50 protein-coding genes and 1 tRNA gene (1 of these 51 cut by a window edge) are annotated in these 55,589 nt (G+C 69.5%); 26 read left to right on the top strand and 25 right to left on the bottom strand.

The window, feature by feature from the left end:
- The first annotated feature begins 91 nt into the window (after positions 1-91).
- A complete protein-coding gene (locus ACIQCS_RS08795; protein WP_345849616.1) occupies positions 92-2,005 on the top strand; it encodes a copper resistance system multicopper oxidase in 1,914 nt (637 codons plus the stop codon).
- The gene (locus tag ACIQCS_RS08790; protein ID WP_345849617.1) at positions 2,002-3,042 is read left to right on the top strand and encodes a copper resistance protein B; all 1,041 of its coding nucleotides are present in this window, start codon (positions 2,002-2,004) and stop codon (positions 3,040-3,042) included. Before ACIQCS_RS08795 ends, ACIQCS_RS08790 begins: the two co-directional genes overlap by 4 nt.
- 40 nt (positions 3,043-3,082) lie before the next feature.
- Here ACIQCS_RS08790 and ACIQCS_RS08785 read toward each other — a convergent pair whose 3' ends face one another.
- A complete protein-coding gene (locus ACIQCS_RS08785; RefSeq protein ID WP_345849618.1) occupies positions 3,083-4,312 on the bottom strand; it encodes an MFS transporter in 1,230 nt (409 codons plus the stop codon).
- Positions 4,313-4,389: 77 nt separating this feature from the next.
- Between ACIQCS_RS08785 and ACIQCS_RS08780 the strand changes: the two genes are divergently transcribed.
- A complete protein-coding gene (locus ACIQCS_RS08780; protein ID WP_345849619.1) occupies positions 4,390-5,163 on the top strand; it encodes a helix-turn-helix transcriptional regulator in 774 nt (257 codons plus the stop codon).
- 88 nt (positions 5,164-5,251) lie between these two features.
- Positions 5,252-6,346, top strand: coding sequence for a membrane dipeptidase (locus ACIQCS_RS08775; protein ID WP_345849620.1), 1,095 nt, complete (start codon positions 5,252-5,254; stop codon positions 6,344-6,346).
- A gap of 196 nt (positions 6,347-6,542) precedes the next feature.
- On the opposite strand, the gene ACIQCS_RS08770 is transcribed toward ACIQCS_RS08775, so the two are convergent.
- A tRNA-Ser gene (locus ACIQCS_RS08770) sits at positions 6,543-6,633 on the bottom strand.
- A 77-nt stretch (positions 6,634-6,710) separates the two neighbouring features.
- On the opposite strand from ACIQCS_RS08770, the gene ACIQCS_RS08765 reads away from it, so the two are divergent.
- Positions 6,711-7,586: a peptidylprolyl isomerase gene (locus ACIQCS_RS08765; protein ID WP_345849621.1), complete on the top strand. Its 876-nt coding sequence runs from the start codon at positions 6,711-6,713 to the stop codon at positions 7,584-7,586.
- 112 nt (positions 7,587-7,698) lie between these two features.
- On the opposite strand, the gene ACIQCS_RS08760 is transcribed toward ACIQCS_RS08765, so the two are convergent.
- From ACIQCS_RS08760 to ACIQCS_RS08745, 4 genes are read right to left on the bottom strand one after another with little or no spacing between them, the layout of a single operon-like run.
- Complete coding sequence (locus ACIQCS_RS08760; RefSeq protein ID WP_345849622.1) at positions 7,699-8,298, bottom strand: ABC-type transport auxiliary lipoprotein family protein; 600 nt, start codon at positions 8,296-8,298, stop codon at positions 7,699-7,701.
- Between the two features lie 8 nt (positions 8,299-8,306).
- The gene (locus ACIQCS_RS08755; RefSeq protein WP_345849623.1) at positions 8,307-9,272 is read right to left on the bottom strand and encodes an MlaD family protein; all 966 of its coding nucleotides are present in this window, start codon (positions 9,270-9,272) and stop codon (positions 8,307-8,309) included.
- A complete protein-coding gene (locus ACIQCS_RS08750) occupies positions 9,272-10,090 on the bottom strand; it encodes an ABC transporter ATP-binding protein (protein ID WP_345849624.1) in 819 nt (272 codons plus the stop codon). The genes ACIQCS_RS08755 and ACIQCS_RS08750 overlap by 1 nt, the downstream gene beginning before the upstream one ends.
- Positions 10,087-11,199, bottom strand: a complete 1,113-nt coding sequence (locus ACIQCS_RS08745; RefSeq protein WP_345849625.1) for an ABC transporter permease — start codon at positions 11,197-11,199, stop codon at positions 10,087-10,089. The genes ACIQCS_RS08750 and ACIQCS_RS08745 overlap by 4 nt, the downstream gene beginning before the upstream one ends.
- A 61-nt stretch (positions 11,200-11,260) precedes the next feature.
- Here ACIQCS_RS08745 and ACIQCS_RS08740 point away from each other — a divergent pair, with 61 nt between their 5' ends.
- Positions 11,261-11,932 carry an HAD-IB family phosphatase gene (locus tag ACIQCS_RS08740; protein ID WP_345849626.1) on the top strand — a complete coding sequence of 224 codons (672 nt, stop codon included), beginning with the start codon at positions 11,261-11,263 and terminating at the stop codon, positions 11,930-11,932.
- 30 nt (positions 11,933-11,962) lie between these two features.
- Here ACIQCS_RS08740 and ACIQCS_RS08735 read toward each other — a convergent pair whose 3' ends face one another.
- From ACIQCS_RS08735 to ACIQCS_RS08725, 3 genes are all read right to left on the bottom strand, one after another.
- Positions 11,963-13,168 carry a DUF445 domain-containing protein gene (locus tag ACIQCS_RS08735; protein ID WP_345852039.1) on the bottom strand — a complete coding sequence of 402 codons (1,206 nt, stop codon included), beginning with the start codon at positions 13,166-13,168 and terminating at the stop codon, positions 11,963-11,965.
- A gap of 88 nt (positions 13,169-13,256) precedes the next feature.
- On the bottom strand, positions 13,257-16,412 hold the full coding sequence (locus tag ACIQCS_RS08730; protein ID WP_345849627.1) for an efflux RND transporter permease subunit: 3,156 nt from the start codon (positions 16,410-16,412) through the stop codon (positions 13,257-13,259).
- A 10-nt stretch (positions 16,413-16,422) separates the two neighbouring features.
- The gene (locus tag ACIQCS_RS08725; protein WP_401530600.1) at positions 16,423-17,619 is read right to left on the bottom strand and encodes an efflux RND transporter periplasmic adaptor subunit; all 1,197 of its coding nucleotides are present in this window, start codon (positions 17,617-17,619) and stop codon (positions 16,423-16,425) included.
- Between the two features lie 247 nt (positions 17,620-17,866).
- Between ACIQCS_RS08725 and ACIQCS_RS08720 the strand changes: the two genes are divergently transcribed.
- Entirely contained in the window at positions 17,867-18,127 is a 261-nt protein-coding gene (locus tag ACIQCS_RS08720; RefSeq protein WP_280277639.1) for a GlsB/YeaQ/YmgE family stress response membrane protein, read from the top strand.
- Positions 18,128-18,206: 79 nt separating this feature from the next.
- Entirely contained in the window at positions 18,207-18,929 is a 723-nt protein-coding gene (locus ACIQCS_RS08715; protein WP_280277640.1) for an SIMPL domain-containing protein, read from the top strand.
- Between the two features lie 61 nt (positions 18,930-18,990).
- Here the strand turns inward: ACIQCS_RS08715 and ACIQCS_RS08710 are convergent, their stop codons facing one another.
- The 3 genes from ACIQCS_RS08710 to ACIQCS_RS08700 form a co-directional block, all read right to left on the bottom strand.
- Entirely contained in the window at positions 18,991-19,248 is a 258-nt protein-coding gene (locus ACIQCS_RS08710; RefSeq protein WP_345849629.1) for a GlsB/YeaQ/YmgE family stress response membrane protein, read from the bottom strand.
- A gap of 180 nt (positions 19,249-19,428) precedes the next feature.
- Positions 19,429-19,728 carry a DUF1153 domain-containing protein gene (locus ACIQCS_RS08705; RefSeq protein WP_086127932.1) on the bottom strand — a complete coding sequence of 100 codons (300 nt, stop codon included), beginning with the start codon at positions 19,726-19,728 and terminating at the stop codon, positions 19,429-19,431.
- A 104-nt stretch (positions 19,729-19,832) separates the two neighbouring features.
- Complete coding sequence (locus ACIQCS_RS08700; protein ID WP_280277645.1) at positions 19,833-20,060, bottom strand: hypothetical protein; 228 nt, start codon at positions 20,058-20,060, stop codon at positions 19,833-19,835.
- A 157-nt stretch (positions 20,061-20,217) separates the two neighbouring features.
- Here ACIQCS_RS08700 and mnmA point away from each other — a divergent pair, with 157 nt between their 5' ends.
- Entirely contained in the window at positions 20,218-21,327 is a 1,110-nt protein-coding gene (mnmA, locus tag ACIQCS_RS08695; protein ID WP_345849631.1) for a tRNA 2-thiouridine(34) synthase MnmA, read from the top strand.
- A 211-nt stretch (positions 21,328-21,538) separates the two neighbouring features.
- Here the strand turns inward: mnmA and ACIQCS_RS08690 are convergent, their stop codons facing one another.
- On the bottom strand, positions 21,539-21,817 hold the full coding sequence (locus tag ACIQCS_RS08690) for a hypothetical protein (RefSeq protein WP_345849632.1): 279 nt from the start codon (positions 21,815-21,817) through the stop codon (positions 21,539-21,541).
- 19 nt (positions 21,818-21,836) lie between these two features.
- Positions 21,837-22,742, bottom strand: coding sequence for an alpha/beta hydrolase (locus tag ACIQCS_RS08685; protein ID WP_345849633.1), 906 nt, complete (start codon positions 22,740-22,742; stop codon positions 21,837-21,839).
- A gap of 148 nt (positions 22,743-22,890) precedes the next feature.
- Between ACIQCS_RS08685 and ACIQCS_RS08680 the strand changes: the two genes are divergently transcribed.
- Positions 22,891-23,373: a nuclear transport factor 2 family protein gene (locus ACIQCS_RS08680; RefSeq protein WP_345849634.1), complete on the top strand. Its 483-nt coding sequence runs from the start codon at positions 22,891-22,893 to the stop codon at positions 23,371-23,373.
- A 163-nt stretch (positions 23,374-23,536) separates the two neighbouring features.
- Here ACIQCS_RS08680 and ACIQCS_RS08675 read toward each other — a convergent pair whose 3' ends face one another.
- The 4 genes from ACIQCS_RS08675 to pdxH form a co-directional block, all read right to left on the bottom strand.
- Positions 23,537-24,076: a hypothetical protein gene (locus ACIQCS_RS08675; protein ID WP_345849635.1), complete on the bottom strand. Its 540-nt coding sequence runs from the start codon at positions 24,074-24,076 to the stop codon at positions 23,537-23,539.
- A 65-nt stretch (positions 24,077-24,141) separates the two neighbouring features.
- Complete coding sequence (locus ACIQCS_RS08670) at positions 24,142-24,939, bottom strand: PhzF family phenazine biosynthesis protein (RefSeq protein ID WP_345849636.1); 798 nt, start codon at positions 24,937-24,939, stop codon at positions 24,142-24,144.
- Positions 24,940-25,848: a cation diffusion facilitator family transporter gene (locus ACIQCS_RS08665; RefSeq protein ID WP_345849637.1), complete on the bottom strand. Its 909-nt coding sequence runs from the start codon at positions 25,846-25,848 to the stop codon at positions 24,940-24,942.
- Positions 25,849-25,858: 10 nt separating this feature from the next.
- A complete protein-coding gene (gene pdxH / locus ACIQCS_RS08660) occupies positions 25,859-26,497 on the bottom strand; it encodes a pyridoxamine 5'-phosphate oxidase (protein ID WP_345849638.1) in 639 nt (212 codons plus the stop codon).
- A 29-nt stretch (positions 26,498-26,526) separates the two neighbouring features.
- Here pdxH and ACIQCS_RS08655 point away from each other — a divergent pair, with 29 nt between their 5' ends.
- Together ACIQCS_RS08655 and ligD are read left to right on the top strand one after the other, a co-directional pair.
- A complete protein-coding gene (locus ACIQCS_RS08655; protein WP_345849639.1) occupies positions 26,527-27,387 on the top strand; it encodes a Ku protein in 861 nt (286 codons plus the stop codon).
- A 7-nt stretch (positions 27,388-27,394) separates the two neighbouring features.
- Positions 27,395-29,869: a DNA ligase D gene (gene ligD / locus ACIQCS_RS08650; RefSeq protein WP_345849640.1), complete on the top strand. Its 2,475-nt coding sequence runs from the start codon at positions 27,395-27,397 to the stop codon at positions 29,867-29,869.
- A 254-nt stretch (positions 29,870-30,123) separates the two neighbouring features.
- Here ligD and ACIQCS_RS08645 read toward each other — a convergent pair whose 3' ends face one another.
- Positions 30,124-31,278 carry an acyltransferase gene (locus tag ACIQCS_RS08645; protein ID WP_345849641.1) on the bottom strand — a complete coding sequence of 385 codons (1,155 nt, stop codon included), beginning with the start codon at positions 31,276-31,278 and terminating at the stop codon, positions 30,124-30,126.
- Positions 31,279-31,533: 255 nt separating this feature from the next.
- Here ACIQCS_RS08645 and ACIQCS_RS08640 point away from each other — a divergent pair, with 255 nt between their 5' ends.
- The 9 genes from ACIQCS_RS08640 to ACIQCS_RS08600 all read left to right on the top strand — a co-directional run bounded on the left by ACIQCS_RS08640 (position 31,534) and on the right by ACIQCS_RS08600 (position 40,077).
- The gene (locus tag ACIQCS_RS08640) at positions 31,534-34,044 is read left to right on the top strand and encodes a circularly permuted type 2 ATP-grasp protein (RefSeq protein ID WP_345849642.1); all 2,511 of its coding nucleotides are present in this window, start codon (positions 31,534-31,536) and stop codon (positions 34,042-34,044) included.
- On the top strand, positions 34,044-34,934 hold the full coding sequence (locus tag ACIQCS_RS08635; protein ID WP_345849643.1) for a transglutaminase family protein: 891 nt from the start codon (positions 34,044-34,046) through the stop codon (positions 34,932-34,934). Before ACIQCS_RS08640 ends, ACIQCS_RS08635 begins: the two co-directional genes overlap by 1 nt.
- A gap of 86 nt (positions 34,935-35,020) precedes the next feature.
- The gene (locus ACIQCS_RS08630) at positions 35,021-35,974 is read left to right on the top strand and encodes a DnaJ C-terminal domain-containing protein (RefSeq protein ID WP_345849644.1); all 954 of its coding nucleotides are present in this window, start codon (positions 35,021-35,023) and stop codon (positions 35,972-35,974) included.
- 6 nt (positions 35,975-35,980) lie between these two features.
- Entirely contained in the window at positions 35,981-36,931 is a 951-nt protein-coding gene (locus ACIQCS_RS08625) for a YihY/virulence factor BrkB family protein (RefSeq protein ID WP_401530595.1), read from the top strand.
- Positions 36,928-37,731, top strand: coding sequence for an enoyl-ACP reductase FabI (gene fabI / locus ACIQCS_RS08620; protein ID WP_345849646.1), 804 nt, complete (start codon positions 36,928-36,930; stop codon positions 37,729-37,731). Before ACIQCS_RS08625 ends, fabI begins: the two co-directional genes overlap by 4 nt.
- On the top strand, positions 37,728-38,255 hold the full coding sequence (locus ACIQCS_RS08615) for an N-acetyltransferase (protein ID WP_345849647.1): 528 nt from the start codon (positions 37,728-37,730) through the stop codon (positions 38,253-38,255). The genes fabI and ACIQCS_RS08615 overlap by 4 nt, the downstream gene beginning before the upstream one ends.
- Complete coding sequence (locus tag ACIQCS_RS08610) at positions 38,248-38,544, top strand: hypothetical protein (RefSeq protein ID WP_280277666.1); 297 nt, start codon at positions 38,248-38,250, stop codon at positions 38,542-38,544. Before ACIQCS_RS08615 ends, ACIQCS_RS08610 begins: the two co-directional genes overlap by 8 nt.
- Entirely contained in the window at positions 38,541-39,611 is a 1,071-nt protein-coding gene (gene aroC, locus ACIQCS_RS08605) for a chorismate synthase (RefSeq protein WP_345849648.1), read from the top strand. Before ACIQCS_RS08610 ends, aroC begins: the two co-directional genes overlap by 4 nt.
- 193 nt (positions 39,612-39,804) lie before the next feature.
- Positions 39,805-40,077, top strand: coding sequence for a hypothetical protein (locus ACIQCS_RS08600; protein WP_345849649.1), 273 nt, complete (start codon positions 39,805-39,807; stop codon positions 40,075-40,077).
- Between the two features lie 58 nt (positions 40,078-40,135).
- On the opposite strand, the gene ACIQCS_RS08595 is transcribed toward ACIQCS_RS08600, so the two are convergent.
- Positions 40,136-41,425 carry an adenylosuccinate synthase gene (locus ACIQCS_RS08595; RefSeq protein ID WP_345849650.1) on the bottom strand — a complete coding sequence of 430 codons (1,290 nt, stop codon included), beginning with the start codon at positions 41,423-41,425 and terminating at the stop codon, positions 40,136-40,138.
- 277 nt (positions 41,426-41,702) lie between these two features.
- Positions 41,703-45,017 (bottom strand): PAS domain-containing protein, encoded by a 3,315-nt coding sequence (locus ACIQCS_RS08590; RefSeq protein ID WP_345849651.1) that lies wholly within the window; start codon positions 45,015-45,017, stop codon positions 41,703-41,705.
- 124 nt (positions 45,018-45,141) lie between these two features.
- On the opposite strand from ACIQCS_RS08590, the gene ACIQCS_RS08585 reads away from it, so the two are divergent.
- The 3 genes from ACIQCS_RS08585 to ACIQCS_RS08575 are packed head-to-tail and all read left to right on the top strand — an operon-like array spanning position 45,142 to position 47,226.
- Positions 45,142-46,146, top strand: coding sequence for a fumarylacetoacetate hydrolase family protein (locus ACIQCS_RS08585; protein WP_345849652.1), 1,005 nt, complete (start codon positions 45,142-45,144; stop codon positions 46,144-46,146).
- Positions 46,147-46,599: a hypothetical protein gene (locus ACIQCS_RS08580; protein ID WP_345849653.1), complete on the top strand. Its 453-nt coding sequence runs from the start codon at positions 46,147-46,149 to the stop codon at positions 46,597-46,599.
- 54 nt (positions 46,600-46,653) lie between these two features.
- Positions 46,654-47,226: a methylated-DNA--[protein]-cysteine S-methyltransferase gene (locus ACIQCS_RS08575; protein ID WP_345849654.1), complete on the top strand. Its 573-nt coding sequence runs from the start codon at positions 46,654-46,656 to the stop codon at positions 47,224-47,226.
- A gap of 137 nt (positions 47,227-47,363) precedes the next feature.
- On the opposite strand, the gene ACIQCS_RS08570 is transcribed toward ACIQCS_RS08575, so the two are convergent.
- From ACIQCS_RS08570 to ACIQCS_RS08555, 4 genes are read right to left on the bottom strand one after another with little or no spacing between them, the layout of a single operon-like run.
- A complete protein-coding gene (locus tag ACIQCS_RS08570; RefSeq protein ID WP_345849655.1) occupies positions 47,364-47,903 on the bottom strand; it encodes a 2'-5' RNA ligase family protein in 540 nt (179 codons plus the stop codon).
- Positions 47,903-51,232 (bottom strand): error-prone DNA polymerase, encoded by a 3,330-nt coding sequence (locus ACIQCS_RS08565; RefSeq protein ID WP_345849656.1) that lies wholly within the window; start codon positions 51,230-51,232, stop codon positions 47,903-47,905. The genes ACIQCS_RS08570 and ACIQCS_RS08565 overlap by 1 nt, the downstream gene beginning before the upstream one ends.
- Entirely contained in the window at positions 51,229-52,953 is a 1,725-nt protein-coding gene (locus ACIQCS_RS08560; protein WP_345849657.1) for a DUF6504 family protein, read from the bottom strand. Before ACIQCS_RS08560 ends, ACIQCS_RS08565 begins: the two co-directional genes overlap by 4 nt.
- A complete protein-coding gene (locus ACIQCS_RS08555) occupies positions 52,868-53,617 on the bottom strand; it encodes a protein ImuA (RefSeq protein ID WP_345849658.1) in 750 nt (249 codons plus the stop codon). Before ACIQCS_RS08555 ends, ACIQCS_RS08560 begins: the two co-directional genes overlap by 86 nt.
- 306 nt (positions 53,618-53,923) lie before the next feature.
- On the opposite strand from ACIQCS_RS08555, the gene ACIQCS_RS08550 reads away from it, so the two are divergent.
- Both ACIQCS_RS08550 and ACIQCS_RS08545 read left to right on the top strand, forming a co-directional pair.
- Entirely contained in the window at positions 53,924-55,195 is a 1,272-nt protein-coding gene (locus ACIQCS_RS08550) for a 3-methyl-2-oxobutanoate dehydrogenase (2-methylpropanoyl-transferring) subunit alpha (RefSeq protein ID WP_345849659.1), read from the top strand.
- Positions 55,196-55,230: 35 nt separating this feature from the next.
- Positions 55,231-55,589 carry the beginning of an alpha-ketoacid dehydrogenase subunit beta gene (locus ACIQCS_RS08545; protein ID WP_280278086.1) on the top strand. Its footprint extends 646 nt past the window's final position, so 359 of the gene's 1,005 nt are visible here — the first part of the coding sequence; it begins with the start codon at positions 55,231-55,233; its stop codon lies beyond the right edge, outside the window.

The raw sequence follows: 55,589 nt of genomic DNA, 5'->3' as shown, positions 1-55,589 counted from the left end.
CCGCCGCGGTCCGATCCGGGCGGATCCGCGAGGGGTGGCCGGCGCTGCCGCGTACCGGATGGAAAGAACAATTCCCAGCACAGGGGTGATGATGACGAAGACGATGGACCGGCGGAGGCTGTTGCGCGGGGCCGGGCTTGGCGCCGGTGGGCTTGCGCTCGCCGCATGGATGCCCGCCTGGGCCCAGAGCGTCTCCCCTGGCCTGGCGCCCGACCTGCCGACCGTTTCCGGAGAGGACATCAGGCTCCGGATCGCCCGGCAGCGCATGGCGATCGACGGCCGGCAATATCGGGCGATCGGCGTCAACGGCACCGTGCCGGCGCCGCTCATCCGCCTGCGGGAAGGGCAGAATGTCCGCCTGCACGTCGAGAATGCGCTCGACGAGGACAGCTCGATCCACTGGCACGGCCTGATCGTGCCGGCCCAGTTCGACGGCGTGCCCGGCGTTTCCTTCCCCGGCATCGCCCCGCGCTCGACCTTTCTCTACGAGTTTCCGGTCCGGCAGAACGGCACCTATTGGTATCACAGCCATTCCGGCGGGCAGGAGCAGCTTGGCCTCTACGGCCCGCTGATCATCGATCCCGCCGGCCCCGATCCCGTTCGCTACGATCGCGAGCATGTGATCCTGCTGTCCGACCACAGCCGGTCCAGCCCCGAGGCGATCTTCCGCAACCTGAAGGCGATGCCGGGCTATTACAACTATCAGCGCCAGACGCTGGCGGGCCTGCTTGCCGGGCGCGACCAGAAGGGCAAGGAGCGCGCCGAATGGGGCAAGATGCGGATGGATCCCGCGGACATCTCCGACGTGACCGGCGCCGCCTATACCTATCTCGTCAACGGGCACGGGCCGTTCGACAACTGGACCGCGCTGTTCAAGCCGGGCGAGCGGGTGCGGCTTCGCTTCGTCAACGCCTCGGCGATGACCAGCTTCAACGTGCGCATTCCGGGACTGCGGCTCACCATCGTCCAGGCCGATGGCCAGCATGTCGTGCCGGTCGAGGTCGACGAGTTCCAGATCGGCGTCGCCGAGACCTATGACGCGATCGTCACGCCGGTGGAGGACAAGGCGTTCACGCTGGTCGGCGAGGCGGTCGATCGTTCGGGCATGGCGCGCGCCACGCTGGCGCCCCGGCCCGGCATGGCGGCCGCAGTGCCGCCGCTGCGCCCGCGTCCGCTGGCGACCATGAAGGACATGGGCATGGACATGTCGTCGATGGACCATGGCGGCGGCGGCGCGGCCGGCGGCATGCAGGGAATGTCGCACGGCGCGATGCCGGCGGCGCGCGGCGTCGATCCCAGCGCGGAGCAGAACGCCTCGGCCAGGCTCGGCGGCGTGGCCGCGAACATGGCGGGGATGGACCATTCGCGGATGGATCATTCCACCCATGGCGGCGCGCCGGGCGCGCCGGGCGCGCCGGGCGCGGACATGGCCGGCATGGACATGGGCGCCATGCGGATGCGCGACTTCTCCTATGCGCCCGAGGTACGGAGAACGCCCGGCGTCCAGACCATCTCGCCGATGCCGATGGATCGTACCGGAGAGCCCGGCCAGGGGCTGGAGGATGTTGGCCACCGCGTGCTGGTCTACAAGGACCTGATGGCGCTCGATCGGAACCCCGATGTCCGCGCCCCGTCGCGCAGCCTCGACATCCATCTCACCGGCAACATGGAGCGCTTCATGTGGGCGTTCGACGGCGTGAAGATGTCGGACACCATGGCGCCCTTCCCCTTCGTCGAGGGCGAGCGGGTGCGGGTCAACCTGATCAACGACACGATGATGGCCCATCCCATCCATCTGCACGGGCATTTCTTCGAGCTGGTCACCGGCCATGGCGACCATGCGCCGCGCAAGCACACGGTGATCGTGCAGCCCGGCGGCAAGGTGACCTGGGACTTCACGGCCGACGCGGTGGGCGACTGGGCGTTCCACTGCCACCTCCTCTATCACATGATGGCGGGGATGATGCGGACCGTGAGCGTGCGCCCGAAGGGAGGCCCGGCATGATCCGGCGTGCCGCGATCCTCGCCACCGGCGCCGTGCTGGCGGCGAGCGCGCCGGCGGCGGCGCAGGATCATGCCATGCACGGCATGCCGATGCCCAAGGCTCCCGCGAAGCCGAAGCCGAAGCCGAAGCCCGCGCCGGAAACCGCCGCGCCGCGACAGGATGCCCGGCCCGGCGCCGACAAGCCGGCGGACGCGGAGCCGATAGATCATGGCGGAATGGATCACGGCGCCATGGATCACGGCGCCATGGCTCATGGGACGACGCCCGCGATGCAGGCGGCCGGCACCGCGCTCGAGGCGGGCGATGCCCCGGCCCCGCCGCCGCCGACCGACCATTATGCCGACCGCTTCTTCCCGGCATCCGACATGGAGCGATCGCGCAGGGCCTCGATGCGCGAGATGGGCGGGCGGCCCCTCGGCTCGGTCCTGTTCAACCTCGCCGAGTTCCAGCCGCGCCCGGGGCGCGACGCCTATCGCTGGGAGGGCGAGGGCTGGTTCGGCGGCGACGTCAATCGTCTGACGGTGAAGAGCGAAGGCGAGGGCCTGGTTCGCGGCGGCATCGAGAGGGCCGAGGTCCAGCTGCTCTACAGCCGCGCCATCGATCCCTATTTCAACCTGCAGGCCGGCGTGCGGCACGATTTCCGGCCGGGACCGGCGCGGACCTATGCCACGCTCGGGTTCGAGGGGATGGCGCCCTATATGTTCGAAGTCGAGGGGGCGGTCTTCCTGTCGACCAGGGGCGAGCTGCTCGGCCGGCTGGGCGGCTATTACGACCAGCGCATCACCCAGCGGCTGATCCTCCAGCCGCGTGCCGAGTTCAATCTTTCGGCCCAGGACATGCCGGCGCAGCACATCGGCTCCGGACTGACCAGCGCGGAGCTCGGCCTGCGGCTGCGCTACGAGATCGCGCGGCGCTTCGCGCCCTATGTCGGCCTTTCCTGGGAAGCGAAGGCGGGGCGCACGGCGGACTATGCCCGTGCCGATGGCGAGAAGCCGTCGGCGCTCGGCCTGGTGGCGGGCGTCCGCTTCTGGTTCTGAAGCCGGGCGCCGCCGCGCTTCCCGGGATTGCCGGGAGCGATCAGCGCGGTGCCCGATCGTCCTTCCGCTCGATGTTGGGAAGCAGCGCCGTCAGCAGGCCGATCGCGGGCAGGAAGGCGCAGATCTGGTACACCGTCTCGATGCTGGTCGTGTCGGCGAGCCATCCCAGCGCGGCGGCGCCGAGCCCGCCCATGCCGAAGGAGAAGCCGAAGAACAGGCCCGAGATCATGCCGACCTTGCCCGGCACCAGCTCCTGCGCGAAGACCACGATCGCCGGGAAGGCCGAGGCCAGGATCAGGCCGATCGGCAGCACCAGCACGCCGGTCCAGAACAGGCTAACATAGGGCAGCAGCAGCGTGAAGGGCAGGGCGCCGAGGATCGAGAACCAGATCACATATTTGCGCCCGAACCGGTCGCCCAGCGGTCCGCCCGCGATCGTGCCGACCGCCACCGCCGCCAGGAAGGCGAACAGATAGAGCTGGGCGCTCTGCACCGAAACCTGGAAGCGATGGATCAGGTAGAAGGTGAAATAGCTGGTGAGGCTGGCGAGATAGACATATTTGGAGAAGATCAGCGCCAGCAGGATGAGGATGCCGCGTGCCGCATGCCCCCTGGGAAGCAACTCGGCCATGGATGCGCGGCGCCCGGCATCCAGCCGCGCCAGCCCATGATGGCGATACCAGGCAGCGACATTCCACAGGACCGCGCCCGAGAGCAGCGCCAGCAGCGCGAAGAAGGCGAGGCTCGACTGGCCCCAGCGCACCACCACCAGCGCGGCGGCGAGCGGGCCGAGCGCCTGGCCGGCATTGCCGCCGACCTGGAACAGCGACTGGGAAAGGCCGTGGCGCTGGCCCGCCGCCATGCGTGCCACCCGGGAGGATTCGGGATGGAAGACCGAGGAGCCGATGCCGAGCAGCGCCGCGCCCGCCAGGACCATGCCATAGCTGTGCGCGACCGACAGGATCGCCAGCCCCGCCAGCGAGAAGAGCGTGCCGCCGGGGAGCGCCAGCGGCGTGGGCCGTTTGTCCGCGTACAGCCCGATCAGCGGCTGCAGGATCGACGCAGTGATCTGATAGGCGAGCGTCACCAGGCCGATCTGGCCGAAGCTCAGCCCCAGATCGGTCTTGAGATTGGGATAGATCGCGGGAAGCAGCGACTGCATCATGTCGTTCAGCAAGTGGCAGAAGCTGATCGCGACGATCACGCCGAACACCGTGCCGTTCATCTCCGCCGGCTGGGAATCCATCGTCGCTGCGCGGGTGTCGCTCATCATTCGCTCCTTGTGAGCGCGGCACTAGCGGTCCAGAATGCGTCCCGCTTCGATATGTGGGATAAATTATTTTGATAATGGGACATGCGCAGTATCGCGCGCCGGACGATTATGAGGATGTTCCGCGCCCGGTCGTCGGCATCGGCAATGACTATCCGCCCTCGTTCGAGCTGGCCGAGCACCAGCATCGCCGCGCGCAGTTCCTCTATGCCGCCAGCGGCGTGGTCGCGGTCAGCACGCCCGAAGGCGCATGGGTGGCCCCGCCCGAGCGTGCGGTGTGGATACCGGCCGGAACGCCCCATTCGGTGCGCATGGTCGGCGCGGTCCAGACCCGCAGCGTGCTGATCGAGGCGGAGGCCTGCCCGTTGCTGGGCGGCGCGTGCCGGGTCGTCGCGGTCTCGCCGCTGCTGCGCCAGCTGCTGGTCTGCGCGGCGGAAGTGCCGGTCGAATATGACGAGGCGGGGCGCGACGGGCTGGTGATGCAATTGCTCGTGGCGGAGATCGATCGCGCGCCGATCATCCCCATCCTCGTGCCGTTCCCGCGCCATGCGGCGCTGGCCGCGCAATGCCATGGCTTTCTCGAAGCGCCGCGGGTGAGCGCCAAGATCGACGAATGGGCCGATGCGCTCGCGATGAATCGCCGCCGCTTCACTCGGCTCTTTCGCCGCGAGACCGGCATGAGCTTCGCCGAATGGCGCCAGCAGGCGTGTCTCTCGGTCGCGCTTCCGCGGCTTGCCGCGGGAGAGCCGGTCACTGCGGTCGCGCTGGACCTCGGCTATGAAGGCCCCGCCAATTTCTCGACCATGTTCAAGCGCGTGCTGGGGGCGCCGCCGAGCCGCTATCGCCAGTGACGCGACCGCCGTGCCGCGCGCGGGGCGGGGCTGGCATGTCGGGGGCGCCCGCGGCTATGAAATCGCCAAAGGGCCGGGAGGAAGCGTGATGTGGACGAGGCGATCGGTTGCAGGCGCGCTGGCGGCCACCCTGGGGGCGCCCGCCCTGGCGCAAGGCGCGGGGCGGAGCCGGCTGTTCTTCGATTCGTTGAGCTTCCTTCCCGAGGATCTGAGCCAGATTGCCGCGGCCGGATTGGGCGGGATGATCGCCGATGTCTCCGATCTGATCGCGACCCGCGATGCCGACGGCGTTCCCCGCTACAGCCGGAACTTCGCGGCCAATGATCCCGCGATCGACAAGGCCGTTGCACGGCTGCGGCGCTCGCCGTTCGCCTATCTCGCCAGGAAGGGCAGCGAGATCGGGGCCCGGCCCGGCTGCGCGGTGTTCCTGCAGTTCCAGTCGACCGAGATGATCGCGCGGGATCTCTCGCGGATCGCCTATTTCCACGAAAAGGGCCTGCGCGTCCTGCAGTTCACGCATCACAACGACACTCTGTTCGCGGGCGGCGCGCTGGAGACCCGGCAGACCGGCCTCACGCCGCTCGGCATCGAAGGCCTGGCCGAGATGAACAGGCTGCGGATAGTGCCGGATGTCTCGCACGGCTCGGTCCCGACCATGATCGAGGCAGCGACGCGGTCGAAGACGCCGATAGCGCTGAGCCATGGCGCGGCGCGGGCGATCGTCGATCATCCGCGCTGCGCGCCCGACGAAGTGATCCGCGCGATCGCCGAGCGCGGCGGCGTGATGGGCATCTTCATGATGAGCTTCTGGCTCACCCGCCGGAATCCGCCGACGGCCGCCGACTATGTGGCGCAGATCCGCCATGTCGTGAAGGTGGGCGGCCTGGAAGCGGTCGGCGTGGCCAACGACTTTCCGATGGCCGGCCAGCCCAATCTGATCAGGATCGGGAACGACAATGGCAAGGGCGTGCAGGAATATCTCGACTGGTGGCGCGCCTTGCGGCGCCAGGGCGTGCCCGGGTTCGAATGGACGCCCGAGCATGTCGTGATTCCGGAGCTCAATCGCATCGACCGGATGGCACGGATTTCACGGGCGCTCGAACAGGCGGGCTTTCGTCCGCGCGAGGTCGACAAGATCATGGGCGGGAACTGGAAGCGGCTTCTGACCGACGTCCTCGGATAGGCGCGCCCGGCTTGCCGCGATGCCGCCTGGATCTTCGGCGCAATGGGCATCCCCACCGCATCCTGCTCCACCCTACCCCATATATTTCGGGAGATGGTGTTGGATCGTGTGGAACGCGCAGCATCAAGGAACCGCTGATTTCTGAGGATTTACAGCAGGTTACAGGGGTTTCTGCGAGCCCTTGGGAGGGCGTGAGTGGCGGAGCGGGAGGGATTCGAACCCTCGATACGGTTTTGCCGTATACTCACTTTCCAGGCGAGCGCCTTCGACCACTCGGCCACCGCTCCGCATGTCCCGGAAGTTGCGTGCCCTAGCGATTGGCGAAGGCCTAGGCAAGCAGGTGGTGCCGTGCCACTCTCGCGCCATGCTGAAGCCGATCCTAGCGCTCGCCGCGTTCGCCGTCCTTCCTGCCGCCGCCCAGACCGCCGCCGGCCCGTCGCCGGCCGACCCGGCGCCCGAGGACTGGAAGGCGATTCCCGATAACGAGATGCTGGTGATGACGCTGCAGGGCGGCCACCAGGTCTTCATCCGCCTCGCCCCGCGCTACGCCCCCGCGCATGTCGCTAACATCCGCAAGCTCGCCGAGGCGCATTGGTGGGACGGCACCAGCGTCTACCGCGTGCAGGATAACTATGTGACGCAATGGGGCGGCGGCGACGACAAGACCGCGCTCCCGCCCGGCGTGATCGAGAACCCGCCCGCCGAATATGAATGGCCCGGCTTCGACGCAGTGAAGAGCTTCGCCTTCGCCAGGCCCGACAGCTATGCCGCGAAGACCGGCCTCAGCGCCGATGGCTGGCCGCTCGCCAATTACGGCGCGGTGAGCTCGCTCACCCATTGCTATTCGATGGTCGGCGTCGCCCGCGACCTCGCCCCCTCCACCGGCAGCGGCGCCGAACTCTACACGGTGATCGGCCACGCCCCGCGCCCGCTCGACCGCAACATCGCGATCGTCGGCCGGATCGTGGAGGGCATGCAATGGCTCTCCAGCCTGCCGCGCGGCACCGCCCAGCTCGGCGTCTATGCCAAGGACCAGGCGCCGACGCCGATCCTCTCGGTTCGCCTCGCCAGCCAGTTGCCGCAGGACGAGCGCCCGCGCTTCCAGTATCGCGCCACCGACAATCCCCGCTTCGCCGCCTGGATCAAGGCGCGCGAGAATCGCGACGGCGCCTTCTTCACCGTGCCGATGGGCGGCGTCGATGTGTGCAACGCGCTGCCGGCGGTGCGCCGGGCACCGTGAACCCGCAGGGCCGCCATCCCGGCGGACGCGGGATCCCAGGCGAAGGCCGGAAAAGCGCCGCCCGAGATCCCGGCCTTTGCCGGGATGACGGATTGGCCTTGCGAGCCGGGAGTTACTTCCCCACCCAGTCGGCGACCTGGACCGCAACCTGGTTCGCCGCCTGGTTGAGCGCCTTGGCGACCAGATCGGGCGTCACCTCGGCAAGCGGCGCGCGCGCTTCGAAGCGGCGCTTCTGGAACCTGGTGGCATCGTCGCCCTGCACCAGCAGCGCGTCGAACTGGACGACCGCCTCGTTGCTGTCGGCATCCACGCCGAACTGGCGCAGCTCGCCCGAGAGCACGGCACCGGGATCGATCTGCGACTGGCGATAGCTCAGCACCGGCCGGCCGGTGCGCGCCGCGATGGTATCGCCGACCAGCCGGGCGAACAGGCGCGGCGGCGCTTCCACCCATTGCGCGTCCTTCACATAGGCGACGGCATTCTCGCCCGAATGGACCGGCACCCGCGTCGTCGCCAGCTCGTGCGGCACCGTCGGGAACAGCACGGTTACCGTGGTGCCCGAAGCGGGCGTCTGCACGTCGCCGGGCTTGATCTGCTCGGCGGCCTCGAGCGTGAGGAACGGCACCTTGGGCGGCTTGCCCCCGAACGAGACGCAGCCGGAGAGCGTGGCGGCGAACGGGGCGGCCAGCAGGAGCAGGGCGAGCTTCTTCATCGCGGGCCTCACTTGTTGGGCTTGTAGTCAGGGAGCTTCGGGCTGCCGACCAGGCTGCTCGCGCCGCCCTGGTCGATCTTGTCGGCGACCGAGGACAGCGATTGCGCCATCTGGCGCAGATCCTGGATCAGCTGGCCGATCTCGGGCACGGTCTTCTTCGAAAAGGCCTGCACGCCCGGCCGCGCATCGCCCAGCATCGCCTCGAGCGTGTCCATGCTCTTCTTGGCCGAGGCGATCGTCTGGTTGAGATTGGCGATGGTCGGCTTGACGTCGTCGGCGACCACGCCGTTGGTCGTCTTGGCCAGCTCGCCGATCTGCTCGGTGGCGGTGCCGAACTTCTGGATCGCGACTCGAGTCTCGGCCAGCGTGGCGGCGATCTCGGGCCCGCGATCGGCAAGCGCATCGGTCAGCCGGTTGGTGTTCGCCAGGATGCCGGCGATCGAGGCCTGGTTCTTGTCGCTCATCAGCTCGGTCAGCCGCTCGGTGAGCGTGGTCAGCCGCTCGAGCAGCTTGGGCGCCGAGGAGAAGATCGCGCCGAGGCCGCCCGGCTTGGTCGGGATCACCGGCACGCCGAGCGGGCACGCCGCCTCGGGATGCTCGCGCGGGCATTTGATCGGCGGGGCGCCCTTCACCGCGCCTTCGAGCTGCACGGTGCTGGGGCCGGTGAAGCTGCTCTGGATCGTCGCGGTGGTGCCTTCGAGGATCGGCACTTCGTTGCGCACCGAGACGCGCACGCGCACCAGCTGCGGATCGGGCTTCCAGAACTCGATCGACTTCACCTGGCCCGAAGGCACGCCCGAAAAAGATACCGCCGAGCCCGCGCTGAGCCCGTCGACCGACTGGCGGAAGAAGATGTCGTATTCGCGCTCGTTGCCGCCGCTCAGCCGGGCGAGCCAGACGATGAACAGGGCGAGCACCGCGAGCAGGATCAGCACGACGGCGCCGACGAGCACGTGATTCGATCGAGTTTCCATCAGCCCCTGTCCTCAGCTCGATTCGCCTTGCTGCCGGCGACTGCCGCGCGCCCGCGCGGTCCGTTGAAATATTCCTGGATCCATGGGTGATCCAAGGCGAGCAGCTCGGGAATCGTTCCGACTGCGATCACTTTCCGGTCCGCCAGCACCGCGACCCGGTCGCAGATGGCGTAGAGCGTGTCGAGATCATGCGTGATCAGGAACACGGTGAGCCCCAGCGTCTTCTGGAGCGAAGCGGTAAGCTCGTCGAACGCCGCGGCCCCGATCGGGTCGAGCCCGGCAGTGGGCTCGTCGAGGAACAGCAGCTCGGGATCGAGCGCGAGCGCGCGCGCCAGGCCGGCGCGCTTCTTCATGCCGCCCGAGAGCTCGGCGGGATATTTGGGCGCGGCTTCGGGCGGCAGGCCGGTCATCACGACCTTGTAGGCGCCGATCTCCTCGAGCAGCGCCTGGTCCAGCTGCGGATAATATTCCTTGAGCGGGACCTGGACATTCTCCGACACGGTGAGCGTGGAGAACAGCGCGCCGCCCTGGAAGAGGATGCCCCAGCGCCGGCGGATCGCGGTCGCCTCGGTCTCGTCGCGGCCGATCGTGTTCTCGCCGAACACTTCGATCTCGCCCTCCATCGGCGTCTGCAGCCCGATGATCGAGCGCATCAGCACCGACTTGCCGGTGCCCGAGCCGCCGACCACGCCGAGTATCTCGCCGCGGCGCACGTCGAGATTCAGCCCGTCATGGACGATCTGGTCGCCGAAGCCGTTCTTCAGATCGCGCACGCGGATGACGATGTCGTCCGGCGCGGAGGCGGCGGAGTCGCTCATATCCACCCGATCTGGCTGAAGAAGACGGCGAAGAAGGCGTCGAGCACGATGACCAGGAAGATCGCCTGGACCACCGCGGTGGTGGTGCGCCGGCCGACCTGCTCGGCATCGCCCTCCACCTGCATGCCCTGGAAACAGCCGGCGATGGCGATGATCGCACCGAACACCGGCGCCTTGATCAGCCCGACCCAGAGATCGTTGAGCGGCACCACTTCGCGGACGCGCTGGACGAAGGTGATCGGCGGGATGCCCAGCTGGACCCAGCAGAGCAAGCCGCCGCCGATGATCGCGATCAGCGCGGAATAGAAGCCGAGCAGCGGCAGCATCGTCACCACCGCGATCGTGCGCGGCACCACCAGCGCTTCCATCGGCGAGACGCCGATCGTGCGCATCGCGTCGATCTCCTCGGTGAGCTTCATCGTGCCGATCTGGGCGGCGAAGGCCGATCCGGAGCGGCCGGCGACCATGATCGCGGTCATCAGGATGCCGAGCTCGCGCAAGGTGATCCGGCCGACCAGGTTGATCGTATAGACTTCGGCGCCGAACTGGCGGAGCTGCACCGCGCCCTGCTGCGCGATCACCACGCCGATCAGGAAGCTCATCAGCCCGATGATGCCGAGCGCGGAGACGCCGACCACTTCGAAGCGATGGACCGTCGCATGGAAGCGGAAGCGGCGCGGATGCGTCGCCACGTTCCAGAAGGCGATCACCGTGGCGCCGAGAAAGCCGAGCAGGCCGTAGAGCGTGTGCACCGCGGTGAATATCGCATCGCCGATCTCGGCGAGCAGATGGATGAAGGGACTCTCCGGCTTGGGCGGCAGCTCGATCGGATGCTCGGCGGCGACGACCTGGTCGAACAGATGCTGACTGGCCGGCTGGAGACCCTCGACCGCGGCTTCCCGGTCGCGGGCGAAGCGATGGATCACCCAGGCACCGACCGTGTCGATCCGCTCGACCTTCGACAGGTCGAGCCGGGCGACCTCGCCGTCGACACGGTCGAGCCGGTCGGGAAGGTCGCCCAGGCTGGCGAGCGACAAATTGCCGGTGAAGCGGAGCACTGCCCCGCCGCTGTCGGAATCAACCCGTTCGAAGTCGGCCAGGACGCTCATCGCCGGCACCTTTCCGCGATTCGGGCTGGATCGGCAAGCGTTGCCGCTCGTAGATGCTTCAATGCAGTTTCTCGCAATCTACGACATGGACAAGACCATCACCGCGGCGCCCACCTGGACGCGCTTCCTGGCGATGGCGGCGCGGGTCCGGGCCCCCTGGCGGCTGGCATTGTTTCCGGCGCTGGGCGTGGCCGGGATCGCCTATCTGCTCAAGCTGACCGATCGCGCCGGCCTCAAGCAATTCTCGCAGCGGCTGCTGCTGGGCGGGGCCTTGCCCCCCGAGGAGATGGCGCGCGTGGCGGAGGCGTTCGCCGCGCGCGAAGCGGCGCATGGCGTGCTGCACGGCGCGCGCGCGCGGATCGCGGCGGACCGCGCGGCGGGCTATCGCCTCGTCATGGCGACCGCCTCGCACGGCTATTACGCCGCCGCGATCGGGCACCTGCTGGGCTTTGACGATGTGATCGCAACCGAAGCGAAGCGCGATGGGCAAGGCCGGATTCTCTCCCTGATCGAGGGGGATAACTGTTACGGGCCCGCAAAGCTCCGCCGGATCGAAAGCTGGATGGCGGGGCAGGGAATCGCGCGCGGCGGCGCCCATGTCCGCGCCTATTCGGATCATGTCTCGGACGCGCCCCTGCTCGGCTGGGCGGACGAGGGATTCGCGGTCAATGCGCATGGGCGGCTGCGCAGGCTGGCCGCGGAGCAGGGCTGGCCGCTGCTCGACTGGCGATAGGTTCGCGGCGCGTCGGGCGAGGGGCATGGGCTAGAGAAACGCGTCGACCGTGTGGATGAGCACGCCGACCAGCCCGCCCACCAGGGTGCCGTTGATCCGGATATATTGGAGGTCGCGGCCAACGGCATTCTCCAGCCGGCCGGTGATCGTCCGCGCGTCCCAGCCCTTGATCGTGTCGGAGACGAGGCGGACGATGCCGTCGCCATAATCGGCCGCCGCGCCGACGGCGCTGCGCCGGGCGAAGCGGTTGATCGTCTCGGCGAGCTTGCGATCCTGCTGCAGCGTGACGCCGAACTGGCGCAGCGTCTCGCCCATCCGCCCGCCCAGGGCCCTGCCGGGATCGCGGGCAAGGCGGAGCAGGGCGACACGGCTCGTCTCCCACAGCCCGTCGATCCAGCGCTGAAAGGCCTGGTTCTCGAGCATCTCGAGCTTGAACGCCTCCACCTTCTCGCGCAGCTCGGGCTTGTGCTGCAGGTCATGGGCGAGCCGTTCCAGCCCCTCCTCGGCCTTGGCGCGCAGCGGATGGGCCGGGTCCTCGGCCATTTCGCCGAGCAGCTTGTCGAGCCCCTCGATGATCTTGCTGGCCAGCGTCTCGTCGAGCCCGGTCCAGCGCATGACCGTGCCGGCGCGGTTGTGGACCATCTCGCGGATCATGTGCTCGTTGGCGGCGAGCACCTTGGCCGCCCAGCGGATCATGCCGTCGAGCAGCGGCAGGTGGCGGCCATTGGCGATGGCGGCGCCGAGCGCCTGGCCGAACAGCGGCGCCACGTCGATGGCGCGCAGCCGCGCGGCGATCGCGCCCTTGGCCATGCCGCCCAGCCGCTCCTGGTCGAGCGATTCGAGGAAATCGGCGGCCAGGCGCCCCGCGCTGCGCCCGATCCGGCCATCGGCGTGCACCGGGTTGGCGAGCCAGCGCCCCGCCGCGCCGGCCACGTCGAGCCGCTGCATCCGCCGGGCGACCACCTTGGGGGTGAGGAAATTGTCGCGCAGGAACTGGGCGAGCGTGCTCGCGATCCGGTCCTTGTTGCGCGGGATGATCGCGGTGTGGGGAATGGGCAGGCGGAGCGGGTGGCGGAACAGCGCCGTCACCGCGAACCAGTCGGCCAGCCCGCCCACCATCGCCGCCTCGGCAAAGGCGCGGACATAGCCGATCGCCGGATGCGCATGGTCGAAGGCGCGGGTGAGGAGGAACAGGGCGGCCATCGCCACCAGCAGGCCGGTCGCGACCAGCCGCATCCGGCGCAGGCCGGCCGAGACCGGCTCGGACGATTGGGGAGTGCGCAACATGGTCACGCACTCCCCAATACATCAGACGGGATCAAGTTCACTCCGCGGGTTGCGGCGCATCGTCCCCGGGCTTGTGCTCGATCGTGCCGCCGCCATGGCCATGGCCGATGACGCGGCTGCCGTCGTCGCCCGGCCGGAAGGTGAGCAGGCGGCGCGACAGGCGCGGCCCGAGCCATTGCTCGAGCCCGACCGCCAGGCTGAACAGCGCCGGCACCATCACCAGCGTGAGCAGCGTCGACAGGATCAGGCCGCCGATCACGGTGATGCCCATCGGCGCGCGCCACGAGCCGTCGCCGTTGAGCGAGAGCGCGGTCGGGATCATGCCGGCGACCATCGCCACCGTGGTCATCAGGATCGGCTGGGCGCGCTTGTGCCCGGCATCGACGATCGCAGTGAACTTGTCGACGCCCTTGGCCATCTCCTCCAGCGCGAAGTCGATCAGCAGGATCGAGTTCTTCGCGACGATGCCGAACAGCATCAGCGCGCCGATCAGCACCGGCATCGAGATCGGCTGGCCGGCGATCCACAGCGCGATCAGCCCGCCCAGCGGCGCGTTGAGCAGCGAGCCCATGTTGACCAGCGGCGACATGAAGCGGCGATAGAGCAGCACCAGCACCGCGAAGACCAGGAACACGCCCGACATCAGCGCGATGACGAAGTTCTTCACCATCTCCGCCTGCCACTTGGCGCTGCCGACGGTCATTTCCGCCACGCCGATCGGCAGGGCCTTCATGATCGGCAGCTGGTGGATCTTCTCGAGCGCCACGCCCGAGACCACGGCCTTGCCCGTCTTGGGATCGGTCGCCAGGTCGGCACCGACGACGACGCGCCGCTGCAGGTTCAGGCGCTCGATCTTGGTCGGGCCGGTGCCGAAGGCGATGTCCGCCACGGTGCCGAGCTGGACCGAGCCGCCATTCTGCGTCTGCACCGGCAGGTTCTTGATCGTGTCGAGCTTGGCGCGGGCATTCTCCTGGAGCGCCACCCGGATCGGGATCTGGCGATCCGTCAGCGAGAATTTCGCGCTGTTCTGGTCGATGTCGCCCAGCGTCGCGATGCGGATGGCGCTGGAGAGCGCCGCCGTGGTGACGCCGAGGTTCGCCGCCAGGTCGAGCCGGGGCTTGATCACGATCTCGGGCCGGTTGAGGTCGCCGGCGATGCGCGGCGCCACCAGCTCCGGCATCTTCGACATCTGCTCGACCAGCGTGAGCGCGGTCTTGGTGAGCAGCGCGGGATCCTCGCCGCCGAGCGTGATGGTCAGCGCGCGGCCGCTCGAGCCCCAGCCGCCCTGGGCACGGAAGCCCACCCGCGCATCGGGGATCTTGAGCAGTTCCGGCGCGAGGCGGCGCGTGAACGCGTCGCTCGTCTCGGTGCGCTTGTCCTTGAAGATGACCAGCACGCGGCCATTGCCGACGCCCGCACGCTCGTAGAGATTCTCCACGTTCGGCTCGGTGCGCAGCCGCTCGGCGACCTGGCGGACGACGCGATCGGTCTGCTCGAGCGTGGTGCCCGGCACCATCTCGACATTGACGCTCACCTGGTCCTCGTCCTGCGTCGGCTGGAAAGTCATCGGCAGGATGAAGAAGAAGCTGACGGTCATCACCAGCGACAGGAAGAAGCCGAGGATCGCCGACCAGCGATGCCGCAGCGTCCAGCGCAGCAGCTTCACATAGGCGTCCATGATCCGGCCCTCGCCGTGCGAGGCATGGCCCTTGGCCTTGAGGAAATAGGCCGCGATCATCGGCGTGACGAGGCGCGCCACGGCAAGGCTCATCAGCACCGAGGCGACCACGGTCAGGCCGAAATTCTTGAAGAACTGGCCCGAGATGCCCGGCATCAGGCCGACGGGCAGGAACACCGCGACGATCGACATGGTGGTGGCGAGCACCGCGATGCCGATCTCGTCGGCCGCGTCGATCGACGCCTGATAGGCCGATTTGCCCATGCGCATGTGCCGGACGATGTTCTCGATCTCCACGATCGCGTCGTCCACGAGCACGCCCGCCACCAGCGACAGCGCGAGCAGGGTCATCTGGTTCAGCGTGAAGCCCAGCAGGTCCATGAACCAGAAGGCCGGGATCGAGGAAAGCGGGATGGCGAGCGCCGAGATCACCGTCGCGCGCCAGTCGCGCAGGAAGATGAACACCACGATGACGGCGAGGACGGCGCCCTCGATCATCGCCTCCATCGCCGAATCATATTGCTGCTCGGCGTATTTGCTCCAATTGGCCAGCAGCTCGAAATGAACCTTGTCGTTGTTCTTCTCGAGCTGCTTCAGCTTCTTCTGGGCTTCGTGATAGATCGTCACGTCCGAGGCGCCCTTGGCGCGCTGGATGTCGAACGAGATCACCGCATGGCCGTTGAACCGCGCCGCGCTGCGCAGTTCGGCATAGCTGTCGGTCACGCTGGCGATGTCGGCCAGGCGGACGGTGCGGCCGCCGCCGAGCGCGATCTGGGTCTGGCCCAGCGTATAGGCGTCCTTGGCGTTGCCGAGCACGCGGACCGACTGCTCATAGCCGGAAATCTCGGCGCGCCCGCCCGCCGCGTTCATGTTCACCTGGCGCAGCTGCTGGTTCACCTGGCTGGCGGTGAGGCCATAGGACTGGAGCCTGGCGGGATCGAGCTGGACGCGGATCTCGCGGTTGACGCCGCCATTGCGGTTCACCGCCGACATGCCCTCGATCGAGAGCAGGCTCTTGGCGACCGTGTTGTCGATGTACCAGCTCAGCTGCTCGACGGTCATGTCGGGCGCGATCGCGGTGAAGCTGGCGATGTCGTTGTCGCTGGCCGAATCGACGCGGCCGATCTGCGGCTCCAGGATGCCGTCGGGCAGGTTGCCGCGAACCTGCTGGATCGCGCTGCGCACATCCTCCACCGCGCGGTCGATCGGCGTGCCGATCGCCAGCTGCACGACAGTGGTCGAATTGCCCTCGGTCACCGTCGAGTTGATCTCGTCGATGCCCTGCAGGCTGCGCACGGCGCTTTCCACCTGCTGGGTGATCTGGGTCTCGAGCTCGCTCGGCGCTGCGCCCGGCTGGCTGATCGAGATCCAGACGACCGGGAAGTCGATGTCCGGATTGTTGTTCACGTCCATCCGCGAGAAGCTGACCAGCCCCGCGACGGTGAGGAACAGGAACAGGACGATCGGCGGAACCGGGTTCCGGATCGCCCAGGCGGAGATGTTCCGGAAGCTCATCGCGAGGATCCTATTGCTTCTTGAGGGGCTGGGGGATGACCTTCTGCCCCGGATTCAGGAAGGCGCCCGCAGTGAGCACCACGCGCTCGCTGCCGCTCAGGCCCCGGGCGATCGAGACGCCCGCATCGGTCACCTCGCCGGTGACGACGGGGGTGCGGACGGCCTGGTTCTTGGCGTCGAGCGTGTAGACATAGTTGCCCTGCGCGTCGGTCTGGATCGCCGACTGGGGCAGGATCACCGCATCCTGCGCGCCCGTGATGATCTGCGTGCTGGCGAAGCCGCCCGGGCGCAGCGCCGGATCATAGCTGAGCTGGATGCGGGCGATGCCCTGGCGAGTGCTCGGATCGATCACCGGCGAGACCTGCCACACCGTGCCGCTGAACACCTGGGTGCTGCCGGTCGGCGTCACCTGGGCGGTGGAGCCGACATGGGTGCGCAGGAGATCCGCCTCGGCCAGCTGTGCGCGCAGCTCCATCTGGCCGCCCATCGCCATGCGGAAGAGCACGCCCGAGCCGCCGCTGACGATCTGGCCCGGCTCGACCTGGCGGGTGAGCACCAGGCCGGCTTCCGGCGCGCGAATGTCGAGCCGGTGGTTGCGCGCCTGAGTCTCGGCCAGCTGGGCGCGGGCGACGCGGACCCGGGCGGAGGCCTGGTCGCGCGCGGCGGTCAGCCGGTCGATATCGGCCTTGGAGACGAAGCCGTTCGAGACCAGGGCCTTTGCGCGATCGAGATTGGCCTGGGCGAGCTTGGCGTCGGCTTCGGAAACGCGCACCGAGGCGGAGAGCGAATCGGCGGTCTGCACCTGGACCGAACGGTCGACGGTGGCGAGGACCTGCCCCTTGGCGACCCAGGTGCCCGGCTCGACGAGCACGCGGGTGACCAGGCCGCCTTCGCCGACCACGCCCACCGGCATCTCGCGCTTGGCGGCGAGGCTGCCGGTGCCGCTGATCACTGTCTGGACCGCCTGGCGGCCGGGAACGGCGATGGTGACCGTGGGGATCTGGGACTGGTTGGCCTGCTGGGACCCGCCCTTGCCCGCTGCCTTGCTGGCGGCGCCGTCCTGCTTGCCCATCATGAAAAACGCGGCAATGCCGATCAGCACCACTGCGGCCAGCGTGATCCACAGCCAGCGCCGCGACTTCGGCGCGTCCTCGCCACTATATTCCAGCCGCTCCCGTCGTCCGAACATCCCTGCCTCGTAATTCATGTGCGACATTCCGATCCGGCCGAATGGCCGCTGCCCCCAAATGAGATCGCACTGTATTAGATGAATAAGGCACCGGCCACAAGAGCCGTTTCGCTTGGGGCGGGCAAATGCCCGTTTCGGCCTTATTTCGCAAGTATCGGGAATGTCTCCCGAACCATTTCCAGCAAGAAACGGTTGCAATGACGGCGTTACAGCGCGACGTTCGCGCGCGGTCCGGGGGAGACGGGCCGAATCGAGGAGGGATTCAATGCCTCATGGGATTATCGGATGGCTGCTCATCGGCCTCGTCGCCGGAGCGCTTGGCAAGCTGATCATGCCGGGCAAGGACCCTGGCGGCGTGATCGTCACGATCCTGATCGGCATCGCCGGTGCGCTGCTGGCCTTTTACCTGACGCCGATGCTCGGCCTGGAGGTGCGGGACAGCACCTGGCAGGCCTATGCCGCGGCGACGGTCGGCTCGGTGGTGCTGCTGGCGCTGTACCGGCTGGTCATGGTCCGCCGGGTCTGAGGGCCTGTTTTCGTTCAGCTTCCATTTGTCCCGCGTGCGGCAAGGCCGGCGCGGGACAAATCGTTTTTGGAGCGTATCGATGATTCGGACTGTTCTTGCCACTTCCGCCGCACTGCTCACGGTCGCGGCCTTGCCCGCTGCCGCGCAGCAGGAAATGCGCCCCGTGCTGCTCGACGGCACGGTGCTGGACGTGAGCGCCACCGGGATCAGCACGCGCGTGCCCGACCTGGCGGTGATCCAGGCCGGCGTGGTCACTCAGGCGGCCACCGCCGCGGAGGCGATGCAGCAGAACAGCGCGCGGATGACCAAGGTGCTGGCCGCGCTGCGCAAGGCCGGCATCGCCGAGCGCGACATCCAGACCGCGACGATCGGCCTCTCGCCGCAATATCGCTATGCGCAGAACGAGCCGCCGGTGATCACCGGCTACCAGGCCTCGAACCAGGTCTCGGTGCGTTTCCGCGACGTGGCGAAGAGCGGCACGATCCTCGACACGCTGGTGCGCGAGGGCGCCAACAACATCTCCGGCCCCGAGCTGACGGTCGACAAGCCCGAGGGCGCGCTCGACGAGGCCCGGGTGGACGCAGTGACCAAGGCGCGGGCGCGGGCCGAGCTCTATGCCCGGGCGGCGGGGCTCAAGGTCGATCGCATCCTGGCGATCTCGGAGGGCGGGGCGCTGCCCAACCCGCCCATGCCGGTGATGATGATGCGAGTCGCCGCGGCGCCGATGGCGGACAAGACCGAAGTGGCGGCAGGCGAGCGCGAGCTCAACGTCACCGTCACCGTGCGCTTCCTGCTCAAGTAACCGGCCATGAAAAAGGGCCGTCCCTGGCGGGGCGGCCCTTTTTGCATGCGGGCGTCGGGGCTTAGCGCAGCGAGCCGCGGCGGACCAGGTTCACCAGCGCGAGCAGGACGATCGCGCCGACCAGCGACACCAGGAACGTGGTCGGGGTGATCACGCCGCTGTTGATGTCGCCGCTCGAGAACAGCCAGCCGCCGATAAAGGCGCCGACGATCCCGACGATGATGTTCAGGAAAATGCCCTGCTGGGCATCGGTACGCATCACGATGCTGGCGAGCCAGCCGACGACGCCGCCGATGACCAGCCAAACGATAAGACCCACCATAAGTCCCTCCGTTGTTTCGGCCCGTGGATCGGGCGACGGAAAGAAAATGAGTGGACGGTCATGTTGGTTCCGTACCGAAATTTTCGGGCCGTCCGGAACTTTTCGCGGGTTCCCGAAAGAAAAGGGCCCGTCCCGGCATGCCGGGGACGGGCCGATATTGCGCCTCGAGGGAGAGACTCAGTATTTCTGCTGGCGCTCGTAGAGCGAGCGATAATGCTGGATGCGGGTCACGCGCAGGCCCGGCATGCCCGAGCGATCGATCGCGCGCTGCCAGCCCGCGAATTCCTCGACGGTGAGGCCGTAGCGCTCGCAGACTTCGTCGACGCTGAGCAGGCCGCCGTTCACGGCCGCCACCACTTCCGCCTTGCGGCGCACGACCCAGCGAGTCGTCTCGGGCGGGGGCAGCGTCTCGAGCGTGAGCGGCTCGCCAAGGGGCCCAATCACTTTCGCCGGACGGATCTTTTGATTCTCAATCATCTACTCGCCTTTCGGGGCGGGGGGCCCCCGCTACGCAAACTCTGTGAACGACCGATATTCGTTGCACTTGAACATCGGCTAAATCGCCTCGGTAAATTCGATCTTCATTCTTCCCGGCGGCGGGTGAGCGCCCGCGCCGCGAGGCCGTGAAAGGCCCCGTGCGCCGGCGCGAGCAACTGCTCGACCGGCGCGATCAGCGCCAGCCGGGCCTGCGCGCGCGCCGTGGGGCTCGCCGCCTGGCGCGCCGCCACGCCGACCAGCAATACCGCCAGTTCGGTCGGCATGGCCGTGACGGCCACATCGCGTTCCAGTCTGGCGAAACTCAGGTCCACGCTCTCTTACCCATCCGACAGGTCGATTTCGGATGAGGCGTTCTAGCCCAAAGTCTTGAAGGGTCCGTAAAGCAGGTGAAAACGAGGGCTTAACCAGCGTTACCGGAATCCCACCGGGGTGGCGCGCGGCCGCGCGAGCGCCTAAATGCCCGCGATCATGACTGCAGGAGACTTCCAGCTCGAAGCGCCGCTCAAGGCCAGGCGCATCGTCGTCGCCATGTCGGGCGGCGTCGATTCCTCCGTCGTCGCCGCGCTCGCCGCGGCCACCGGCGCCGAGACGATCGGCGTGACGCTCCAGCTCTACGACCATGGCGAGGCAGTGGGCCGCGCCGGCTCCTGCTGCGCCGGCCGCGACATCCGCGACGCGCGGGCGGTGTGCGACCGGCTGGGGATCGCGCACTATGTCTTCGACCATGCCTCGCGCTTCAAGACCGAGGTGATCGACGATTTCGCCGACGAATATCTTGCCGGCCGCACGCCGATTCCCTGCGTGAAGTGCAACATGGGGCCCAAGTTCACCGACCTGTTCGCGCTGGCCCGCGACCTGGGCGCCGATTGCCTCGCCACCGGCCATTATGTGCGCCGCGTCCCGGGGCCGCAGGGCGCCGAGCTGCACCGCGCGCACGATCCGGCGCGCGACCAGAGCTATTTCCTGTTCGCCACCACGGCGGCGCAGCTCGATTTCCTGCGCTTTCCGCTGGGCGGCATGCCCAAGCCGCAGGTGCGCGAGCTCGCCGCCGAGCTGGGCCTGGGCGTCGCCGGCAAGCCCGACAGCCAGGACATCTGCTTCGTCCCCGATGGCGACTATGCCAGCCTGGTGAAGAAGCTGCGCCCCGAGGCGGAGACGGGCGGCGATATCGTCGACGAGGCCGGCAGGCTGCTCGGGCGGCACCGGGGCCTGATCCATTTCACCGTGGGCCAGCGCCGCGGGCTCGAGATCGGCGGCGCGCCCGAGCCCTATTATGTCCTGCGGCTGGATCCCGCGACCCGGCAGGTCGTGGTCGGCCCCAAGCGGGCGCTGGCGGTGCGCGCGGCGCGGATCGAGGGGATCAACTGGCTGGGCGGCGACCATGCCGGGCCGCTCACCGCCAAGGTGCGCAGCCTCGCCAGGCCGGTGCCGGCCCGGCTGGAGGGTGACCGCGTGGTGTTCGAGGCGCCCGAATATGGCGTCGCGCCCGGCCAGGCCGCCGTGCTCTATGCCGGCGAGCGCGTGCTGGGCGGCGGCTGGATCGCCGAGACCGAGCGGGCCGAGCTGCTGCCGGCCTGAAGCGCGCGGAAGTTTACGAAGCATACGCCACGGGGGACCGGTTTCGCTCTCCGCGCGCGCCTGGCCGGCCCCGGCGGCGGCGCGGAAAGTCGCAAGAGTCCCGACCCCATCGCGCGCGGCCCGGCATGGGCGCCCGCCGGGGCGACGAGCCGCGAAGGGAACGAAGGAGGCGCACCGGGGCTGCATCCGCCAGCTTGGAGCAGAGGAAACCCTACATTGCCAGTCCGGCCGTTTTCCCATCGGCGATCGCATCGGCTGCAAACGCATCCGCCAGCAGTTGCGGCGTTTGCCGGAACTCGATCGTCACCCCGGAACGAGTCGGCGATTGTCCCGATGAGCCAAGGCATTCCCAATAGCCGCCATCCCCGCGCAGGCGGGGATGACGGAAGAGTTCGCGGGGATGACGGACGAGGGCGTGTTTGTCTTTGCGGGGCAAACGTCGCCACCGCTGGCGGATGTATTTGCAATCGACGGGATCGCCCTCTCCCATGGGAAGCGGGGCGCCCGGCCTATTTCAGGAAGGCGACGATCGCGTCGGAAGTGGCTTGGGGCTGTTCCTCCATCAGCCAATGGCCCGATGCGGGAATCACTACCTGAGTAACGTTGGTCGCGGCGGCGCGCGCCACCGTCGCCATGGTCGGCCCGAACGACTTCTCCCCGCCGATCGCCAGCACCGGCATGGTCAGCTTGCCCCGGGCGAGCAGCGCCCGATCGTCGATCACGTCCTGGTCGAACGCGGCGAACTGGCTGAACCCGGCATGCATCGCGCCGGGCAGCGCATAGAGCGCGGCATAATGGACGCGCGAGGCTTCGTCGAACGTCGCCGGATCGGCCGAGAACTCGTTCCAGAAGCGATCGAGATAGATGCGCTCGCGCCCGGCGACGAGGCGCTCCATGTCCGGGCCGCCGAAGCGAAAATGCCAGAGCAGCGGATTCTGGAGGATCTCCTGCCACGGGCCGATGCCCGGGATCGGCGCGTCCATCAGCACGAAATGCGGGACGCGCGCCGGATAGCGGGCGACAAAGGCATAGCCGACCATGTTGCCGATATCGTGCGCCACCACATCGACCCGGTCGACGCCGAGCGCGGCGAGCACGCCGGCGACGTCCTCCGCCTGGGTCTTCTTGTCATAGCCGCCCGCCGGCTTGGCCGAGAGGCCCAGTCCGCGCAGATCGGGCACGATCACGCGGTGGTTGCGCACCAGCCGCGCGGCCAGCGGCTCCCACATGTCGCCGGTCTCGCCATAGCCGTGCAGCAGCGGCACCGCCGGCCCGGTGCCGCCGACGCGGACATGGAGGGTGGTGCCGTTGGTCGCGATATCCCGCGTGGTGAATTCGGCGGGATAGGGCGCCACCTGCGCCTCCGCCGGTGCGGCGCATGCGAGCGCCAGGGCCGCCAAGCCATATTTCCACATCGCGCTTCTCCTCCGCGGAGGGACGATGATTCGCCCGGACCGGGATGATGACTCCGAAACGACCCGCGCGCCAACCCCGTCCGGCAGCGGCGCTTTGCGCAGGCGGCGCGCGCCGTGCCATAGGCATCTGGCACACAAGGAGAAACGCATGTTCCTGGCCGCCGCGCTCGCGCTGCTCGCTCCCCAGTCCGCGCCCGCTTCCCCGGATTCGGCGCTGCTCGCCGAAGTGAAGGCCGCCGATGCCGCGCTGTTCGACACCTTCTTCGAGCGCTGCGATCCCGCCCGGCTGGCATCGCTGGTGACGCCCGATTTCGAGATGTATCACGACAAGGACGGCGTGGTGGCGACCAGCGGCGCGGCGTTCGTCGCGCTCTATGCCAAGCAGTGCGAGGCGCGAAAGGCGCCCGGCGCTTGGCGCAGCCGCCGCGCATTGCTGCCCGTGTCGCTGCGCGTCGATCCGGTGCCGGGCTATGGCGCGATCGAGGAAGGCGACCATTTCTTCTACGAGCGGCGCGGCGACGGGCCGGAGAAGCTGGTGGGCCGCGCGCATTTCGTCCAGCTGTGGAAGAAGGCGCCGGACGGCTGGCGGGTGGCGCGGATCCTCAGCTATGCGCACCAGGCGGTGGATTAGGATCACGACCCGATCAGCAAACCCCGTCATCCTCGCCTGCGCGGGGATGGCGAGATAAATCAAAGCCTTGATCGGGTTTTGACGCTAGGTTGGCGACTCATATTCCCTCCCTCGTCATCCCGCACGGGCGGCGATGACCGGGTTTGCCGACCGAGTCCCGAGCCTAGCGCCTTTCCGGCTTCGGCTTTCCGGCGAGGATCTTTCGAACCGCGTCCGCATCGCCGCCAGCGGCCGGGAGGAGGAACGGGCTGGAGCAGGGCGCCTGCAGCAGCGTCGGCAAATCGGCGCGTGGGGCTGGAAAGATCGTGGCGCTCGGCCCGCGCAGGGGCGGTATCGGCCGGGCCGGATTGCGCAGCGCAATCAGATAGGGACCGGGGCCCATGCTTTCCGGCTCGTCGAAGGTCGAATTGTCCCAAGTGACCGAGAGGCGCCTTGGCGCCCTGCCCAGCAGCACCTGGTCGACGACCACCTCGAATCGGGCATAGTCCCAGATCGGCCCCGGGCTCTTCACCACCTGGTCGGCTTTCCTGCCCGTGGGATCGTGCCGGATGATCCGATATTTCTCCACGCGCCCGATCACGACCGTGTCGGCATAACGGACATCCTCGGCCTGCAGCGGAACGAACGTCATGCAGGCCTGGGCGGGGACGGCACCGGCAATGATGGCGATCGTCAGTGTGCCCGCGTGCCAGAGATGGCGCATCTGCCTTGTCCTCCGTTTGCCGGGAGACCGCATTCCGCAAAGCCCGGCCCGGCGCAATGCCGCGTCTATAGCGCGAATTCGCCCATGATCACCGTCGCGCATCTGCCGCCCAGGATCACCCGGTCGCCGGCCAGCCCGCAGGCGAGATGGCCGCCGCGCTTCGAGGCCTGGAAGGCGCTGAACGTGTCGCGGCCCAGGCGCTTCGCCCAATAGGGCGCGAGCACCGAATGCGCCGATCCGGTGACCGGATCCTCGTCGATGCCCGCGGCGGGTGCGAAGACGCGGCTGATCACGTCCGTCTCGGTGCCCGGCGCCGTCACGATGTTGAGCGTGTCGCCGATCGCGGCGAGCGCGGCGAAATCGGGGCGCAGCGCCAGCACCGCCTCGGCGCTTTCCAGCACGGTCAGGCCATAGCCATTGGGATGGCGCAGCGTCTCGCCCAGGCCGACGCCGAGCGCGGCGAGCAGGCCGGGCACCTCGGCCGGCGCGGGCGGATAGGCGGGCAGGGCCATCGCATAGCCGCCGCCGGCTTCGTCGCGGCGCACTTCGAGAATGCCGGCCTTGCGGGTGCGGAAAGTGACGCGATCGCGCGCCGGATCGGCGGAAAGGACGAAATGCCCGCTCGCCAGCGTCGCATGGCCGCATAGCGCGACTTCGACGGCGGGAGTGAACCAGCGTAGCTCGAAGTCCGCCGCGCCGCTCGCATCGGGCAGAAGGAACGCCGTCTCGGAGAGGTTGTTCTCCTCCGCGATCTGCTGGAGCACCGCGTCCGCCAGCCACTCGCGCAGCGGCATGACCGCGGCGGGATTGCCGGTGAAGGGGCGGTCGGCAAAGGCGTCGATCTGGGCGAAAGGCAGGTGCACTCAGTTGTCCTTCAGCAGATTGGCTTCGATCATCGGGTTCTCGGGCGCGTCGCAATGGCCCTCGGGATCGACATGGATCAGGATCTCGGTGCCCGGAAAGGCGGCGCCCAGCTCCTGCTCCAGCGCCTCGACCACGTCGTGCGCCTGCTGGATCGTCATCGCCGGGTTCATCGATATGTGGAACTGGACGAAGTCGGCGGCGCCGCTGCTGCGGGTGCGCAGGTCGTGCAGGCTCTTGAGCGCCGGATTGCGCGCGGCGACCTCGACAAAGGCGCGGCGCTTCTCCTCGGGCCATTCCTTGTCCATCAGCTGGTCGATCGCCGCCTCGCTGGCGCGCCAGGCGCCGAACAGCAGCCAGAAGGCGATGGCGATGCCGAACACCGGGTCGGCACCGACCATGCCCCAGGCATCGAGCACCAGCGCGACGATCACCGCGCCGTTGAGCAGCAGGTCCGACGTATAATGGATCCGGTCGGCGCCGATCGCGACCGATCCGGTGCGGGCGATGACATGCTGCTGGTAGCGGGTGAGCGTGAGCGTGACCAGGATCGCGACCATGCTCACCGCGATGCCCGATTCGGGCGAGGCGGAGACCTCGCCGCCCTGCAGCCGCTCGATCGCGCGCACCAGGATGGCGAGGGCGGAGATGGCGATCACCACCACTTGGAAGAGCGCGGCCAGCGCCTCGGCCTTGCCGTGCCCGAAGCGGTGATTCTCGTCGGCCGGCTGCGCGGCCCAGTGGACGCCGCCCAGCGTGACGAGCGAGGCGAACAGGTCGAGCACCGAATCGGCGAGGCTGGCGAGGACCGCCACCGATCCCGTCTCGACCGCGGCCCAGGCCTTGAGCGCGCCGAGCAGGATCGCGCAGCACACGCTGGCGATGGCGGCGCGGCGGGCGAGGTTGGTCATGGCCGGCCGCTCATGGATAGAGCAGGCCTTCGGACCAGTCCTGGCCGGCGCGGGTGAACAGCCGGCGCTCGTGCAGGCGGTGGGCGCGGTCCTGCCAGAATTCGATCCGGTGCGGCGTGACGCGGTAGCCGCCCCAGTGCGGCGGGCGGGGAACGTCCCCGCCCTCGAAGCGCGCCTTCGCTTCCGCGAAGCGGGCCTCGAAGGTCTCGCGGGCATCGAGCGGGCGCGACTGGTCCGAGGCCCAGGCGCCGAGCTGCGAATCGCGGGCGCGGGTGGCGAAATAGGCATCGCTCTCGGCATCGGTGGCGAAGCGCACGCTGCCCTCGATGCGGACCTGGCGGCGCAGCGATTTCCAGTGGAAGAGCAGGGCGACGCTGGCGCCGTCGCGCAGGTCCTGCGCCTTGCGGCTCTCGCGGTTGGTGTAGAAGACGAAGCCGTCCGGGCCATGGCCCTTGAGCAGCACCATCCGGGCGGAGGGCTGGCCGTCCGCGCTCACCGTCGCCAGCGTCATCGCGTTGGAATCATTGGGCTCGCTTTCGCGGGCTTCGCGGTACCAGGCGTCGAACAGGTCGAAGGGATCGGTGCGCATGGCAGGGGCTGTAATCGCCCCCCGGGCGAGTGTCGAGGAACGACTCCCCGGCTGGCACATTGAATCGGCTTCGCAACGAGGAGAGCGACATGCCCGCGCGCGCCTATTGGCAGGGACAGATCAGGCTGGCGCTGGTCTCGATCCCGGTCGAGATCCATGCCGCGACCCGATCGGGCGCGCAGATCGCCTTCCACCAGATCCACGAACCGAGCGGCAGGCGGATCCGGTACGAGAAGGTCGCCCCCGGGGTGGGGCCGGTCGAGCCCGAGGAGATCGTCAAGGGCTATGAGGTGGAGAAGGGCGAATATGTCCTGCTCACCCAGGACGAGATCGATGCGGTGAAGCTCGAATCGAAGAAGACGCTCGAGCTCACCCGCTTCGTCGACATGGACGAGATCGACGTGCTCTATTTCGAGCGGCCCTATTTCGTGGTGCCGGCGGACGACCTGGCCGAGGAGGCGTTCATCGTGCTGCGCGAGGCGCTCCGGCGCACCCGCAAGGTGGGGCTGGGCCAGCTGGCGATGCGCGGGCGCGAATATGTCGTCAGCCTCAAGCCGTGCGGCCGCGGCATGGTGCTGGAGACGCTGCGCTATGCCGACGAGGTCAACAAGGCGCAGGGCTATTTCCGCGACATCCCGGACGATGCGCCCGATCCCGAGCTGCTCGGGCTGGCGGAGAGCCTGATCGAGAAGAAGGTGGCGAAGTTCGATCCCCGCATGTTCCACGACCGCTATGTCGATGCGCTCAAGGACCTGATCGCGCGCAAGCGGAAGGCCAGGGGCCGCAAGATCATCGAGGACAAGGACGACGGCAAGGCGAGCCGCGGCTCGAACGTGGTCGATCTGATGGCCGCCCTCAAGAAGTCGCTCGAGAAGCCCGCGGCGAAGCCGGGCAAGGCAGTGAAGGCCAGGCCGGCCGCCAAGGCATCGGCGAAGAAGCGCGCGGGATGACGGATTGATGGCCAAGCCTTCCGACCCCCTCGCCAAATATAATGCCAAGCGCGATTTCGCGAAGACGGCCGAGCCCGCCGGCAGGCCGGCCCGGGGCGGCGGCCGTCGCTTCATCGTCCAGAAGCACGACGCCACCCGCCTCCACTGGGACTTCCGGCTGGAGATGGACGGCGTGCTCAAGAGCTGGGCGGTGACGCGCGGGCCGAGCCTGGACCCCGCCGAGAAGCGCCTCGCGGTGCGCACCGAGGATCATCCGCTTTCCTATGCCGATTTCGAGGGCACGATCCCCAGGGGCGAATATGGCGGCGGCACGGTGATGCTGTGGGACGATGGGACCTGGGCGCCGGTCGACGGGAAAAGCGCGACGGACCTGGCGAAGGGCCATCTCCATTTCACCCTGGACGGCGAACGGATGAAGGGCGAGTGGCTGCTGATCCGCCTGAAGCCGCGCGGTCGCGAGAAGCGCGAGAACTGGCTGCTGCGCAAGATCGACGATCCCCATGCCGGCGCGACCGATGTGCTGGTCGAGACCGGGCTGACCAGCGTGAAGACGGGGCGGACGATGCAGGAGATCGCGGCCGGCGCGAAGCCGGCCGCGAAAGCGCCGTCCCGGCGCCAGCCGCGATCCCGGGCGGACGGCGCCACCGCGCGAGACCCCGCGGTTCGCCGCGGGGGCGGGAAGAATCCGAAATTTCGCCCGCCCCAGCTCGCCACGCTGGTCGACACCGTGCCCGCGGGCAACCAGTGGCTGCACGAGGTGAAATATGACGGCTATCGTGCCTTGCTCAGTCTCGGCGACGAGGGGCCGAGGATCTATACCCGCACCGGGCTCGACTGGACCGATCGCTTCCCCGGCATCGCCGAAGCCGCCAGGGGGCTCCCCGGTCCGGCGCTGATCGACGGCGAGATCGTCGCCTTCAAGGACGGCAGGCCCGATTTCTCGACCTTGCAGGAAGCGCTGTCGCGCGGCGGCGGCGACCTGACCCTGTTCGCCTTCGACCTGCTCGACGCGGACGGCGAGGACCTGGCGAAGCGCCCCCAGCGCGCCCGCAAGGAGCGGCTGCGCGCGCTGCTGGAGGGAGCGGACCAGCGCATCCGCTTCTCCGAGCATGTGCTGGGCAGCGGCGAGAAGCTGTTCGAGGCGATGTGCCGCGAAGGCTATGAAGGCGTGGTCTCCAAGCGTGCCGATGCGCCCTATCGCGGCGCGCGGACCAGCGCCTGGCGCAAGACCAAATGCCTGTGCCGGCAGGAATTCGTGATCCTCGGCTGGCTGCCGTCCGCCGCCAGGGGGCGCGGCTTCCGCTCGCTGCTGCTCGGGGCGCACGGGCCCGGCGGGCTCGCCTATGCCGGCAAGGTCGGTACCGGGTTCGGCATGGCGGCGATGCGGGAGCTGCGCGCGCGGCTGGACGGGATCGCGGCGCAGCAGCCCGCCGCCAAGGTCCCGCGCGCCGAGGCGCGCGGCGCGCGCTGGGTGAAGCCCCGGCTGGTCGCCGAGATCGCGTTCAGCGAATTCACCGCCGACAATCTCCTGCGCCATGCCAGTTTTCTCGGCCTGCGCGAGGACAAGCCGGCGAAGGAGGTCGTGATGGAGAAGCCCGTGCCGTTGCCCGAGCCGCCCGGCGCGTCGATCGGGATCAGCAGCCGCGACCGCGTGATCTTCCCCGGCGACGGCCTGACCAAGGGCGACCTGGCCGATTATTATCTCGCCGTCGCTCCGATCCTGCTGCCCTGGCTCGCCAACCGGCCGATCAGCCTGGTCCGCTGCCCCCAGGGGCGGGCGCGGCAATGTTTCTTCCAGAAGCACGACGCCGGCAGCTTCGGCGCGCATGTCCACCATGTCGACGTGCGCGAGAAGGACGGGTCGGTCGAGCCCTATCTCTATGTCGACGATGCCGACGGGATCCTGGCCTGTGTCCAGATGGGGACGATCGAGTTTCATGGCTGGGGCAGCCTGGCCGCCGATATCGAAAAGCCCGACCGGCTGGTGTTCGACCTCGATCCCGACGAGGGGCTCGACTGGGCCGATGTGCGCAAGGCCGCGGCCGATCTTAAGGAGCATCTCGCCGAGCTGGGGCTGACCAGCTGGCCGATGCTGTCGGGCGGGAAGGGCGTGCACGTGGTGGTGCCGCTGGCGCCGAAGGCGGAATGGCCCGAGGCCCGGAGCTTTTGCGAGCGCTTCGCCCGCGCGCTCGCCGAAGCCGAGCCGGACCGCTTCACCGCCAACCTCAAGAAGGTGCACCGCAAGGGCAGGATCTTCATCGACTATCTGCGCAACCAGCGCGGCAGCACGGCGGTGCTGCCCTATGTGGTCCGCGCCCGCGAAGGCGCGCCGGTCGCGGCGCCGGTCAGCTGGAGCGAGCTGCGCGACATCGACGGCCCCGGGCACTTCACGCTTCGGGACGGGGCCGGGCTGATCGAGCGCGCGACCGGGCGGGCGCTCGCGGGCTGGGGGCTGGCCGACCAGGTGCTGCCTGACGTCTAGGGTGAGGACCCGAACGCGCCTTTGAAACTACGCCGTCATCTTTGAAACTACGCCCGTCATCCCCGCGCTGGCGGGGATCCAGGGCCAGGGGCAAGGGGCGTGAGGCTCGCCTTGCCGTTTCCGGCAAGCATGCGCGTGATTGCTTCGATCATCCCGTACCACCCTGGATCCCCGCCTGCGCGGGGATGACAGTGAAGAATAACGGGGACGGTGAAGATCGGCGGGGATGACGGTGGAGAATATGAGCTCCCAGCCTATCCCCGTCGGCGCAGCCGGGCCCCCAGCCATGCCCGGATCGGCAGGTCCCACCAGCCATGGGCCAGCCAGGCCACCAGCAGCAGGAACGGCACCAGCGCGACGCCGATCGCAACGAGCGCGCCCTGCGAGGCGTGGCCGGCCGCGACGAAGTTCATCCAGACATAGAGGAAGGGGAAATGAGTGATGTAGATCGGATAGGAGATGCGCCCGCTCGCCTTGCACAGCCACAGCATGCCGCGCCCGGGCTCGGAATGACGGCCGGCGACGAGGATCGCGGGAAACAGCAGGATGACGACCAGCGCCTCGTAGAGCCCGTTGAGCTTGATGCCGCCGATGGTCGGCAGCGTGGGCGCGGCGATCGCCGCGAGCATCGCCAGCGACAGGGGTAGCCAGCCGATCCGCACCTTCGGCAGGCGCTCGCGCACCCGATAGAGCCACAGGCCGGTGAGGAACGGAAAGAACAGGCGCACCGGCGCCATCCAGAAGGTCTCCCAATAGGAGCCCTGGTCCAGCGTGCCCTGCATCACGGCGCCGGCCGTCAGCGCCACGCCGCTCGCCCCCGCCAGCAGGGCGAGCCATGTCGCCGGCAGCCGGCGCAGCACCAGCGCATAGGCGAGATTGCCGAGATATTCCTGGAACAGCGTCCAGATCGGTCCGTTCAGCGGGTGGGTGTCGGTCCAGCGATTGGGCAGCGGCCAGCTCGGCAGCGCGAACAGGCACAGGGCGAAGGCGACCAGCACCTGCCGCAGCGGCACTGCCTGGGCCTGGCCGGCAAAGGGATCGAGCAGATAGCTGGCCAGCCCGAGCAGCGCGCCGAGGATGACGAGCGGATGCAGCCGGATCAGGCGCAGCGCGAGGAAACCGCCCGTGCGCATCCTTCCCCAGCGATCGTCATAGGCATAGCCGATCACGAACCCCGACAGCGCGAAGAAGAAGTCCACGGCGAGCGGTGCATGGTGCAGCACCACGCGGGCGCCGTCCCATTTCACCGTGATGCCCTGGATGTGGAAGAGCACCACGATCAGCGCGGCGGTGCCGCGCAGGCCGTCCAGCACCTCGAAATGCGCCTTGCCGGTCGCCGTCCGGTCGGGCGCACCCGACCGCTCCCCGGCGATCGCGTCGCCCATTGCCCTGTCAGCGCTGTCGGCCACGCGGCCCCCCTCCCTGGTGCTTTGTCCGGATTGGTGTCCGCTCGCCGGGCAAACTGCAAGGCCGATCGCGATCCTCGCCCGTCGAGAATGCGCCGGCGCAGCTGGGCGGCCAGGGCGTAGCGAGCGTGATGCAGGTCCCGACGCGCATCTTCGTGCGCGGAACCGAACCGGGGGCGCCGCCCCGTGCGGCGCATCCCATGTTGCCATGCAGCAGGGATTCCCGCACTAGGTCCCCGGGATAGCTGGGGACGAAGCTTGGCGAGCAGCGCCGCACCTCTGTTCGACGCGCGGACGATCGCCGATCGGTGGATCGCGGATTATTGCGCGGCCGGCAGCGCGGAGGACGCGCTCCGCGCCCGGGCCGCGGGCGATGTGCTCTGCGCCCGAGCCGCGGGCGACGCCGCCTGGCCGGCGGTGCTCGAGGAGCTGGCCCGGCTCGCGGGCGAGAATCTCGAAGGCGCGCGCGAGCGCGCGCGCCGCCATGCCGAGGACATCGGCACCGGCTTCCGCGTCGCCGGCGAAGGCGAGGAACGCCCCTGGCCGCTCTCCCCGGTGCCGCTGCTGATTCCGGAGGCCGAATGGCGAGGCATCGCCGCCGGCATCGTCCAGCGCGCCGAGGTGATGGAGCGGGTGCTCGCCGACCTCTATGGCGAGGCGCGGCTGGTCGCCGACGGGCATGTGCCGGCCGCGCTCGTCACCGGCAGCCCCTTCTTCCTGCGTCCGCTCGCCAATCTCGTGCCGCCGGGCGGCTGCCACCTCCAGGCGGTGGCGATCGACCTGGGCCGCGGCCCGGACGGCGCCTGGCGCGTGCTCGCCGATCATCTGCGCGCGCCGGCCGGGGCCGGCTATGCGCTCGAGAACCGGCTGGCGATGGCGCAGACGCTGGATGGGCTCCAGACCCGGCTCGACATCGCCCGGCACGCGCCCTTCTTCGCTGCCTTTCGCGAGGGCCTGGCCGCGCGCTGCCGGCGTGCCGAACCCCGTATCGCGCTGCTCACGCCCGGCCGGCTCGATCCCAGCTATGCCGAGCAGGCGCATCTCGCCCGCTATCTCGGCTGGCTGCTGGTCGAGGGCGGCGACCTCGCGGTGCTCGACGAGCGGCTCTATGTCCGCACCATCGCCGGGCTGAAGCGGGTGGACGCGTTGTGGCGCCGGCTCGACCCGCGCCTGCTCGATCCGCTGGCGCTCGACAGCCATTCGACGACCGGCGTGCCGGGGCTGATCGATGCGATGGCCGCGGGCAATGTCGTGATCGCCAACGCGCCGGGCGCGGGGCTGCTCGAGGCGCCGGCCTTCGCCGCCTTCCTGCCGCGGCTGGCCGAGCTGCTGACCGGAGAGCCGCTGCAACTGCCCGGCATCGCCACCCGGTGGTGCGGCGAGGATGGCGCGCGCGCGCATGTCGAGGCGGCGCTCGACACGCTGCTCGTCGCGCCGGCCTTCGGCGTCGCGCCGCTCGGCCTGCCCGAGGGGAAGCCGGTGCTCGGCTCGGCGCTCCAGGGCGAGGCGCGTGCCGGGTTGCTCGCCGACATGGCGCGCCGGCCGCAGGACTATGTCGGCCAGGAGGTCTTCCATCTCTCGACCATGCCGGTGGTGGCCGAGGGCCGGCTCGCCGCGCGCCCGTTCACGCTGCGCGTGTTCGCCGCGCGCGGGGCGGACGGCGCCTGGACGGTGCTCCCCGGCGGGTTCGCCCGGATCGGGGAGCATGCCGATGCGCGGGCCGCGGTGATGGGCGAGGGCATGTGGTCGGCGGACGTCTGCGTCCATGGTTCCGATCCCGTCGAGCCGGTCTCGCTGCTGCCCTCGGGCGATTCCACCCGGCTGCGGCGTAATCCGGGCACGCTCCCCAGCCGGGTCGCCGACAATCTGTTCTGGCTCGGCCGCTACCTGGAGCGGGGCGAGGCGCAGCTCGGCGTGATCCGGGTGCTGCTCGGCAACTCGATCAGCGCCGACACCGGCGCCGCCCTCGCCGCGGACACGGTGGGCCGGCTTGCCGACATCCTAGTCGCGGGCAATGCGGCGCCGGCGCCCCGGGCGCTGCGCCGCGCCGACCTGACCGAGCTCGCCCGCGCGGCGCTCGAGGATGGCGGGGGCTGGTACAGCGTTGCCGCGATCAATGCCCAAGCACGGATGATCGGCGCCGTCTCGCGCGATCGGCTGGCGGCGGACATGGCGCGGCTGCTCGACGCGCCGTTTCCGGCGCGCGGGGGGCTGCTCGACAAGGCGGGCTCGCTCCAGCGGCGCTATTCGGCGCTGGCCGGGCTTGCGGCCGAGCATATGGCGCGCACCGATGCCTGGCGCTTCCACGACCTGGGCCGGCGGATCGAGCGGGCGCTGGCGACGCTCCGCTTCCTGCGCGCCTTTGGCCGGGCGGATGCGACCGGCGACGATCTCGGCACCCTGCTCGACCTGGCGGACAGCCAGATCAGCTATCGCCAGCGCTATCTGACCGGAATCGCCCGCGTGCCGGTGCTCGACCTGGTCACGCTCGATCCGGGCAATCCGCGCGGCATCGCCTATCAGGCGGCGGCGATCTCGGGCCATCTGAACGCGCTGCCGGTGCTCTCGGACGACGGGCTGGCCGAGGCGCAGCAGGAACAGGCGCGCGCGCTGGCGGCGATCCTGGTGACCACCCAGGCGGCGCGCATCGACGATGCCTTGCTCGCCGGGCTGGAGCTGCGCCTCGCCCAGCTCTCCGATGCGATCGCCCGGCGCTATTTCCTGCAGGGGGCGGAGCCGCTGCGCGCCGCCGGGCTGGTCCTCGCCTGATGCTCTACCGCATCCGCCACGTGACGCGGTTCGACTATGCCCAGCCGGCGGCGTTCGCGCGCTGCAACCTGCGGCTGAAGCCGATCCTGTGGTCGGGCCAGCAGGTGCTCGACTATGCCCTGTCGGTCGAGCCGGGCGGGCGCGCCTTCCCGGCGCGGGCGGAGGCGGGGCTCGCCAATGTCGTGCGGCTGGTGCTCGAGGCGCCGACCCGCACGCTGACGATCGAGAGCAGCGCGCGCATCCGGGTCGACCGGCCGATCCCGGTGCCGTCGCCGGGCGACCGCACGCTCGCCGAGATCGCCCGGCTGGCGCGCGCAAGCCGCGACGCTTCGCCGGCGGGCCCGGCCGCCTATCTCTTCCCCTCGCCGCAGATCCCGCTGGACGCGGCGATCGCCACATGGTGCGCGTCCGACCTGGCGCCCGATCGGGGCGTGCTCGACGCCGCCCATGCGCTTGCCGTCCGGATCCAGCGCAGTTTCGATTTCGATCCCAGCGCCACGCTGGTCGACACGCCGCCGCGCGCCGCCTTCGACAAGCGGCGGGGCGTCTGCCAGGATTTCGCGCAGATCATGATCTCGGGCCTGCGCGCCGCCGGCCTGCCCGCCGCCTATGCCTCCGGATATCTTCGCACGCTGCCGCCGCCGGGCCGGCCCCGGCTGGTCGGCGCCGATGCGACGCATGCCTGGGTGCTGGTCTGGGCCGGGCCCGAGCTGGGCTGGGTCGGCATCGACCCCACCAACGGCATCTGGATGGCCGAGGACCATGTCGTGGTCGCGATCGGCCGCGACTATGCCGAGATCGCGCCGATCGACGGCATCGTCCTGGGGGCGGGCGCGCAGGACATGCACGTGTCGGTGGATGTCGAGCCGCTGGAGGAGGCGGCGGCATAGGCATTTGTTCCGGGCCGGGAGTTTGCCCCCGGCCCTTGCGTTAGCGGGCGGACACGCCGAAATACGGCGCGTTCGAAGGGGTTTTGATGGCAGCTGATCCGTATTCCATCCTGAACGTGGCGCGTGGCGCGAGCGAGGCCGATATCAAGAAGGCCTATCGCAAGCTCGCCAAGGAGCTGCATCCGGACCGCAACAAGGACAATCCCAAGGCGGCGGAGAAGTTCAGCCAGGTCACCCAGGCCTATGACCTGCTGACCGACAAGGACAAGCGCGCCCGCTTCGATCGCGGCGAGATCGATGGCGACGGCAACCCCGTGAACCCGTTCGGCGGCTTCGGCTCGGGCATGGGCAGCGGCGGCCAGGGCGGCTTCCGCGCCGATTTCGGCGGCGGCGGCGAGGCGGGCGGCTTTGGCGACATATTCGAAGGGCTGTTCGGCGGCATGGGCGCGCGGCGCGGCGGCGGCGGCTTTTCCGGCGGCTTCGGCGATTTCGGCCGCCGGGCCGCGCCCAAGGGCGCGAACATCGCCTATCGCCTGGCAGTGAGCTTCGAGGATGCGGCCAGGCTGGCGGCGCAGCGCATCACGCTGCGCGACGGCAAGACGATCGACCTCAAGCTCCCCGCCGGGCTCGAATCCGGCACCCAGATGCGCCTTGCCGGCAAGGGCGAGGAAGGGCCCGGCGGCGCGGGCGACGCGATCGTGACGATCGAGATCCAGCCGCACCGCTTCTTCCAGCGCGAGGGCGACGATATCCGGCTGGACCTGCCGGTCACGCTGTCCGAGGCCGTGCTCGGCGCCGAAGTGCGCGTGCCGACGCCGGACGGCCCGGTGATGCTCAAGGTGCCCAAGGGCTCCTCCTCGGGCAAGACGCTGCGCCTCAAGGGCCGCGGCTTCCACAAAAAGGCCGCAGGGTCCGCGGGCGGGCGGGGCGACCTGCTCGTCACGTTGATGGTAGAGCTGCCGGTGGACGACGATGCGCTGATCGCGTTCGCCAGGGGCTGGAGCGACAAGGGGAACCCGCGTGGCCGCATGGGCGTCTAACACCTTGTGACAACAGGGGAAGATTCGGGCGACGCGAAAGCGGGGCCGGGGCTTTGGTCCCGCATCCTCGCCTTGCTCGCCCGCATCGGCCTGGGCCCGCGCTTCTGGCACGTGGTGAAGCGCGTGTTGCTCGGCACCTTCGCCGACGGATTCACCTATGCCGGCAACCTGGCCTATCTCAGCCTGGTCACGCTCTTCCCCTTCTTCATCGTCGCCGCCGCGATCGCGCAGCTGATCGGCCGCAGCTCCGAAGGCATCCATACGCTGGAGGCGTTCCTGCATACCGTGCCGCCCGACGTGGCCGAGCTGCTGCGCAAGCCGGTGTCGGACGTGCTGATGGCGCGGACGGGCAACCTGTTGTGGTTCGGCGCGATCGTCGGCCTGTGGACGGTGGCCGGCTTCATCGAGACGATCCGCGGCATCTTGCGCCAGGCCTATGGCGTCCGCTCGGTCACGCCCTTCTGGCAATATCGGCTGGGGGCGATCGGGATGATCATCGCCTCGGTGATCATCACCATGGCGGCGTTCAGCTTCCAGGTGATCCTGACCGGCGTCGAGCAGTTCCTCTACAACATCTTCCCCTGGGCGTCCGAGGCGCAGCGCATCGTCTCGCTGAGCAAGATCGCGCCCGCCATCGCGCTGTTCGGCGCGCTCTACATCCTGTTCTACTCGCTCACCCCCGGCCGCTACCGGAAGAGCAAATGCCCCAAATGGCCGGGCGCGCTGTTCACCGCGGCCTGGTGGCTGCTGGTCACCGCGCTGCTGCCCAAGATCCTCGGCACGCTCGGCAATTACGACCTGACCTATGGCAGCCTGGCCGGCGTGATGATCGCGCTGATCTTCTTCTTTCTCGTCGGACTGGGGCTGGTCGTCGGCGCGGAGTTGAACGCGGCTCTGGCGGAAACGCCCGAGAACGGTCTAGAGGAGCCCAGAGAAAGGGAGAATACGCCGTCGTGACCGGATTGATGCAGGGCAAGCGCGGGCTGATCATGGGCCTCGCCAATGACAAGAGCCTCGCCTGGGGCATCGCGAAGAAGCTCAGCGAACAGGGTGCCGAGCTGGCGTTCAGCTATCAGGGCGATGCGCTGCTGAAGCGCGTGAAGCCGCTCGCCGAGCAGCTGGGCTCGGACACGCTGATCGATTGCGACGTGTCCGACATGGATGCGCTCGACACGGCGTTCGCCACGCTCGAGGCGAAATGGCCGACGATCGATTTCGTCGTCCACGCGATCGGCTTCTCGGACAAGTCGCAGCTGCGCGGGAAGTTCTACGACACCACGCTCGACAATTTCCTGATGACCATGAACATCTCGGCCTATTCCCTGGTCGCGGTGGCCAAGCGCGCGCGCGCGATGATGCCGGACGGCGGCGCGATCCTGACGCTCACTTATTACGGCGCCGAGAAGGTGATCCCGCACTATAACGTGATGGGGGTGGCCAAGGCCGCGCTGGAGGCCAGCGTGAAATATCTCGCGGTCGACATGGGGCCGGAGAATATCCGCGTGAACGCGATCTCGGCCGGTCCGATCCAGACGCTGGCGGCGCGCGGGATCGGCGACTTCAACTATATCCTCAAGTGGAACGAGCTGAACTCGCCGCTCCGCCGCACCGTGACGATCGAGGATGTCGGCGGCGCCGGGCTCTACATGCTCTCGGACCTGGCGGCCGGCGTCACCGGCGAGATCCACCATGTCGATTCGGGCTATAACGTGATCGGCATGAAGGCCGAGGACGCGCCGGACATCGCGCTTTCGTGAGCATTGCCATTCGCCCCGCGACGGGCGGGGATGTCGCCGCGATCGACGCGCTGCTGCGCCGGGCCTTTCCGGCGGAGGACGAGGCCCGGCTGGTCCAGCGGCTGTGCATCGACGGCGACATGGTGCTGACCCTGGTGGCCGACGACGAGGAGAGCGGCGCGCTCGCCGGCATGATCGCGTTCAGCCGGATGGACGTGGCGATCGCCGGCAAGCCGATCGCGGCGGTGGCGCTCGCGCCCCTGGCGGTCGAGGCGGCCTGGCGCAAGCAGGGCGTGGGCGAGGCGCTGGTGCAGGCCGGGATCGCGCAGCTCGCCGATGCCGGCGGGGTGCTGGCCTTCGTGCTCGGCGATCCGGCCTATTACGGCCGCTTCGGCTTCGCGGCGGAATGGGCGCGCGGATTTGCCTCGCCCTATGCCGGCGACTATCTGATGGCGCTGCCGTTGCAGGGCGGCGCCATGCCGTGCGGGGTGCGCGGCGCCGCGACGCATGCACCGGCATTTGCCGCCCTCGGCCAGGATGTTTGAGCTGAACGCCAACATCGTCGTCATCGCCTTCGCATTCACCGGGGCGCTGGGCAGCTTTCTCGATGCGCGACGGTCCGGGACGCCGCTGGTTCCCGCAATACGCGGCGCGGCGGGCATGCTGGTGTCGCTCGGGATCGTCAGCATCCTCTATTGGATGGCGCTGAACGCGCTGCGCCTCCCATGGAATTCCCTGGCCGGCTTTGGGCTGGGGCTGGTCTTCGGCTTGGGCGGGGCGTTGGTGCTTCTTTCTTTCAAATCCTGGCGACATCGGCGAGGAGGGTGGCGATGAGCTTCAACACCTTCGGACGCGTCTTCCGCTTCACCACCTGGGGCGAGAGCCATGGCCCGGCGCTGGGCGCGGTCGTGGACGGCTGCCCGCCGGGGCTAGCGCTGTCCGAGGACGGCATCCAGCCCTTTCTCGACAAGCGCCGCCCGGGCCAGTCGCGCTTCACCACCCAGCGCCAGGAGCCGGACCAGGTCCGCATCCTCTCTGGCGTGTTCGAGGGCCGCACCACGGGCACGCCGATCGCGCTCCACATCGACAATGTCGACCAGCGCTCCAAGGATTATTCGGAAGTCGCCAAGGCCTATCGCCCCGGCCATGCCGACTATGCCTATGACGCCAAATACGGCTTTCGCGACTATCGCGGCGGCGGGCGCAGCTCGGCGCGCGAGACGGCGGCGCGCGTGGCGGCGGGCGCGGTGGCGCGGCTGGTCATCCCCGAAGTGACGATCCTCGCCTGGGTGGAGACGATCGGCGGCGACGCGATCGACTATGCCAATTTCGATCCGGCCGAGATCGGCAACAATCCGTTCTTCTGCCCCGATGCGGAAGCGGCGAAGCGCTGGGAGGCGCTGGTCGACGGCGCACGCAAGGCAGGCTCGTCGCTCGGCGCGGTGATCGCCTGCGAGGCGAGCGGAGTGCCCGCCGGCTGGGGCGCGCCGCTCTATGCCAAGCTCGACAGCGAGCTGGCCGCCGCCTGCATGTCGATCAACGCCGTGAAGGGCGTCGAGATCGGCGACGGCTTCGCGGCCGCCGCGCTCACCGGCGAGCAGAATGCCGATGCGATGCGCCCGGGCAATGACGGCAGGCCGGTCTTCCTCGCCAACCATGCCGGCGGCATCGCGGGCGGCATCTCGACCGGCCAGCCGGTGCGCGTGCGGGTGGCGTTCAAGCCGACCAGCTCGATCCTGACGCCGGTGGAGACGGTGACGCGCGAAGGCGATGCGACCGAGATCATGACCAAGGGACGCCATGATCCCTGTGTCGGCATTCGCGGCGTACCGGTGGTCGAGGCGATGATGGCCCTGGTGCTGGCCGATCAGAAGCTGCTCCACCGCGCCCAGCTGGGCTGAGCGCCCCAGGCCCGGGGCGTGGCGCGGATCTTCCCGTCCCGACAATCTTCGCTGCTTCGGCCCGTCCCTTGTCCGGCTCGGCTCGCTGCCCAGCCGTGCGCGGGCCGGGGCTGGCCGTAACATCGGGAAACAATCCGGACATGCGCGGCGTCTCGAAGGGTCTTCGGCAAAAACCGAAGGAGGATTGCCCTGTATGTTGCTCAAGACCCTGATCGGCGCCGCGGCGCTGCTGGCCGCCCCCGCGGCCTTCGCCCAGACCACGTCTCCCACCGATCCGTCTGCGATGCCGCCGACGGAGCATCCCGCTCCTGCGCCGGCACCCGATCCGAGCGCCAATCCCCCGGCGCCCGCGCCGGATGCCACCACGGCCGCGCCCGCGCCGGATCCGGCTGCCCCCAGCCATGACCCGGCGACGTCCGAAGACACGGACAAGCGCGGCAAGAAGGACAGGAAGAAGCCCCATTAAGGGCTCCTGACGCAGGAGATGCGCTACCCGCCCGGCCGGACGGGTAGCGCATAGCCGATCAGTCCGCGAAGGGATCGCGGACCAGAATCGTGTCCTCGCGCTCGGGGCTGGTCGAGACCAGGGCCACCGGGCAGCGGATCAGCTCCTCCACGCGGCGGATATATTTGATCGCCGCCGCCGGCAGCTCGGCCCAGCTGCGCGCGCCCGCGGTGGTTTCCTGCCAGCCCGGCATCGTCTCCCACACCGGCTCGACCGCGGCCTGGTCGGCGGCGTTCGAGGGGTAATAGTCGATCTCCTCGCCGCGCAGCCGGTAGCCGATGCAGACCTTGATCTCGTCGAAGCCGTCGAGCACGTCGAGCTTGGTCAGCGCGATGCCGGTGATGCCGGAGACGGCGGCCGACTGGCGCAGCAGCACCGCATCGAGCCAGCCGCAGCGGCGCTTGCGCCCGGTGACGGTGCCGAACTCGCGGCCGCGCGTGCCCAGCCGCTCGCCCACTTCATTGTCCTGCTCGGCGGGGAAGGGTCCCGAGCCGACGCGGGTGGTATAGGCCTTGGCGATGCCCAGCACGAAGCCGACCGCGCCCGGGCCTATGCCCGAGCCCGAAGCGGCGGTGCCCGCCACCGTGTTCGACGAGGTGACGAACGGATAGGTGCCGTGATCGATGTCGAGCAGCACGCCCTGCGCGCCCTCGAACAGGATGCGGCGGCCCCGCTCGCGCGCGGCATTGAGCGCGCGCCACACCGGCTGGGCGAAGGGCAGGACGAAGCCGGCGATCTCGCGCAGCTGCTCCAGCAGCGCGGCGCGGTCGATCGGCGGCTCGCCGAAGCCGGCGCGCAGCGCGTCGTGATGCGCGGTCAGGCGATCGAGCTGGGGGCCGAGATCGTCGAGATGCGCGAGATCGCAGACCCGGATGGCGCGGCGGCCGACCTTGTCCTCATAGGCGGGGCCGATGCCGCGCCGGGTGGTGCCGATCTTGCCCGCGCCGCTCGCATCCTCGCGCAGCCCGTCCAGGTCGCGGTGGAAGGGCAGGATCAGCGGACAATTGTCCGCCACCATCAGCGTGTCCGGCGTCACGTCCACGCCCTGGGCGCGGATCCGCTCCACTTCGTCGCACAGCGCCCAGGGATCGAGCACCACGCCGTTGCCGATCACCGAAGGGGTGCCGCGCACGATGCCCGAGGGGAGCAGCGAGAGCTTGTAGACATTCTCGCCGACCACCAGCGTGTGGCCGGCATTGTGGCCGCCCTGGAAGCGCACGACCATGTCGGCCCGCTCGGCGAGCCAGTCGACGATCTTGCCCTTGCCTTCGTCACCCCATTGGGCGCCGATAACCGCTACATTTGCCATGGATACACGTCTCCGCCTGCCGGGGCGGGCCCGAAGCCGCCCTTCGACAGGACTCGGCGGCTGGGCGGTACGGAGGCCGGGGCGCGGGGCGCCGGAGCCGCGGCGCGCATGGCCCCTGGGGGCGATTCGGTCAAGGGGGTAGTCGCGTCGACTTCAGCCCAGCCGTTCCCCGGCGAAGGCCGGGGCCCAGCATCGCCGCACCTGGTGACGGGGGAGAAACGCTCGAACGTCGTCGCAACTGGGCCCTGGCCTTCGCCGGGGAACAAGGACCAGAGGTTCAGTTGTCCAGCGCGGCGCGCACGGCGGTGGCAAGGCGATCGAGATCGAAGGGCTTGGCGAGGATCGTCTCGCCCGCCACGCGCGCCGTTTCCGGCGCATAGCCGCTGGTCAGCAGCACCCGGAGCCCCGGCAGCTTCGCCCGGGCGCGCGCGGCCAGCTCATGCCCGGTCAGCTCCGGCATCACCACGTCGCTGAACAGCAGCGAGATGTGCGGCGCCCGGTCGATCAGCCGCAGCGCCTCGGGGCCGTCGCGCGCGCCGAGCACTTCATAGCCGAGCTCGCGCAGCGCCTCGATCGAATAGTTGCGCACCCGCTCCTCGTCCTCGACGACGAGCACCACTTCGCCCGGCTGGCCGCCGGCGGGGGCCGATGCGGCCCGCTCGGATCGGGCCGCCGGCGCCGCGCCCTGATGGACCGGCAGATAGAGATGGACGCTGGTGCCCTGGCCCGGCGCGGTCTCGATCCGCACCGCGCCGCCCGACTGGCGGACGAAGCCGAACACCTGGCTGAGCCCGAGGCCGGTGCCCTTGCCGACGCCCTTGGTGGTGAAGAAGGGATCGAAGGCGCGCGCGGCGACTTCGGGCGTCATGCCGGTGCCGCTGTCGGTCACGGCGATCTCGACATAATCCCCCGGCTGCAGCTCCAGCCCCGCCGCCGCGGCCGCGTCGAACCGCGCATTGGCCGTGGCGAGCACGAGCCTGCCCCCGCCCGGCATCGCGTCGCGCGCATTGACGGAGAGGTTGAGGATCACATTCTCGAGCTGGTTGGGATCGGCGAGCAGCGGCGCGACGCCGGCGGGCAGCAGGGTCTCCACCGTCACATCGTCGCCCAGGGTGCGGACGAGCAGCTCGATCATGCCCCCCACCATCGCATTGGCGTCGATCGCGACCGGGGCGAGCGGCTGCTGGCGGGAAAAGGCGAGCAGCCGCTGGGTGAGCCCCGCGGCGCGGGTGGCGCCGTCGCGGGCGGCGGTGATGTATTTGCCGATGTCGCGATTGCCCTGCTTCAGCCGCCGCTCGAGCAGGTCGAGCCCGCCGATCACCACGGCGAGCATGTTGTTGAAGTCATGCGCGATGCCGCCGGTGAGCTGGCCGACCGCCTCCATCTTCTGCGCCTGGCGCAGCCGCGCCTCGGCCGCCATCAGCTGCTCGGTGCGCTCGCGCACCGCCGTCTCCAGCGCCTCGCGCGAGCGGGCCAGCACTTCGCGCGCGTCGACAATGTCCTGGATGTCGGTGCAGGTGCCGAACCAGCGGGTGATCCCGCCCCGCTCGTCGCGCACCGGCTGGGCGCTGCCCAGCACCCAGCGATACCGTCCCGAGCGATGGCGCAGCCGATATTCGATCCGGTAGCGCGTGCCCGTCTCCAGGCTGTGGTGCCATACCGCCCAGGTGCGTGCGCGGTCGTCGGGATGGAACATGTCCTTCCACGCCTCGCCATCGGTGCTGCCCAGGGGCACGCCGGTATATTCGTACCAGCGGTCGTTATAATAATCGTGATAGCCGTCGGGCAGCGACGACCAGACCATCTGGTCGATCGAATTGGCGATGGCGCGGAACTTGGCCTCGCTTTCGCGCAGCGCGGCCACTGCCTCGATGCGCTCCACCGCGTCCCAGGCCGTCTCCGCCACTGCCTCGACAAAGGCGACTTCCTCGGCCGACCAGCGGCGCGGGCCGGCGGCGTTGATCGACATCACCGCCACCCATTGCCCGCCGCGCAGCAGCGGCACGCCCACGCCCGCCCCGGCGATATGCGCCAGCCCCGGCGCTTCGCGCGCGACGTCGTGGAGGATCACGGTGCGCCCGCTGCGATAGGCCTGGGCATTGTCGCCCAGCGCGTCGATCGCCACCGTGCCTTCCAGGGGTGCCAGCGCGCCGCTGCTCCAATAGGGGCCGAAGCGCACATCCTCGCCCTGCACGCGGTGGAAGCCCACCCGGTCGAGCCCCAGCTGCTCGCCCAGCGCCGCGGCGGTGAAGCGCATCACCGAATCGGCCGAATCGAGCGCGCGCTGGTGATCGGCCAGCGCCGCGAGGAATGCCTGCGCCTCGTTCGCCTCGCGCAGTTCCTCGGCGGCGTCGCGCGCGGCTTCCTCGGCCAGCTTGCGCTCGGTGACGTCGAAGGCGACGCCGGGGAAGCGCAGCGGCCGGCCCTCCTCGTCGAAGGTCGCGCGGCCCTGGGCGCTCACCCAGCGCAGCGTGCCGTCGGGCTGGATCAGCCGATATTCCTCGTTGAACGGCACCCGCTCCTCCAGCGTGCGGGCGATGCCGGCCTCGAGCCGGGCGCGGTCGCCGGGGTGCACGTTGACGAAGAACTGCGCGATCGGCGTGCCGGTGCCGGCCAGCCCCTCGTCCACGCCATAGAGGCGCAGGAAGCGGGCATCGGCCGTGACCAGGTCCGCCGGCACGTCCCATACCCAGGTGCCGACGCCGAGCGAGGCGTTGAGCGCGAGCTGCAGCCGCTCCTCGCTCCGCCGCAGCGCCTCTTCCGCGGCGGCGCGCTCGCTCACATCGTTGGCGACGACGAAAATGTCGGTGGTGTCGCCATTCTCGTCCTTGACCGGCTGATAGACGAAATCGAGGAAGCGCGTCTCGGCCGGCGCATCGGCGCGGTGCCGGAACAGCACCGGCACGCCGTCGGCGCGAAAGGTCTCGCCGCTGGCATGGACGCGGTCGAGCAGGGCGACGAAGCCCTGGTCGATCAGCTCGGGCAGCGCCTCGGCCACGGTCCTGCCGAGCACCGGACGCCCGCCGACCAGCGCCAGATATTCGGCATTGGCGAATTCGAAGCGATGCTCCGGGCCATGGAGCAGCGCCACCGCGCCGGGGGCCTGCTCGAACAGGTCGCGCAGCCGCGCCGCCTCCGCCAGGCGCGCCCGCTCCGCCAGCACGGAGCGCGTCGTCTCGTTGCCCTGGTTGATCAGCCCGCATATCCGGCCCGCGCCGTCGCGGAGCGGCGTGAAGCTGTAGTTCCACCAGGTCTCCTGGCGGCGGCCGGCCCGCTCCATCGCCAGGAGCTGGTCGTAGACCGCGAAGCCTTGCCCGGTGGCGATCACCCGCGCCATCTGGGGCCCGACCACGTCCCAGACGTCGCGCCACACCTCGCGCGCCGGGCGGCCCAGCGCGGCGGGATGGCGCTCGGCCGGGATCGGCGCCCAGGCATCGTTGTAGAGCAGGTGGAGATCCTCGCCCCAGTAGATGGCGGTGGGGAAGGTGGAGGCGAGAGCCAGGTCGAGCGCGAATCGCAGCGCGTCGGGCCAGGTTCCGGGCGTCCCGAGCGGGTGATTCGCCCAGTCGAACGTGCGGATTCGCTCCGCCATCTCGCCTTCGTGATCCAGAAAGCGCGGCGGGGCGTTCATGGCCTCAACCGATGCGGGGGCCCGGCGCCCGAGTCAACTCGACTTGGCCGCGCGGGCGGCTATGGATGGGGCAAAGGAGAGATTGATGAAGCTCGCAAGCCTGAAGAACGGCCGTGACGGCAAGCTGGTCGTCGTTTCGAACGACCTGGCCTGGTACGCCAGTGCCGACATGATCGCCCCGACGCTGCAGGCGGCGCTCGACAATTGGGACCGGGTGGAGACCGATCTGCGCAACCTCGCCACCGATCTCGACCATGCGGTGATCCCGCGCGAGCGCTTCCACGAGCGGCTCGCCGCTGCGCCGCTGCCGCGCGCCTATCAATGGGCCGACGGCTCGGCCTATGTGAACCATGTCGCGCTGGTGCGGCAGGCGCGCGGGGCGGAGCTGCCCGACAGCTTCTGGCACGATCCGCTGATGTACCAGGGCGGCAGCGACGGGTTCCTCGGCCCGCGCGACCCGATTCCGCTGGCCGACCAAGCCTGGGGCTGCGACCTTGAGGCCGAAGTGGTGGTGGTCACCGGCGACGTGCCGCTGGGCGCGAGCCGCGAGCAGGCGCTCGCCGCGATCCGGCTGGTCGGCCTCACCAACGATGTCTCGCTGCGCAACCTGATCCCCGGCGAGCTCGCCAAGGGCTTCGGCTTCTTCCAGTCCAAGCCGGCCAGCGCCTTCTCGCCGGTCTTCGCCACGCCCGATGCGCTGGGCGACTGGTGGCAGGACGGCAAGCTCCACCGCAAGCTGATGGTCGATGTGAACGGCCAGGCCTTTGGCCGGGCCGAGGCGGGCGTCGACATGACCTTCGACTTCGGCACCCTGGTCGCGCATGCCGCGAAGACGCGCCGGCTCGGCGCCGGCACGATCATCGGCTCGGGCACCGTTTCGAACCGCGGCGCGGATGGCGGGCCGGGCAGGCCGGTGAGCGAGGGCGGCGTCGGCTATTCCTGCATCGCCGAGATCCGCACGATCGAGACGATCCGCGGCGGCGCGCCGGTCACGCCCTTCCTCAAGGCCGGCGACACGGTGCGCATCTGGGCCGAGGACGATCGGCACCACCCGATCTTCGGCGTGATCGAGCAGACCGTGGGGGACTGAATGACGCGGGACGATCGGCTGTTCGAGCGCGCCCAGGCGATCATGGGGCGGCGGGCGAATGGGCTCTACATGCCGATCCTCCACCATCTCTCCAGGCGTGGCCATGCGCGTGCGATGCTGGAGCTGGCAGGGCTGTTCAGCCAGGGAAACGACCCGGCGGATCTTGGCGGCACTGCCCATGTGGGAACACCGGCATGGCTCTATCGGCGCGTCTGGCTGCGCGGCGGGGGACACGGGTGTCTGGCTGCGCAGAACCTGGCGATGAGTCGTTTCAACATCGGCGATCTGCACGGTTATCGCCTCTGGCTGCGACGTGCCCAGATTCTCGGCGACAATGACGCGGGCCTGGAACTCGATCGCTTCGAAACGCGCCAACCCTTTGGCGCCGCACGGGCGATCGGGCGCGGCCGGCCGTTGCGGCGCAGCGAACGCTGGCCGGTTGCGAACGCCTGATCGCACACCGATCTTCCGCTTGCGTGCAGCGGCGCCGTGAACGGATGGAGCATCATGACCGTCGAGAGCTTCTATAGCGTGTTCGAGACCGTGGCGGGTTTTGCCGCCATCGGCTGGAACGCGCGGGGCATCAGCAGCTTCCGGCTGCCCCCGGGCACGGCGCGGGAGGCGGAGCGTTCGCTGCTTCGCCGCCTGCCCGATGCGAAGGCGGTGCCGCCGCCGGCACCGGTGCAGGCAGTGATCGACGATGCGCGGCGCTATTTCGCCGGGGAGCGCGTCGACTTTTCCGGCGTGGCCGTGGATCTCGGGCGGCAGGAGCCCTTTTTCGAGCGCGTCTATGCCCAGGTGCGCCAGCTGGGCTGGGGCGAGACGGCCACCTATGGCGCGATCGCCAGGACGCTGGAGGCGGGGCCGGAATTCGCCCGCGACGTCGGCCAGGCAATGGCGGGCAACCCGGTGCCGCTGATCATTCCCTGCCACCGCGTGACGGCGGCGAACGGGCGCATCGGCGGCTTCTCCGCGCCCGGCGGGTCGCTGTCCAAGGCGCAGATGCTCGCGATCGAGGGCGTCGAGGTAAGGGACGGCATCGTCACCCGGGACATGCCGCAGCTGGGCCTGGGCTTTTAAGTTGAGTGCCCGGGCAAGTATCTGATTTCTAATGTCATCCCGGCCTTGAGCCGAGATCCCGCCGCTGCCTGCGCTGGCCGGATAGCGGAACCCCGGCTCAAGGCCGGGGTGACGATGGAAGAATGTTGGCCCCCAATCTAGAAGCCGAACGATCCCTGGCGGTCGATCAGCGGCCAGCGGCCCAGCTCGATATGCCGGTGTGCGCCCAGGATCGAGTGGATCAGCACGAAATCGGTCGCGTCCCAGCCGATCGGCTCGATCCTTTGCGTGAAGGGGCGGCCCTTGCGGTAGAGCAGGGTCACGTGCGGATGGAAGTCCCAGCCCCGGCGGAGCAGAGCGGCGGCGGCCAGGCCGCGCTGCAGCTGGCGGCCCAGCTCGGCGAGCGCGGCGATGCTGCGGCCGGGCCGCAGCGCGATCGAATCGCCGCCCGCCGAGATGCGATCGAGCAGGACCGGCACCGGCGCCGCCGCGACCTGCTCGCCGATCGCGATCAACTCCCCGGCCTCGGCATAGGGGCGATGGCCGAAATCCTCGGTGATGCCGAGGGTAATGTGCAGCCGGTCATTCTCGACCAGGGCATCGGCCAGCCCGAGCCGGTCGCGCTGAACGCCGATCAGGTTGCGGGCCAGCGGCGCCGGGCGCAGCGCGAAGAACAGGCGGTGTCCGTGGATCGGCATCAGTGGAAGTCCCGCGAGCGGACGGGGATCAGGTCCGGCGCCTTGAGGCTGCGGCGGGGCGGCCAGCCGCCGGCCGAGTGCGCCCGGTCGCGCGGGTCGATCTCGCCGCCATGCCTCGCGCCGTCGCCGGGCATGGTCATGTCCGGCAGGTCGAGCTCGCCCACTTCGCGCAGCCAGGGCGTGAGGTCGGTGATCCGCTCGGCGACGAGATGGATGACGATCCCCTCGCGCTGCACCCGGCCGGCGATCGCCAGCATCGTGGCGGACATGACCGTCCGGCGATTGGCCTCGAACCGGTCGGCCCAGAGCACGGCATTGGCGATGCCGGTCTCGTCCTCCAGCGTGACGAACACCACGCCCTTGGCGCTGCCCGGCCGCTGGCGGACAAGGATCAGCCCGGCGACTTCCACCCGCTGCCCGTCCTGCATGTCCAGCAGGTCCGCGCAGCGTGCGATCCGCCGGGCCGCCAGCCGGGCGCGCAGGAAGGAGAGGGGATGGGCGCGCAACGACAGCTGGGTGGCGCGATAATCCTCCACCACCTCGCGCCCCGCGGTGAGCGGCGGGAGCGTCACCTGCGGCTCGATGCCCTCGGCCATGGTCGCGCCCGCGCGCGCATCGGCGGCGGCGAACAGGTCGAGCGGCGCCTGCCCCAGTCCCTTGATCGCCCAGAGCGCCTGGCGCCGGCCGAGGCCGAGCGCCTGGAAGGCATCGGCGCGCGCCAGCCGCTCGAGCGCCGCGGGCTTCACGCGCGCGCGGCGCCAGACGTCCTCGATCGACGCGAAGGGCGCCTGGGCGCGGGCCTTCAGGATCGCCTCGGCATCGCCCTGGGCCAGCCCCTGCACGATCCGCATGCCGAGCCGGATCGGCTGCAGGCCCGCCCAGTCCGCATCGGTGCCGCAGAACTTCGCGTCGCGAGGGCGCGGGTTCGGCCCCTCGGGCACCATCCGCGTGTCCCAGTCGCTGTCGTTGATGCAGACGGCGCGCGCTTCCACCCCGTGCGTGCGCGCATCGCGGATCAGCTGGGCAGGCGCGTAGAAGCCCATCGGCTGCGCGTTGAGCAGCGCGGTGCAGAACACGTCCGGATGATGGCATTTCATCCAGCTCGAGGCATAGGCGATCTTGGCGAAGCTGGCGGCGTGGCTCTCGGGAAAGCCGTAATTGCTGAAGCCCTTGATCTGCTCCACCATCTGCGCGGCGAAGGTCTCGCTGATTCCGTTCCTGCGCATGCCTTCGATCAGCTTGGGGCCGAACTCGCCGATATCGCCGCTCGACTTGAACGTCGCCATCGCGCGGCGCAGCCGGTCCGCTTCGCTGGCGGTGAAGCCGGCGCCGACGATCGCCACCTGCATCGCCTGTTCCTGGAACAGCGGCACGCCCAGCGTCTTCTTCAGCACCGCCTTCAGCTTGGGCGAGGGATAGTCGACCAGCTCCGGATGCTGCCGGCGCTTGAGATAGGGGTGGACCATGTTGCCCTGGATCGGCCCGGGCCGGACGATCGCGACCTGGATCGCCAGATCGTAGAAATCCACCGGCTTCATCCGCGGCAGCATCGACATCTGCGCGCGGCTCTCGATCTGGAACACGCCGAGCGTATCGGCCTGCTGGATCATCTCGAAGGTGAGGGGGTCGTCCTCCTGCATCCTCGGCGATGCCAGGGTCAGGTGAGTCCGCTTGTGCCGGGCCAGCAGGTCGAAGGTGCGCCGCATGCAGCCGAGCATGCCGAGGCCGAGGATATCGACCTTCATGAAGCCCAGCTCCTCGATGTCCAGCTTCTCCCATTCGACGACATGGCGATCGACCATCGCGGCGGGCTCCACCGGGATCAGGTCGTGCAGCCGGTCGCGGGTGAGCACGAAGCCGCCGGGATGCTGGGAGAGGTGGCGCGGCGTGTCGACCAGCTGGCGTGCGAGCTCCAGGGTCAGCGCCAGCCGCGGATCGTTGCGATCGAGGTTGAGCGCATCGGCATGGCGATCGTCGACGTCGTTCGACCAGCCCCAGACCTGGGACGAGAGCGCCGCGGTCATGTCCTCGGGCAGGCCCATCGCCTTGCCGACTTCGCGCAGCGCGCTGCGCGAGCGGAAGCGGATCACCACCGCGGTCAGCGCGGCATGGTCCTGGCCGTAATTCTCGTAGATCCACTGGATCACTTCCTCGCGCCGCTCATGCTCGAAATCGACGTCGATGTCGGGCGGCTCCTTGCGCTCGGTCGAGATGAAGCGCTCGAACAGCAGCTGGTGCTTGATCGGATCGATCGACGTGATGCCCAGCGCGAAGCAGATCACCGAATTGGCGGCGCTGCCGCGACCCTGGCAGAGGATGTGCTGGCTGAGCGCGAACTGGACGATCGAATTGACCGTCAGGAAATAGGGCGCGTACTCCATCTTCGCGACGAGCCCCAGCTCATGGGTGAGCAGGTCCTGGTGCGCCTGGCTCGGCTTGCCGGCGAAGCGCTGCCTGAGCCCGTTCCAGGCAAGCGCGGCGAGCGCGTCCTGGGCGCTGCGGCCATGGATGACTTCCTCCTCGGGATATTGATGCTTCAGGTCGCGCAGCGAGAAGGTGCAGCGTTCGGCGATCGCTGCGGATGCGGCGAGCGCCTGCGGATAGTCGCGGAAGCGGCGCGCCATTTCTTGCGGAGACTTGAGGTGCCGGTCGGCGCTGCGCTCGCGGCGGAAGCCGAGTTCGTCGATCGTGCATTTCTCGCGGATCGCGGTGACGACGTCCTGCAGCATGCGCCGGTCGGGCGTGTCGTAGAGCACGTCGCCGGTGGCGAGCGGCGTGAGGCCGAAGCGGCGGGCGGCGCCGTCGAGCGCGTGCAGCCGCATTGCATCCCCGGGGCGGCGATGCCAGGTGAGGCAGACATGGCCGCGCCCCTCGAACAGGTCCGCCATCCAGCGCAGCGCCTGGGGATCGCCGGTATCGGCAAGGCCGGGGACGAGCGCGCCGACCATCCCCTGCGCCGCTTCGGCAAGATCGTCCCAATGGAGGAAGCACCGGCCCTTCTCGCCCTTCTGCGCATCGGCCCGCGACTTGCCGAGGGTGAGCAGGCGCGTGAGCCGGGACCAGGCCGCGACATCCTCCGGCCAGACCAGCACCGCGCTGCCATCGACCAGGTCGAGCCGGCAGCCGGCGATCATCCGGATGGGAATACCGGCATGGGAGAGCTGCTCGGCGGCGACCAGCGAACGCACCACGCCGCCCACCGAATTGCGATCGACGATGCCGAGCGCGGGCAGGCCCAGCCGCGCGCCCGTGCGGAACAGGTCCTCGGGCGACGAGGCGCCGCGCAGGAACGAGAAGTGCGTCGTCACCTGGAGCTCGGAATAGGTCATCCGAACACGCCGTGGAGATACCAGCTGAGATCGCCGGTCACCGCGCGCTCGCCATCGCCCGAACGGAACAGCCAGTAGCGGCGGCCCGCCTCGTCCTCGACGCGGAAATAGTCGCGCACGCTCATCCGCTCGGCATCGCGCTTCCACCATTCGCCCTGGATCCGCTCGGGCCCGTCGGCATGGATCACCTGATGAGCGCGGCCGCGCCAGGTGAAGCGGCGCGGGGCATGGTCGGGCAGCTCGGCCATGACGTGATCCAGTCGTTCGGGCCGGGCGAGCAGCCGCGCGGGGCGCGGCCAGCCCGGGTGCCAGGGCGGCAAGGGCGGGTTGCGATCGAGCTGGCGGACATCGTCGCGCTTCGCGCGCATCGCCCCGCGCGCGGGCGGATCGAGCACCGGCGCGCGCGCCAGGGATCGCTCGGGCACGTCGCTTGCCACCGGCCGCATCCGCCACAGGGCGGCCAGGCCGATCCGCGTCGCCAGCGTGTCCACCAGCGTGGCGAGGTCGGGCGCGGCGTCCTCGTCCAGCCGCTCGACCACCGGCTCGGGCCCGAGCCCCCCGGCGCGGCGGACATGGAGCGTGATCGCATCGATGCCATAGCCGGGTTCGACATCCTCGATCCGGCGCCGGAGCAGGCGCAGGAGGTGCGCGCCGTCGCGGCTGGGCCGGGCCAGGCCGATGCGGATGCGCTGCGGCACGCCGTCGATGCGCTCGGCGACGCACTCGAGCGCCTGCACGCCCAGCCCCTTCGCCTCGAGCGCGGCGGCGAGGCGCGGGGTGAGCACGCCCAGCCAATGCGCGATGGCCTCGGCAGTGGCGATCGGCTCGGCGAAGCGCTGGCGGACGGCGATCGCCTCGGGCGGGATCACCGGGTCGAGCGGCTCGGCGATGCGGCCCAGCGCCTGGTCGAGCCGCAATGCCGTGCCGCTGCCGAAGCGGCGGACGAGCGGGGCGCGGGGCAGGGCGGCGAGCTGGCCGATCCGTTCGACGCCCAGGCGCCTGAGCAGCTCCACCGCCGCTTCGTCGATGCGCAGTGCCGGCATGGGGAGATCGGCGAGCGCGCGCGCCTGCTCGCCGGGCGGGCAGATGCAGCTTCCCCGGTAGCGGGCGAGCGCCCAGGCGGCGCCCGGCGTGTCGGCGATGGCGATGCGGGCGGCGAACCCGGCGCGGGCGAGCAGGCGGGCGATGTGCCGCGCCATCTTCTCCTCGCCGCCGAACAGGTGCGCGGTGCCGGAAAGGTCGAGGAACAGCCCGTCGGTGCCCGACAGCGCCGCGACCGGCGACCAGCGCCGCGCGGCGAGGATCGCCAGGCGCTTCAGCGCGGCGAGATCGCCCTCGGGATCGGCGGGGCGGATGTCGAGCCCCGGCACCTGCGCGCGCGCCTGGGTGACGGCCATGCCGGGCCGCAGCCCCAGTGCCTGGGCGGCGGGGCAGGCGGCGGCGATCTCGATCCGGCTGCCGCTGCGGATGGACGTGACGAGGGGGGCGTATAATTCCTCCCCCAGTTCCTTCCCGAGCCGAGCTGGGGGAGGAACTGGTTCATCCGCCTGCGCCCATTTCGCGCCCGGCCGCCAATGGCCCTCATGCTGGGCCGGCTTGCGCAGCGGCGCCTGGGGCGCGGCGAAGGCGCGCGGATCAGGCCGCGCGGCGGGGGGCGCTTCCGCCCGCCACAGCCTTTCGATGGGCCATAGCGGGAGGAAGAGCGCAGCGACCCGTTGCATCGCATGCCTCCACGATCGTCTCGAAACCCTCGCCCCCCTTTTGCCGCGCCAATTCGAGCTTCCAGCGCGGGCGGCCGACGCCGGCGACCGGCAGCGGCGCCGAGGGCGCGCAGGTCACCCGCCAGCGCGTCACCGCCGCCGAGGGCATGCCGATCGGATCGCTGCCCTCGCGCGCGGCGCGCTTCAGCAGCAGCGCGATCGTCCGCCCGCCCTCCGCCGCCAGCTGGAGCCGGCGCGTCGCAGTCATGTCCGCGCGCCTGGCCTCGCCGATCACCGCGCCCAGGCCGCGATGGCGCAGCCCTTCCTCCATGATCGCGAGCAGCTCGGCATCGTCCTTCGCCTCGGCATAGATCAGCCTTTTGGGATCGAGCCCCGACTGGGCGAGGCCGGGCGCGAACAGGTCGCGCCGCCGCACCACCCAGAGCACCGGGCCCCAGGCGCGTGCCGCGAGCCCGGCGAGGAACAGGGTGGCCGCGCAATCATCGGCCATGTCGCTCGTGCCCGCCGCCGCCTCGTGCAGCGCATCGAGCCTGAGACCGCCATCGGCAAGGCGCGAATCGATCGCCTCGATGCCGAAGGGCAGCGAAGGCCGCCGGCGGAATCCACCGGTCTCGAGACCGCGCAGCGTCTCGCGCAATTGCTTCAGGACGGCAGGATCGGCCATGGGGCACGCGACTCGAAGAATAGAATGTTCCCATTCTGTTCCTTATTGCCGACGAGTCAATTGCCATTCCGCAGCGCGTGCCTAGGCTCGGCCCCAATTCGTCGTTTCCAGGGAGCCGGCCTCCTGGGAGGCAAGCGCCGCAGCGACGGATCCGTCTGGATTTTTCGTCCCGAATTCCCAGCATTTCGCCCGGCATTTCAGGTCAGCACCTCTGACCTACTTGCGCGGACCGTTGAAATTTTATAACAATGGCGTGAAACGTGATTCCCGCGCGTTTGGCGACGGGAGCCTATGTCCGGAGAGCCCATGTCGAGCGAGCGCGATCGCGCCAATCTGCCCCCGCTTGCGCTGCACGTGCCCGAGCCGCGATTCCGCCCGGGCGACGAGGCGGACTTCAGCGACATTATGGTGCCGGCGGCCGGCGTTACCCGCCGTCCCGACACCGCCGACCGTGCCGACAGCTTCCACGAGCTGGCATATGGCCTGGTCCGCGTGCTCGACGATTCGGGGCAGGCGGTCGGCCCCTGGGACCCGCGGCTCGACGCGGACGCCAAGCGCCGCATGCTCCGCGCGATGGCGCTCACCCGCGCGTTCGACGAGCGCATGTTCCGCGCCCAGCGCCAGGGCAAGACCAGCTTCTACATGAAGTCCACCGGCGAGGAGGCCGTCTCGATCGGCGCGGCGATGGCGCTGGCCGGCGACGACATGTGCTTCCCCTCCTATCGCCAGCAGGGGATCCTCATCACGCGCGGCTATCCGATCGTGCAGATGATGAACCAGATCTATTCGAACAAGGCCGATCCGCTCGAGGGCCGCCAGCTGCCGATCATGTATTCGTCGAAGGAATTCGGCTTCTTCTCGATCTCGGGCAACCTCGCCACCCAATATCCCCAGGCGGTCGGCTGGGCGATGGCGAGCGCGGCCAAGGGCGACACGCGCATCTCCGCCACCTGGTGCGGCGAGGGGTCGACGGCCGAGGGCGATTTCCACTCGGCGCTCACCTTCGCGACCGTCTACAAGGCGCCGGTCATCTTCAACGTCGTCAACAACCAATGGGCGATCAGCTCCTTCTCGGGCTTTGCCGGGGCGGAGGCGACGACCTTCGCGGCGCGGGCGATCGGCTATGGCATCGCGGGTCTCCGCGTCGACGGCAATGACGCGCTCGCCGTGTACGCGGCGACCGAATGGGCGGCCGAGCGCGCGCGGACCAACCAGGGCCCGACGCTGATCGAGCATTTCACCTATCGCGCCGAGGGCCATTCCACGTCCGATGATCCCACGGCCTATCGCTCGGCCGGTGAGCCCAATGCCTGGCCGCTCGGCGACCCGATCCGGCGGTTGAAGGAACATCTCATCGCCATCGGCGAATGGGACGAGGAACGCCACGCCGCCCAGGATCTCGAGCTTGCCGAGCTGGTCAAGGCCTCGCAGAAGGAAGCCGAGAAGAACGGCATCCTCGGCCACGGCATGCACCAGCCCTTCGAATCGATGTTCGAGGGCGTGTTCGAAGAGATTCCCTGGCACCTGAAGGAACAGCAGCAGCAGATGCTGGACGAGCAGAAGGCGGCCGGCCTGTGAGCGACATTATCGACGCCGAGGGCGCCACCGTGCAGATGAACATGATCCAGGCGATCAATTCCGCCATGGACGTGATGATGGCGCGCGATCCGAACGTAATCGTGATGGGCGAGGATGTCGGCTATTTCGGCGGCGTGTTCCGCGCCACCGCCGGGCTCCAGGCCAAGTACGGCAAGGCGCGCGCCTTCGATACGCCGATCACCGAGATCGGCATCATGGGCGTGGCGATCGGCATGGGCGCCTATGGCCTGCGCCCCGTGCCCGAGATCCAGTTCGCCGATTACATCTATCCGGCGCTCGACCAGCTCGTCTCCGAAGCCGCGCGCCTGCGCTATCGCTCGGCGGCGGACTTCACCGCGCCGATCACGATCCGCTCGCCCTATGGCGGCGGCAT

The organism is Sphingomonas sp. NPDC092440 (assembly GCF_044754985.1).
Lineage (GTDB): Bacteria > Pseudomonadota > Alphaproteobacteria > Sphingomonadales > Sphingomonadaceae > Sphingomonas.
This window is presented reverse-complemented; position numbering and strand designations above follow the sequence as displayed.

What these genes read in the sequence shown, in the direction of transcription:
- ACIQCS_RS08750 (WP_345849624.1), bottom strand. Translation starts at nt 10,090, where the DNA reads ATGAGCGACTCCGCCGCCTCCGCGCCGGACGACATCGTCATCCGCGTG.
- ACIQCS_RS08675 (WP_345849635.1), bottom strand. Translation starts at nt 24,076, where the DNA reads ATGCGCCATCTCTGGCACGCGGGCACACTGACGATCGCCATCATTGCC.
- ACIQCS_RS08730 (WP_345849627.1), bottom strand. Translation starts at nt 16,412, where the DNA reads ATGAGCTTCCGGAACATCTCCGCCTGGGCGATCCGGAACCCGGTTCCG.
- ACIQCS_RS08575 (WP_345849654.1), top strand. Translation starts at nt 46,654, where the DNA reads ATGACCGTCGAGAGCTTCTATAGCGTGTTCGAGACCGTGGCGGGTTTT.
- ACIQCS_RS08780 (WP_345849619.1), top strand. Translation starts at nt 4,390, where the DNA reads ATGGGACATGCGCAGTATCGCGCGCCGGACGATTATGAGGATGTTCCG.
- ACIQCS_RS08785 (WP_345849618.1), bottom strand. Translation starts at nt 4,312, where the DNA reads ATGAGCGACACCCGCGCAGCGACGATGGATTCCCAGCCGGCGGAGATG.
- ACIQCS_RS08610 (WP_280277666.1), top strand. Translation starts at nt 38,248, where the DNA reads ATGTTTGAGCTGAACGCCAACATCGTCGTCATCGCCTTCGCATTCACC.
- ACIQCS_RS08735 (WP_345852039.1), bottom strand. Translation starts at nt 13,168, where the DNA reads ATGCGGCTGGTCGCGACCGGCCTGCTGGTGGCGATGGCCGCCCTGTTC.
- ACIQCS_RS08720 (WP_280277639.1), top strand. Translation starts at nt 17,867, where the DNA reads ATGCCTCATGGGATTATCGGATGGCTGCTCATCGGCCTCGTCGCCGGA.
- ACIQCS_RS08705 (WP_086127932.1), bottom strand. Translation starts at nt 19,728, where the DNA reads ATGATTGAGAATCAAAAGATCCGTCCGGCGAAAGTGATTGGGCCCCTT.
- ACIQCS_RS08550 (WP_345849659.1), top strand. Translation starts at nt 53,924, where the DNA reads ATGTCGAGCGAGCGCGATCGCGCCAATCTGCCCCCGCTTGCGCTGCAC.
- ACIQCS_RS08580 (WP_345849653.1), top strand. Translation starts at nt 46,147, where the DNA reads ATGACGCGGGACGATCGGCTGTTCGAGCGCGCCCAGGCGATCATGGGG.
- ACIQCS_RS08665 (WP_345849637.1), bottom strand. Translation starts at nt 25,848, where the DNA reads ATGACCAACCTCGCCCGCCGCGCCGCCATCGCCAGCGTGTGCTGCGCG.
- ACIQCS_RS08715 (WP_280277640.1), top strand. Translation starts at nt 18,207, where the DNA reads ATGATTCGGACTGTTCTTGCCACTTCCGCCGCACTGCTCACGGTCGCG.
- ACIQCS_RS08570 (WP_345849655.1), bottom strand. Translation starts at nt 47,903, where the DNA reads ATGCCGATCCACGGACACCGCCTGTTCTTCGCGCTGCGCCCGGCGCCG.
- pdxH (WP_345849638.1), bottom strand. Translation starts at nt 26,497, where the DNA reads ATGTGCCAGCCGGGGAGTCGTTCCTCGACACTCGCCCGGGGGGCGATT.
- ACIQCS_RS08790 (WP_345849617.1), top strand. Translation starts at nt 2,002, where the DNA reads ATGATCCGGCGTGCCGCGATCCTCGCCACCGGCGCCGTGCTGGCGGCG.
- ACIQCS_RS08600 (WP_345849649.1), top strand. Translation starts at nt 39,805, where the DNA reads ATGTTGCTCAAGACCCTGATCGGCGCCGCGGCGCTGCTGGCCGCCCCC.
- ACIQCS_RS08585 (WP_345849652.1), top strand. Translation starts at nt 45,142, where the DNA reads ATGAAGCTCGCAAGCCTGAAGAACGGCCGTGACGGCAAGCTGGTCGTC.
- ACIQCS_RS08680 (WP_345849634.1), top strand. Translation starts at nt 22,891, where the DNA reads ATGTTCCTGGCCGCCGCGCTCGCGCTGCTCGCTCCCCAGTCCGCGCCC.
- ACIQCS_RS08635 (WP_345849643.1), top strand. Translation starts at nt 34,044, where the DNA reads ATGCTCTACCGCATCCGCCACGTGACGCGGTTCGACTATGCCCAGCCG.
- ACIQCS_RS08725 (WP_401530600.1), bottom strand. Translation starts at nt 17,619, where the DNA reads ATGAATTACGAGGCAGGGATGTTCGGACGACGGGAGCGGCTGGAATAT.
- aroC (WP_345849648.1), top strand. Translation starts at nt 38,541, where the DNA reads ATGAGCTTCAACACCTTCGGACGCGTCTTCCGCTTCACCACCTGGGGC.
- ACIQCS_RS08760 (WP_345849622.1), bottom strand. Translation starts at nt 8,298, where the DNA reads ATGAAGAAGCTCGCCCTGCTCCTGCTGGCCGCCCCGTTCGCCGCCACG.
- ACIQCS_RS08560 (WP_345849657.1), bottom strand. Translation starts at nt 52,953, where the DNA reads ATGCAACGGGTCGCTGCGCTCTTCCTCCCGCTATGGCCCATCGAAAGG.
- ACIQCS_RS08755 (WP_345849623.1), bottom strand. Translation starts at nt 9,272, where the DNA reads ATGGAAACTCGATCGAATCACGTGCTCGTCGGCGCCGTCGTGCTGATC.
- ligD (WP_345849640.1), top strand. Translation starts at nt 27,395, where the DNA reads ATGGCCAAGCCTTCCGACCCCCTCGCCAAATATAATGCCAAGCGCGAT.
- ACIQCS_RS08555 (WP_345849658.1), bottom strand. Translation starts at nt 53,617, where the DNA reads ATGGCCGATCCTGCCGTCCTGAAGCAATTGCGCGAGACGCTGCGCGGT.
- ACIQCS_RS08775 (WP_345849620.1), top strand. Translation starts at nt 5,252, where the DNA reads ATGTGGACGAGGCGATCGGTTGCAGGCGCGCTGGCGGCCACCCTGGGG.
- ACIQCS_RS08745 (WP_345849625.1), bottom strand. Translation starts at nt 11,199, where the DNA reads ATGAGCGTCCTGGCCGACTTCGAACGGGTTGATTCCGACAGCGGCGGG.
- ACIQCS_RS08740 (WP_345849626.1), top strand. Translation starts at nt 11,261, where the DNA reads ATGCAGTTTCTCGCAATCTACGACATGGACAAGACCATCACCGCGGCG.
- ACIQCS_RS08685 (WP_345849633.1), bottom strand. Translation starts at nt 22,742, where the DNA reads ATGTGGAAATATGGCTTGGCGGCCCTGGCGCTCGCATGCGCCGCACCG.
- ACIQCS_RS08655 (WP_345849639.1), top strand. Translation starts at nt 26,527, where the DNA reads ATGCCCGCGCGCGCCTATTGGCAGGGACAGATCAGGCTGGCGCTGGTC.
- ACIQCS_RS08590 (WP_345849651.1), bottom strand. Translation starts at nt 45,017, where the DNA reads ATGGCGGAGCGAATCCGCACGTTCGACTGGGCGAATCACCCGCTCGGG.
- mnmA (WP_345849631.1), top strand. Translation starts at nt 20,218, where the DNA reads ATGACTGCAGGAGACTTCCAGCTCGAAGCGCCGCTCAAGGCCAGGCGC.
- ACIQCS_RS08765 (WP_345849621.1), top strand. Translation starts at nt 6,711, where the DNA reads ATGCTGAAGCCGATCCTAGCGCTCGCCGCGTTCGCCGTCCTTCCTGCC.
- ACIQCS_RS08795 (WP_345849616.1), top strand. Translation starts at nt 92, where the DNA reads ATGACGAAGACGATGGACCGGCGGAGGCTGTTGCGCGGGGCCGGGCTT.
- ACIQCS_RS08630 (WP_345849644.1), top strand. Translation starts at nt 35,021, where the DNA reads ATGGCAGCTGATCCGTATTCCATCCTGAACGTGGCGCGTGGCGCGAGC.
- ACIQCS_RS08690 (WP_345849632.1), bottom strand. Translation starts at nt 21,817, where the DNA reads ATGGGAGAGGGCGATCCCGTCGATTGCAAATACATCCGCCAGCGGTGG.
- ACIQCS_RS08565 (WP_345849656.1), bottom strand. Translation starts at nt 51,232, where the DNA reads ATGACCTATTCCGAGCTCCAGGTGACGACGCACTTCTCGTTCCTGCGC.
- ACIQCS_RS08595 (WP_345849650.1), bottom strand. Translation starts at nt 41,425, where the DNA reads ATGGCAAATGTAGCGGTTATCGGCGCCCAATGGGGTGACGAAGGCAAG.